The 56,403-nt window shown below is 58.7% G+C and carries 57 protein-coding genes and 1 pseudogene (1 of these 58 only partly in view); 25 read left to right on the top strand and 33 right to left on the bottom strand.

The window, feature by feature from the left end; all coding sequences use genetic code 11:
• From ABF824_RS01805 to ABF824_RS01765, 9 genes are all read right to left on the bottom strand, one after another.
• Positions 1-660: the 5' end (the start) of a TldD/PmbA family protein gene (locus ABF824_RS01805; RefSeq protein ID WP_415486106.1), read on the bottom strand. The gene continues 684 nt to the left of window position 1, outside the view; only the first 660 of its 1,344 coding nucleotides appear in the window; the start codon lies at positions 658-660; its stop codon lies off the left edge, out of view.
• Entirely contained in the window at positions 657-1,922 is a 1,266-nt protein-coding gene (locus ABF824_RS01800; protein ID WP_415486105.1) for a M16 family metallopeptidase, read from the bottom strand. The genes ABF824_RS01805 and ABF824_RS01800 overlap by 4 nt, the downstream gene beginning before the upstream one ends.
• 48 nt (positions 1,923-1,970) lie before the next feature.
• On the bottom strand, positions 1,971-3,371 hold the full coding sequence (gene thrC, locus ABF824_RS01795; RefSeq protein WP_415486104.1) for a threonine synthase: 1,401 nt from the start codon (positions 3,369-3,371) through the stop codon (positions 1,971-1,973).
• 40 nt (positions 3,372-3,411) lie between these two features.
• Positions 3,412-4,542 carry an L-dopachrome tautomerase-related protein gene (locus ABF824_RS01790; protein WP_415486103.1) on the bottom strand — a complete coding sequence of 377 codons (1,131 nt, stop codon included), beginning with the start codon at positions 4,540-4,542 and terminating at the stop codon, positions 3,412-3,414.
• Positions 4,543-4,618: 76 nt separating this feature from the next.
• On the bottom strand, positions 4,619-5,917 hold the full coding sequence (locus ABF824_RS01785; protein ID WP_415486102.1) for an Hsp70 family protein: 1,299 nt from the start codon (positions 5,915-5,917) through the stop codon (positions 4,619-4,621).
• A gap of 71 nt (positions 5,918-5,988) precedes the next feature.
• Positions 5,989-6,768, bottom strand: coding sequence for an EAL domain-containing protein (locus tag ABF824_RS01780; RefSeq protein ID WP_415486101.1), 780 nt, complete (start codon positions 6,766-6,768; stop codon positions 5,989-5,991).
• Positions 6,769-6,959: 191 nt separating this feature from the next.
• Positions 6,960-7,988, bottom strand: coding sequence for an isocitrate/isopropylmalate dehydrogenase family protein (locus ABF824_RS01775; RefSeq protein WP_415486100.1), 1,029 nt, complete (start codon positions 7,986-7,988; stop codon positions 6,960-6,962).
• A gap of 73 nt (positions 7,989-8,061) precedes the next feature.
• Positions 8,062-9,843 carry an aminopeptidase P family protein gene (locus ABF824_RS01770; RefSeq protein WP_415486099.1) on the bottom strand — a complete coding sequence of 594 codons (1,782 nt, stop codon included), beginning with the start codon at positions 9,841-9,843 and terminating at the stop codon, positions 8,062-8,064.
• Positions 9,844-9,856: 13 nt separating this feature from the next.
• A complete protein-coding gene (locus ABF824_RS01765) occupies positions 9,857-10,627 on the bottom strand; it encodes a hypothetical protein (RefSeq protein ID WP_415486098.1) in 771 nt (256 codons plus the stop codon).
• Between the two features lie 200 nt (positions 10,628-10,827).
• On the opposite strand from ABF824_RS01765, the gene purB reads away from it, so the two are divergent.
• The 9 genes from purB (at position 10,828) to ABF824_RS01720 (ending at position 18,005) form a co-directional block, all read left to right on the top strand.
• On the top strand, positions 10,828-12,177 hold the full coding sequence (purB, locus tag ABF824_RS01760; RefSeq protein ID WP_415486097.1) for an adenylosuccinate lyase: 1,350 nt from the start codon (positions 10,828-10,830) through the stop codon (positions 12,175-12,177).
• Between the two features lie 251 nt (positions 12,178-12,428).
• Positions 12,429-13,193, top strand: a complete 765-nt coding sequence (purC, locus tag ABF824_RS01755; RefSeq protein ID WP_415486096.1) for a phosphoribosylaminoimidazolesuccinocarboxamide synthase — start codon at positions 12,429-12,431, stop codon at positions 13,191-13,193.
• Between the two features lie 54 nt (positions 13,194-13,247).
• Positions 13,248-13,490, top strand: a complete 243-nt coding sequence (gene purS, locus ABF824_RS01750) for a phosphoribosylformylglycinamidine synthase subunit PurS (protein WP_415486095.1) — start codon at positions 13,248-13,250, stop codon at positions 13,488-13,490.
• Entirely contained in the window at positions 13,487-13,894 is a 408-nt protein-coding gene (locus tag ABF824_RS01745) for a Rap1a/Tai family immunity protein (protein ID WP_415486094.1), read from the top strand. The genes purS and ABF824_RS01745 overlap by 4 nt, the downstream gene beginning before the upstream one ends.
• On the top strand, positions 13,891-14,592 hold the full coding sequence (purQ, locus tag ABF824_RS01740; RefSeq protein WP_415486092.1) for a phosphoribosylformylglycinamidine synthase subunit PurQ: 702 nt from the start codon (positions 13,891-13,893) through the stop codon (positions 14,590-14,592). The genes ABF824_RS01745 and purQ overlap by 4 nt, the downstream gene beginning before the upstream one ends.
• Entirely contained in the window at positions 14,589-16,799 is a 2,211-nt protein-coding gene (gene purL / locus ABF824_RS01735) for a phosphoribosylformylglycinamidine synthase subunit PurL (RefSeq protein ID WP_415486091.1), read from the top strand. The genes purQ and purL overlap by 4 nt, the downstream gene beginning before the upstream one ends.
• 45 nt (positions 16,800-16,844) lie before the next feature.
• Positions 16,845-17,075, top strand: a complete 231-nt coding sequence (locus tag ABF824_RS01730) for a BolA/IbaG family iron-sulfur metabolism protein (protein ID WP_010666460.1) — start codon at positions 16,845-16,847, stop codon at positions 17,073-17,075.
• Between the two features lie 77 nt (positions 17,076-17,152).
• A complete protein-coding gene (grxD, locus tag ABF824_RS01725) occupies positions 17,153-17,488 on the top strand; it encodes a Grx4 family monothiol glutaredoxin (RefSeq protein ID WP_415486090.1) in 336 nt (111 codons plus the stop codon).
• Positions 17,489-17,693: 205 nt separating this feature from the next.
• Positions 17,694-18,005 carry a hypothetical protein gene (locus ABF824_RS01720; RefSeq protein WP_415486089.1) on the top strand — a complete coding sequence of 104 codons (312 nt, stop codon included), beginning with the start codon at positions 17,694-17,696 and terminating at the stop codon, positions 18,003-18,005.
• A 65-nt stretch (positions 18,006-18,070) separates the two neighbouring features.
• Here ABF824_RS01720 and ABF824_RS01715 read toward each other — a convergent pair whose 3' ends face one another.
• On the bottom strand, positions 18,071-18,397 hold the full coding sequence (locus ABF824_RS01715; protein ID WP_415486088.1) for a YraN family protein: 327 nt from the start codon (positions 18,395-18,397) through the stop codon (positions 18,071-18,073).
• 143 nt (positions 18,398-18,540) lie between these two features.
• On the opposite strand from ABF824_RS01715, the gene cls reads away from it, so the two are divergent.
• The 4 genes from cls (at position 18,541) to trmB (ending at position 22,946) form a co-directional block, all read left to right on the top strand.
• On the top strand, positions 18,541-19,938 hold the full coding sequence (cls, locus tag ABF824_RS01710) for a cardiolipin synthase (RefSeq protein WP_415486120.1): 1,398 nt from the start codon (positions 18,541-18,543) through the stop codon (positions 19,936-19,938).
• Between the two features lie 111 nt (positions 19,939-20,049).
• Entirely contained in the window at positions 20,050-20,841 is a 792-nt protein-coding gene (gene dapB, locus ABF824_RS01705) for a 4-hydroxy-tetrahydrodipicolinate reductase (RefSeq protein ID WP_415486118.1), read from the top strand.
• Positions 20,842-20,992: 151 nt separating this feature from the next.
• Positions 20,993-22,180, top strand: coding sequence for a methionine adenosyltransferase (gene metK, locus ABF824_RS01700; protein ID WP_415486117.1), 1,188 nt, complete (start codon positions 20,993-20,995; stop codon positions 22,178-22,180).
• 10 nt (positions 22,181-22,190) lie between these two features.
• Positions 22,191-22,946 (top strand): tRNA (guanine(46)-N(7))-methyltransferase TrmB, encoded by a 756-nt coding sequence (trmB, locus tag ABF824_RS01695; protein WP_415486116.1) that lies wholly within the window; start codon positions 22,191-22,193, stop codon positions 22,944-22,946.
• 52 nt (positions 22,947-22,998) lie between these two features.
• On the opposite strand, the gene ABF824_RS01690 is transcribed toward trmB, so the two are convergent.
• The 5 genes from ABF824_RS01690 to aroQ form a co-directional block, all read right to left on the bottom strand.
• Positions 22,999-23,721, bottom strand: coding sequence for a hypothetical protein (locus ABF824_RS01690; RefSeq protein ID WP_415486087.1), 723 nt, complete (start codon positions 23,719-23,721; stop codon positions 22,999-23,001).
• A gap of 112 nt (positions 23,722-23,833) precedes the next feature.
• On the bottom strand, positions 23,834-25,414 hold the full coding sequence (gene purH, locus ABF824_RS01685) for a bifunctional phosphoribosylaminoimidazolecarboxamide formyltransferase/IMP cyclohydrolase (RefSeq protein ID WP_415486086.1): 1,581 nt from the start codon (positions 25,412-25,414) through the stop codon (positions 23,834-23,836).
• A gap of 149 nt (positions 25,415-25,563) precedes the next feature.
• On the bottom strand, positions 25,564-26,907 hold the full coding sequence (gene accC / locus ABF824_RS01680; RefSeq protein WP_415486085.1) for an acetyl-CoA carboxylase biotin carboxylase subunit: 1,344 nt from the start codon (positions 26,905-26,907) through the stop codon (positions 25,564-25,566).
• Entirely contained in the window at positions 26,907-27,362 is a 456-nt protein-coding gene (gene accB, locus ABF824_RS01675) for an acetyl-CoA carboxylase biotin carboxyl carrier protein (RefSeq protein ID WP_415486084.1), read from the bottom strand. The genes accC and accB overlap by 1 nt, the downstream gene beginning before the upstream one ends.
• The gene (gene aroQ, locus ABF824_RS01670; protein ID WP_415486083.1) at positions 27,359-27,814 is read right to left on the bottom strand and encodes a type II 3-dehydroquinate dehydratase; all 456 of its coding nucleotides are present in this window, start codon (positions 27,812-27,814) and stop codon (positions 27,359-27,361) included. Before aroQ ends, accB begins: the two co-directional genes overlap by 4 nt.
• Before the next feature lie 299 nt (positions 27,815-28,113).
• Between aroQ and ABF824_RS01665 the strand changes: the two genes are divergently transcribed.
• Positions 28,114-28,653, top strand: a complete 540-nt coding sequence (locus tag ABF824_RS01665) for a septal ring lytic transglycosylase RlpA family protein (RefSeq protein WP_415486082.1) — start codon at positions 28,114-28,116, stop codon at positions 28,651-28,653.
• Between the two features lie 100 nt (positions 28,654-28,753).
• Here ABF824_RS01665 and ABF824_RS01660 read toward each other — a convergent pair whose 3' ends face one another.
• Complete coding sequence (locus ABF824_RS01660; RefSeq protein ID WP_415486081.1) at positions 28,754-29,578, bottom strand: YihY/virulence factor BrkB family protein; 825 nt, start codon at positions 29,576-29,578, stop codon at positions 28,754-28,756.
• 588 nt (positions 29,579-30,166) lie between these two features.
• Here ABF824_RS01660 and ABF824_RS01655 point away from each other — a divergent pair.
• Genes ABF824_RS01655 through ABF824_RS01645 form a run of 3 tightly spaced genes read left to right on the top strand, consistent with a single transcriptional unit; the run spans position 30,167 to position 32,479 of the window.
• Positions 30,167-31,297, top strand: coding sequence for a type III PLP-dependent enzyme (locus ABF824_RS01655; RefSeq protein WP_415486080.1), 1,131 nt, complete (start codon positions 30,167-30,169; stop codon positions 31,295-31,297).
• 57 nt (positions 31,298-31,354) lie between these two features.
• Entirely contained in the window at positions 31,355-31,885 is a 531-nt protein-coding gene (gene moaB, locus ABF824_RS01650) for a molybdenum cofactor biosynthesis protein B (protein WP_415486079.1), read from the top strand.
• Between the two features lie 12 nt (positions 31,886-31,897).
• Positions 31,898-32,479, top strand: coding sequence for a DJ-1/PfpI family protein (locus ABF824_RS01645; RefSeq protein ID WP_415486078.1), 582 nt, complete (start codon positions 31,898-31,900; stop codon positions 32,477-32,479).
• A 245-nt stretch (positions 32,480-32,724) separates the two neighbouring features.
• On the opposite strand, the gene ABF824_RS01640 is transcribed toward ABF824_RS01645, so the two are convergent.
• The 7 genes from ABF824_RS01640 to hemB all read right to left on the bottom strand — a co-directional run bounded on the left by ABF824_RS01640 (position 32,725) and on the right by hemB (position 39,438).
• On the bottom strand, positions 32,725-33,435 hold the full coding sequence (locus tag ABF824_RS01640; RefSeq protein ID WP_415486077.1) for an SIMPL domain-containing protein: 711 nt from the start codon (positions 33,433-33,435) through the stop codon (positions 32,725-32,727).
• The gene (locus ABF824_RS01635) at positions 33,432-33,842 is read right to left on the bottom strand and encodes a hypothetical protein (protein WP_415486076.1); all 411 of its coding nucleotides are present in this window, start codon (positions 33,840-33,842) and stop codon (positions 33,432-33,434) included. The genes ABF824_RS01640 and ABF824_RS01635 overlap by 4 nt, the downstream gene beginning before the upstream one ends.
• 20 nt (positions 33,843-33,862) lie before the next feature.
• On the bottom strand, positions 33,863-35,335 hold the full coding sequence (locus ABF824_RS01630; RefSeq protein WP_415486115.1) for a sensor histidine kinase: 1,473 nt from the start codon (positions 35,333-35,335) through the stop codon (positions 33,863-33,865).
• A gap of 152 nt (positions 35,336-35,487) precedes the next feature.
• Positions 35,488-36,168: a winged helix-turn-helix domain-containing protein gene (locus ABF824_RS01625; RefSeq protein ID WP_415486075.1), complete on the bottom strand. Its 681-nt coding sequence runs from the start codon at positions 36,166-36,168 to the stop codon at positions 35,488-35,490.
• 192 nt (positions 36,169-36,360) lie between these two features.
• Complete coding sequence (locus tag ABF824_RS01620; RefSeq protein ID WP_415486074.1) at positions 36,361-37,092, bottom strand: arginyltransferase; 732 nt, start codon at positions 37,090-37,092, stop codon at positions 36,361-36,363.
• A gap of 114 nt (positions 37,093-37,206) precedes the next feature.
• Positions 37,207-38,262 (bottom strand): hypothetical protein, encoded by a 1,056-nt coding sequence (locus ABF824_RS01615; RefSeq protein WP_415486072.1) that lies wholly within the window; start codon positions 38,260-38,262, stop codon positions 37,207-37,209.
• Positions 38,263-38,445: 183 nt separating this feature from the next.
• Positions 38,446-39,438 carry a porphobilinogen synthase gene (gene hemB, locus ABF824_RS01610; protein ID WP_415486071.1) on the bottom strand — a complete coding sequence of 331 codons (993 nt, stop codon included), beginning with the start codon at positions 39,436-39,438 and terminating at the stop codon, positions 38,446-38,448.
• Positions 39,439-39,706: 268 nt separating this feature from the next.
• Between hemB and ABF824_RS01605 the strand changes: the two genes are divergently transcribed.
• From ABF824_RS01605 to ABF824_RS01570, 8 genes are all read left to right on the top strand, one after another.
• Positions 39,707-40,936: an amine dehydrogenase large subunit gene (locus ABF824_RS01605; RefSeq protein WP_415486070.1), complete on the top strand. Its 1,230-nt coding sequence runs from the start codon at positions 39,707-39,709 to the stop codon at positions 40,934-40,936.
• Positions 40,933-41,481 carry a MauE/DoxX family redox-associated membrane protein gene (locus ABF824_RS01600; protein WP_415486069.1) on the top strand — a complete coding sequence of 183 codons (549 nt, stop codon included), beginning with the start codon at positions 40,933-40,935 and terminating at the stop codon, positions 41,479-41,481. The genes ABF824_RS01605 and ABF824_RS01600 overlap by 4 nt, the downstream gene beginning before the upstream one ends.
• Positions 41,478-42,083, top strand: coding sequence for an alkyl hydroperoxide reductase (locus ABF824_RS01595; protein ID WP_415486068.1), 606 nt, complete (start codon positions 41,478-41,480; stop codon positions 42,081-42,083). Before ABF824_RS01600 ends, ABF824_RS01595 begins: the two co-directional genes overlap by 4 nt.
• On the top strand, positions 42,070-42,633 hold the full coding sequence (gene mauA / locus ABF824_RS01590; RefSeq protein ID WP_415486066.1) for a methylamine dehydrogenase (amicyanin) small subunit: 564 nt from the start codon (positions 42,070-42,072) through the stop codon (positions 42,631-42,633). The genes ABF824_RS01595 and mauA overlap by 14 nt, the downstream gene beginning before the upstream one ends.
• A 44-nt stretch (positions 42,634-42,677) precedes the next feature.
• Positions 42,678-43,151, top strand: a complete 474-nt coding sequence (locus tag ABF824_RS01585; RefSeq protein ID WP_415486065.1) for a c-type cytochrome — start codon at positions 42,678-42,680, stop codon at positions 43,149-43,151.
• Between the two features lie 67 nt (positions 43,152-43,218).
• The gene (locus ABF824_RS01580; protein WP_415486114.1) at positions 43,219-43,677 is read left to right on the top strand and encodes a c-type cytochrome; all 459 of its coding nucleotides are present in this window, start codon (positions 43,219-43,221) and stop codon (positions 43,675-43,677) included.
• Between the two features lie 57 nt (positions 43,678-43,734).
• Positions 43,735-45,102: an outer membrane beta-barrel protein gene (locus tag ABF824_RS01575; RefSeq protein ID WP_415486064.1), complete on the top strand. Its 1,368-nt coding sequence runs from the start codon at positions 43,735-43,737 to the stop codon at positions 45,100-45,102.
• A 14-nt stretch (positions 45,103-45,116) separates the two neighbouring features.
• The gene (locus ABF824_RS01570) at positions 45,117-45,716 is read left to right on the top strand and encodes a methylamine utilization protein MauD (RefSeq protein WP_415486113.1); all 600 of its coding nucleotides are present in this window, start codon (positions 45,117-45,119) and stop codon (positions 45,714-45,716) included.
• Between the two features lie 3 nt (positions 45,717-45,719).
• Here ABF824_RS01570 and ABF824_RS01565 read toward each other — a convergent pair whose 3' ends face one another.
• From ABF824_RS01565 to ABF824_RS01520, 10 genes and pseudogenes are all read right to left on the bottom strand, one after another.
• A complete protein-coding gene (locus ABF824_RS01565) occupies positions 45,720-46,952 on the bottom strand; it encodes a c-type cytochrome (RefSeq protein WP_415486063.1) in 1,233 nt (410 codons plus the stop codon).
• Positions 46,949-49,114, bottom strand: coding sequence for a molybdopterin cofactor-binding domain-containing protein (locus ABF824_RS01560; protein ID WP_415486062.1), 2,166 nt, complete (start codon positions 49,112-49,114; stop codon positions 46,949-46,951). The genes ABF824_RS01565 and ABF824_RS01560 overlap by 4 nt, the downstream gene beginning before the upstream one ends.
• Entirely contained in the window at positions 49,111-49,575 is a 465-nt protein-coding gene (locus ABF824_RS01555) for a (2Fe-2S)-binding protein (protein WP_415486061.1), read from the bottom strand. The genes ABF824_RS01560 and ABF824_RS01555 overlap by 4 nt, the downstream gene beginning before the upstream one ends.
• Before the next feature lie 346 nt (positions 49,576-49,921).
• Positions 49,922-50,548 (bottom strand): ubiquinol-cytochrome c reductase iron-sulfur subunit, encoded by a 627-nt coding sequence (petA, locus tag ABF824_RS01550; protein WP_415486060.1) that lies wholly within the window; start codon positions 50,546-50,548, stop codon positions 49,922-49,924.
• Between the two features lie 14 nt (positions 50,549-50,562).
• Positions 50,563-51,345 carry a cytochrome c1 gene (locus ABF824_RS01545; protein ID WP_415486059.1) on the bottom strand — a complete coding sequence of 261 codons (783 nt, stop codon included), beginning with the start codon at positions 51,343-51,345 and terminating at the stop codon, positions 50,563-50,565.
• Complete coding sequence (locus tag ABF824_RS01540) at positions 51,345-52,562, bottom strand: cytochrome b (protein ID WP_415486058.1); 1,218 nt, start codon at positions 52,560-52,562, stop codon at positions 51,345-51,347. Before ABF824_RS01540 ends, ABF824_RS01545 begins: the two co-directional genes overlap by 1 nt.
• Before the next feature lie 221 nt (positions 52,563-52,783).
• Positions 52,784-53,383 (bottom strand): ribosome hibernation-promoting factor, HPF/YfiA family, encoded by a 600-nt coding sequence (gene hpf / locus ABF824_RS01535; protein ID WP_415486057.1) that lies wholly within the window; start codon positions 53,381-53,383, stop codon positions 52,784-52,786.
• Between the two features lie 64 nt (positions 53,384-53,447).
• Entirely contained in the window at positions 53,448-54,908 is a 1,461-nt protein-coding gene (gene rpoN / locus ABF824_RS01530) for an RNA polymerase factor sigma-54 (RefSeq protein ID WP_415486056.1), read from the bottom strand.
• 9 nt (positions 54,909-54,917) lie between these two features.
• A complete protein-coding gene (gene lptB, locus ABF824_RS01525; protein WP_415486112.1) occupies positions 54,918-55,673 on the bottom strand; it encodes an LPS export ABC transporter ATP-binding protein in 756 nt (251 codons plus the stop codon).
• Between the two features lie 49 nt (positions 55,674-55,722).
• Positions 55,723-56,403, bottom strand: a pseudogene (locus ABF824_RS01520) (hypothetical protein); the annotation flags it as partial.

Genomic DNA, 56,403 nt, shown 5'->3' with positions numbered 1-56,403 from the left:
CACTGCATTCCGCCCGGCCTGCGCACCGATCAACGCGCCATCCCGCAGATCGGACAGGTAAACCGTCGAGTGGAAATCCCAGTCACGCTGCATGCCTGTGCCCTGACCCGCAAGCGCGCTCATGGACACGGAATGGCGTGTGCGGGCGTAGCTCCCGGCGACACCAGCGGAACTCGCCAGTCCTATGACACTGCGCCCCCATGTTGCGCTCGCGCCAGCCGAATTGGTCACGCCAGAGACGGCCCGCGCGGCATCCTCCGTCTTACGGGCACGCTCCAGCAAGGATTCGGCATCCGGCTCAGTCGTATCCACCAGATCAAGATTGTTCGTCGTCACGCGTCCGATCACAGGCACATTCTGGGGTAGACCGGCATGAATATCTTCCGGCAGCACCTGCGCCATAGCTAGCGCCTGTTCAACCAGTGCATCGAACCGCTCTACGTCCAGCGTAGAGGTAGAGATGATAGCCGATTTCTGACCGACGAAAACGCGCAGGCCGAGATCGGTCGTCTCCGACCGTTCCAGCTCCTCCGTCACGCCATTGCGGACACTCACGCCCAGCGAAGTGCTGCCGACATAAATGGCGTCCGCCGCATCCGCGCCTTTCTTTGTCGCGCGCTCAGTGAGTTCGCAGGCGAAATCGAGAGGAGAACGCGTCATGCTGCAAGCCGTCCCTGCAAGGTGTCGAGTCCCATCACGCCATCTACCGGACCGATCGAGGCAAGCGTCGGCTGTCCCGAGAAGATCTTGCCAGCCACCCGACAAATATCGGCGGGTGTCACGGCATCAATCCGGCTGACAGTCTCGGCAATCGGGATCAGTCGACCAAAGATCTGAAGCTGTCGGCCAATCTGCTCACAGCGGCTGCCTGTGCTTTCCAGCGACATCAGCAGCGATGATTTGAGCTGCGCCCGCGCACGGGTCAGTTCGTCCATTTCAATCGACTGCTGCACTTTCTGCAATTCGGCCAGCGTGACCGGCAGCAACTCGCGCGCTTCTTCCTCGCCCGTTCCGGCATAGATGCCGAACAGACCGCTATCGAGGAAAGGCGTAGTGAAGGAATAGACCGAATAGACCAGCCCACGCTTTTCACGGATTTCCTGAAACAGCCGTGAGGACATGCCTCCCCCCAGAAGGGTCGAGAGCAGAAGTGCTGGGTAGTAGTCAGGATCACCGTAACGGACGCTGGGGAAGCCAAGCAGGATGTGCGCCTGATCCAGTTCCTTTGGTAGACGGAATTCGCCACCGACATAATGACCGGCTGTTCGCTCCGGCACGGCGCCTGTCGGCAAATCCGCGAAATGGCGTTCCACCATTTCCACAACCTTGTCGTGGTGCAGATTGCCCGCTGCCGCCACGACGACATTCTGTGTCGTGTAATGCGTGCGCATATAGGACATCAGCGTCTCACGGCTCATCTCACGGATGAGTTTTTCCGTGCCCAGCGTGGGAAGCCCCATCGCCTGACCGCTAAATGCCGTCTCCTGAAAATGATCGAAAATGATGTCGTCCGGCGTATCGTTCGCCTGACCGATCTCCTGCAGGATCACGCCACGCTCACGTTCCACTTCCTCAGGCAGGAAAGTCGAATGCGTCAGGATATCGCCGATGATGTCCACACCAAGCGGCAGATCTTCCTTCAGCAGCTTGACGTAATAGGCCGTCAGCTCCCGCGCCGTGTAGGCGTTGATGTGACCACCCACATTCTCGATTTCTTCCGCAATCCGGACTGCGGACCGGGTGTTCGTGCCCTTGAACGCCATGTGCTCCAGAAAATGCGAAACACCATTTTCTTCGGGACGCTCGTTACGTGTTCCGGTCGCAACATAAGCGCCGAATGACACTGTTTCCACCCGGTCCATACGTTCAGTGACGACCGTCAGGCCGGAGGGAAGGCGTGTCTGCTGGATGGGATCAGTCATGAGAGTCCTGAAAGGAGAGGCGGCTCAAGGCCGCCTCGGAAATTGAAATCAGTGACGATTGGAAAGAGCCGCCGCCCTTACTGCATCTTCAACACCATCGAGTGTGCTGTCCACTACCCGGAAACGCTCTTCACGGTCGAAGAGATCCGCAAGCGCTGGTGGCAGGGCGGGTTTGATGCCGGTTGCCGCTCGCATCGCATCCGGGAATTTCGCCGGATGCGCCGTCGCCATCGCTACCATCGGAATGCCGGGTTCACGGAACTTCCGGCCTGCGGCAATGCCGATGATCGTATGCGGGTCAGCGAGATACTGGCTCTTCTCGTGCATGGAACGGATCTGGGCTTCCGTTTCCTCGTCATCAAGGGCGATACCCGAGAAAAGCGTGTGAATCGATTCCCACACCTTTTCTGGCACATCCATCTTGCCAGTGGTCCGGAAGCCGGTCATCAGCTTCGCGCAGGCCTCGGCATCCCGGCCGAGATATTCGAACAGTAACCGTTCGAAGTTCGAGGATACCTGAATGTCCATCGACGGCGACAAGCTCGGCACAACCTTGCGCGTGCTCATGTCGTTGCTGTTGAGGAAGCGGGACAGGATGTCGTTACGGTTCGAGCCGACGCAGAGATGCCTGATGGGCAGCCCCATCTGCTTCGCCACCCACGCCGCGAGCACATTGCCGAAATTGCCGGTTGGCACCGCGAACGAGACCTCACGATCCGGCGCGCCGAGAGCCAGCGCGGAATAGACATAATAGGGCACCTGAGCCGCGATCCGCGCCCAGTTGATCGAATTGACGGCCGACAGCTTCATGTCCTGACGGAACGGCAGATCGGCGAACATCGCCTTCACCATGTCCTGACAGTCGTCGAACGTGCCCTTGATGGCGAGGTTGGTGATGTTGTTATCCAGCACCGTCGTCATCTGGCGGCGCTGCACGTCGGAGGTGCGGCCTTCGGGATGCAGGATCACCACCGTCAGGCGATCACGCCCACGACAGGCTTCGATGGCAGCGGAACCCGTATCGCCCGAAGTGGCGCCCACGATGGTGACGCGTTCATCGCGCTCGGTGAGAACGTGGTCGAACAGACGGCCGAGCAACTGGAGCGCCATGTCCTTGAAGGCCAGCGTCGGGCCGTGGAACAACTCCTGCACGAACAGCCCGTCCTCGACCTGCGTCAGTGGCACGATGGCCGCATGGTCGAAGCGGGAATAGGCGTCCCGACACAGCTCAAGCAGCGTGTCATGGTCGATCGATCCCGCCGTGAATGGCGCGATGACCTTCGCAGCCAGTTCCGGGTAGGGCAGACCGCGCATCGCCCGCCACTCATCGGCGGAAAACTGGGGCCATGTTTCCGGCATATAGAGGCCGCCATCCTCGGCGAGCCCGGCAAGCAGGATGTCGGAGAAGGAGCGAACCGGGGCCTGGCCACGGGTAGAGACGTATTTCATGCGGTGTGTATAGCCGTTCTGAAGCGAGGCGGGGAGGGGACTATTTGCGGAGAACGTCGGAAGTGGCGTCGTCTGGCACATGGAACGTATAGACCGTCACGGGCCACTGCACCGTCGCTTGTCCATTCTGAAAGCGCGCGGCCTGATCGAGTTGCGATGCAGGGACAAAAAGCGTGTTGCCTGAGAGCGACAGACCGCCCGGCCACTTCAGGCGTGGATCGGTGATCAGATGGTGCGGGATACGTCCCGGGGTATAGCTGTCGATGCTGCCCGTTGTGACGTCGGACCAGTAAAGCGTGCCGTCCGGACCGACGGTAAGGCCGCCCAGCGCATGCGTTCTGTACCAAAGCGTCGCGCTTTCCTGAAGCGCGGTGTTGGTCGAATTGGGATCATTGAACAGCGTCGTCGCAACCCGGAATAGAGGCCCGCAGTAAGGCATCACATACAGCCATTTCCCATCCGGACTGATGGCGATGAGGCTCGCATCAATCGCCAGCGGTCTTCCATCTCGTGCTTTGACAACACCCGCGGCCGCCATGATGGGCCGCTTGGCAGTGAGCCCTTCCACATGATCGAGGAAACGCTGGGCGACTCCGCTTTTCAGGTCGATCACGATTACGCCGGCCACGCCGGAATCCGCGACATAGGCCGTCTGCTCATGCACTGCGATGCCCGAGACGATGCTGCCCTGACGGAGCGCATCCGCAGAGATCGGTATGACCTTCGTCACCTTGTTCGTCGAAGGATCAATGCCAACCAGTTTGGCGGGCGCTTCCGGTTTCTGTTCCCGGTCGGGAACGCCGCTATCGACAATCCAGAGTGTACCATCCCCCGCGCGCGTCATGCCTGTGACAGCCACGAATCGCGTCTGCGGATCGCCTTCCGCAGCATTCCAGTCCGCATTCGGATAAGGGGTGGGTCTGCCTCCGGCCGTGCTGATACTGATCTGCGGCGCGATATTGCCCAGCCAGCGTGGTGCTTCCAACACAAGCCGGTTGTCCGGCAAAGCCACCACTGCATCCCATATCTGGGAAGAGGATTCGACGAAGGGATTCAGATCGGCTGCGGTCGCTTCGGGTTTCTCCGGCATTGGAACGGCATGGGCCGGCACGGAGAGGGAGAGGACGCCAAGAGGCAGGCACAGACAGGAAAGACGGGACAGCCAGTTCATGACGCGGAGTGTCACTCCGTTCCAGCGCGGCTGACAACTCCTTTTCAGCGAAATCCTGCCGCGCATCATCCGTCTGTCAGGCCGCCAGAGGTGTGGGCTCAGCGAGCGCCAGTCCTTCTGCCACGGACACGAACTCGCCGCCTTTTTCCACCTTTTCTTCACCAAAGCGACTGGTGAACAGGGCGCGGACGGCGGGCACGAAAGATGTGCCGCCGGTCAGGAAGACGCGGTCGATTCTGTCAGCGGACAGCCCGGCCTGAGCTACGGCCTGATCGATTCCTTCACCGAGTTGCTCGATATCCGGAGCTATCCAGCTTTCAAAATCAGCGCGGCTGACAGTTTCTTCAATGACCAGACCTTTCTGACGGAACGTCAGAGACGCCTGATCTTCCGTGGAAAGCGTCCGTTTGGTCGTGGACACCGCGTTGTAAAGCAACTGACCGTTCTGCTCGCGAATGAGCTCAATCAGATTCATCAGTCTTTCCGGTTCGGACGCCGTGCGCGCTACGTCAGCAATCTCATTGAGAATCCGGGGCGTGCGCATCAATGAAAGACGATGCCAGCGGGATAATGACGCATACCACTCGACAGGCACGGGCAAAGGCTCACCACCCATGATGCTGAAGGTGCAATCCCGTCCCAGATAAGGCGCGACCACATTGTCGATGATGCGTTTGTCGAACTGATCGCCCGCGAGGCCGACGCCAGCATAGCCGAGAGCTTCCGTCGCGCCATGCGAGGTCGGATCGAACCGCATCACCGAGAAGTCGCTGGTGCCACCGCCGAAATCGCCCACCAGCACCGTCGCCGGACGGTTCAGCCTTTGTGCGAAGGTCCAGCCAGCCGCTTCGGGTTCGAGCATCAGCGCTACATCGGCAAACCCGGCTTCGGCAAAGCTGGCGCGCAGACGTGCTTCGCCCAGATCATTATCAGCGTTGTCTCCAACGAATCGCACCGGGCGTCCGACCGTGACGGCACAGCGTTCCGGCTGGAGATGACCCGCGTCCATCAGGGCCCGAAGAAAGGTCGAGATCAGGGTTTCCAGTGTGACACGCTGACCGAAAAGCTGGGTCTCGCGAAAGCTGGCCTGCGCCAGATAGGACTTCATGGACATGATGAGGCGTGTTTCAGCCGGATCATCAAGATAGGCTTCGATGGCTTCCGCACCGATGGCGCGCTCGACATGCCTTCTGCCTCCAACCATCTCCTGCCAGAGAGCGAGGAGGGTTCGGCATGTCTCGCTTTCCGGTCCACTCGATGAGGGAAAACGGATCGTCCGGGTGCCGCCATCGGCATCCCGCAGGACAAGGACGCTGTTCGTCGTCCCGAAATCAATGCCAAGCCGGACAATCGGTGCGGAGGAGGAATGTGTCATGGCCGGGGGAATTACGAGGCTCCTGCCGCTCTGTCCATGTCAGAGAGGATGAAGGGATCTTTTCTTTGCCCTCAGGAAGGAAAGCGATCCAGAAAAGTTGAGACGGCCTGAGGTTCTCCCAGCACCGAGCCTCTCCCGGACTGGCAGCCGATTTCGGTCAGAAAGGCGAGGGTTTCTTCCGTATCGATTCCATCGGCCCGTGTATTGAGGCCGAAATCCCTTCCCAGACTAACCACGGCGCGGGCAATGCTCCGGTCCGCTTCAATCTGGGAAGAGTCGTCGTGAGCAAACAGGTGTCGATCAAGTTTCACATCGGTGATCAGCCCCGAAAAACTTCGGTCTCTCAACAGGGAAAGACTGGTGACACCCGTACCGAAACCCGCCAGAACAAGACCCGCTCCCGCATCGCGCAGGGCGGCAAGAGAATAGAACAGGCTGTCGCTGTCAGTGGTGAGGCTGGCTTCCGTGAATTCCAGATCGAGCCGGTAAGCCGGGAGTTTGTGGGCTGAAAGCGTATCGGCAATCTGGACGAGAAGATCATCGGGAAACGCATCTCCGGTCTCAACCGGAAGAGACAGACGCAATTCGGCAGGGAGAGCGCTGGCCAGCCGACATCCTTCCGCCAGAATGGAAATCCAGACCGGTTCCTTGTGACGCCGCCTGTTTGCGAATCGCCCCAGCGAAAGGGCGGGAGGAGGAATGAGTTCCGCACCGCAGAACGCGCGGGTTGGAAGCAGGCGACGTGGCGCAAGCGTATAGGCATCAACGCGGTCTTCCGGGCGAAGTCCTGCGAGACGCGATTTCAGACGGGTTGTGACGGCCGGGCGTTCTGACGGCAATGAGGTAGACAACGAGCTCTCCCGGTAGCAGATCCGGGATATCCTGAGGCCAGCAGGTAACTTTCCGGTAAATCGTGACCCAATTGCGGCGTTGATCTGGAAGAAAGCGGGAGGGTGCGAGAAAAGAAAAACCCCTCTTCCGGATGAAAGAGGGGTTTTTCAGGGACGCCATTGCTGACGTCCTCACCGCAATGGTGAAAGGATCAGACGAGAGCCTGCTTCAGCGCCGCCGTCAGTTCCTTCGTGCCAGCCGTGCCACCCATGTCGCGGGTGCGGACCTTGCCGCTGGTGATCAGGTTCTTGATCGCCGTGTCGATCCGGTCAGCCAGATCATCACGACGAACGTGACGCAGCATCATCACCGCAGCCAGCAGGAGAGCCAGCGGGTTGGCGAGGTTCTTGCCTGCGATGTCAGGAGCGGAGCCATGCACCGCCTCGAAGATCGCAGCTTTTTCACCGATGTTCGCACCCGGTGCGAGACCCAGACCACCGACAAGGCCAGCAGCCTGATCGGAGAGGATGTCACCAAACAGGTTGGTCGTGACGATCACGTCAAACTGCCATGGGTTGGTCACCAGCTGCATGGAACAGGCGTCGACGATACGCTCGTCACACTCGACCTTGCCCTTGTATTCCTCGGCAACCTTACGGCCAGCCTCAAGGAACATCCCGCACATCTGCTTGATGATGTTGGCCTTGTGGACCAGCGTCACCTTCTTGCGGCCGTTCTTCACGGCATAGTCGAACGCGAAGCGAACGATGCGCTCACATTCCTTGCGGGAAACATAACCACCCGAGAGAGCAATGCCCTTCGCGTCGCCATTGGCCGGGATCGTGTGTTCCATCGCGGCGTAATAGCCTTCGAGGTTCTCACGAACGATCACGAGATCGATATCCTCGTAACGGCCACCCGGAATGATCGTCTTTGTCGGACGGAGGTTTGCGTAAAGTTCGAATTCCTGACGCATCGTGACGTTGATGGACTTGAAGCCACCACCAACCGGTGTCGTTAGCGGGCCTTTGAGAGCCAGACCTGTCTTGCGGATGCTCTCAAGCGTGTCTTTCGGAAGAGGGTCGTTGACGGCGTCCACACCCGCCATGCCGGCGATGTGACGCTCCCAGATAAACGGAGCGCCAACGGCGTCCAGAATCTCGACCACTGATTCCATGATTTCAGGGCCGATGCCGTCACCGGGAATGAGAGTGGCGGGGATAGTCTTGCTATTCGTCATAATGAACTCCCTTTGCATCCGCCGCCACTTCTGCCTCGCATTGCGTGAAAGCGCGATGCGCAAATGCGTGTTTTCACTTCCTGTTGATGGGAGAGCAGGCATGCGCCAGCCATTTTCTGGCATCTTCCGGCAGCAGGGGACCGACTTTTTTCAGAACCTGCGCGTGATAGGAATCAAGGAATTCCGCCGCTTCCGGGCCGAGCAGCCGCACGTCGACAAGACGGCGGTCAAAAGGAGCGAGAGTCAGCGTTTCAAAGGCGAAAAAGTTTCGTCCGTCCTTGCCGACGTCGGTTGCCGTCACCAGCAGCAGAGTCTCCAGCCGGATGCCGAACGCGCCGGGACGGTAATAGCCGGGTTCGTTGGAGAGGATCATCCCCGGCTCCAGACTGACTCGATTGGGCACCTTGGAAATGCGCTGCGGCCCCTCATGCACCGAAAGATAGCTGCCGACTCCGTGTCCGGTGCCGTGATCGAAATCCAGACCGCCCTGCCAGAGCGCATAACGGGCGAGCGCATCCAGCGCGCTGCCGGAGGTTCCGGAAGGAAAGACCGTTCGGCCCAGCAGCAGATTGCCTTTCAGAACACGAGTGAAGGCGTCCGTCACCTCGGCCGGAGGCTCGCCGGGCCCGGTCCAGATCGTGCGGGTGATGTCCGTCGTGCCATCAGGATACTGCGCCCCACTGTCCACGAGATAGACAGTGTCGGTGCCAACTGAGCGATTTGTCTCGGGCGTCACGCGATAATGGATGATCGCGCCATTCGGGCCTGCGCCTGAAATGGTATCGAACGAATCTTCCCGATATTCCGGCGCTTCGGCCCGAAAGGCGCGGAGTTGTTCGACCAGATCAAGCTCCGTCGAAGTTGCGGCATTCTCATCCAGCCAGTGCAGGAACCGACAGACCGCCACCGCATCGCGGAGATGGGCCGCGCGCGCGCCTTCCTGCTCCACGTGGTTCTTGCGGGCCCGGGGCAACACGCACGGATCAGCGGCCTCCACCAGCGTTGCGCCTGCCGCTTCCAGAACCTGCGCAAACCATACTGGCGTCGCTGCCGGGTCGATGCGCACGGTTTTGCCGCCAAGGGCTTTCAGCGCGGATTCGAGGGCATCCGGAGCCTGCACCGTCACCGCAACGCCGAGCCACGCACGGACGTCCGGTGTGATTTTCTGAGGATTTACGAAAAGATCGACACGCCCATCAGCATGCAGAATGGCGTAGGAGAGAACGACGGGCGTGCAGGGCACATCCGTTCCACGAATATTGAGCAACCATGCGATGGACGTTGTGTCGGCGAGAATGGCCGCATCCTGCCCTGTTTCGGCCAGTTTGGCTGCAAGGGCAGTGCGTTTCGCTTCGCTGCTTTCGCCTGCAAATTCCAAAGGATGCACCTGTGCAGGTGCGGAGGGAGGCGCGGGACGATCCGTCCAGATTGCGTCAATAAGATCGAATCCGGTCGGGACCAGCATGATGCCGGGCGCATCCAATGCATCGAGCGCCGTCTGGCTGATAACCCGTGGATCGTAACCGATGCGGGCACCTTCGGGGGCATGGTCTGACAGCCATGCTTTTGGTGGCGTATCGCTGATATGCAGGCGATCCCACAGCGCTCCATCCACCTGATCGTCCATCTGGGTGATGTAGCGTCCATCGGAGAAGACTGCTGCCCGTTCGGCAAGAATGACGGCAAGACCTGCACTTCCCGTGAAGCCAGTGATCCACGCCAGCCTTTCGGCGCAGGGCGGCACATACTCCCCAAGATATTCATCGCTACGTGGAACGATCAGGCCGTCCAGCTCTTCCTTTTTCAGGAGCGCCCGCAATGCAGTCAGCGGGGCTGCCCTGTCTGTCTTCGGCATTGCTTGCGCTCCTTTATTTGCTGCCGGAATTGCCCGCCGGAGGAACCACGATCTCGTCTGGCGCATTCTCTTCTGTCGAAAGCGGTGGCAACGCATCCTCGGGCGGCGGCGGCGGCGGCACAGGGATGTAATGTTGCGGCGTCTTCGGCACGGCAGGCGTCGGGATCGCCGGAGCGGGGCGTGGGGGTGCTTCAACCGGCGCTTCGGGGATGACTTCTGCTGGAGGGGGCGGCGCCGGTTGAGGGGCGACAGGCGCAACCGCTTTCGGAGTTTCCTCAATGACAGGAGCCTGTTTCACGACAGGTGGTTTGACAGGTGGCGATACAGGCGGCCGTTGTGGCGCGACGACGGGTGCGGACGGCTGAACCACCGGCGATACCGTCGCTGGAGCAGGAATGGCGGCAGGCGGCGCAGTGTTTGGCTGAGGTGTAGCGGTAAGTAGCTTGGCTGGTACTGCGTGTGGTGTGGACTGAACGGGCACTGCGTGCCCCACGGTCTTGCGGTTGGCTGCCGCCCGTTCCTGATCGCCCTCCTGTCTGAGCTTGTCGATGACGGAAGGCAGGGTAGGCGAGGGCTTGGGAGCCGGATGAGAGGGACGCCACTGGTTGCCATCGAACCAGCCCTGCCAGTGACCACGCTGATCGAACCAGCCCGCATGACCCTGATGCATGCCGAACCGCCAGCCTTCCTGATAATCGGCAGGACGATAGTTATATTGCTCGTAACACCCCGTAAGCGCCAATGCGGTCAGCAGTCCCGCCGCTTTCTGTCCCGTTCGCGCCACGCTTTCCTCACTCCCCGGCAGACCTGAACGAAATTCCGCGCGCCGCGCTTTCTTCCGTACATGGCATCAGATTGCGTTGGACCAGAGACAGCCCTCCGGGGCAAGGGTCTTTCCCACCGAGAGGCCTTTTCCACGGTCGTCTAAATGGTCTAGAGCATCCCTCGATCACCTCCCCATCACGCGAAAGAGGAAACGCGCCCATGGTGCCTCGCTACACACGACCCGCAATGCTGGCTATCTGGGCCCCCGAAAACCGCTATCGGATCTGGTTCGAGATCGAAGCTCTGGCATGTGAGGCGATGGCCGAGCTGGGCGAGATCCCCAAGGACTCCGCTCGCACCATCCGCGAGAAGGGCGACGCCGCGATGGCCGCGTTCTCGCAGGCCGATCTCGACCGCATCGACGCGATCGAGGCCGAGACCCGTCACGACGTGATCGCCTTCCTTACATGGCTCGCGGAAAAGATCGGCCCCGACAGCCGCTTCGTGCATCTCGGCATGACGTCGTCCGACGTGCTCGACACCTGCCTCTCGGTCCAGCTTACGCAGGCGACCGACCTTCTGCTGGCTGACCTCGATACGGTTCTGGCTGCGCTGAAGAAGCAGGCTTTCGAGCACAAATACACGCTGACCATCGGCCGCAGCCACGGCATCCATGCCGAGCCGACCTCCTTCGGTCTGAAGATGGCGGGTCATTACGCTGAGTTCGACCGTAACAAGAAGCGTCTGGAAACGGCTCGCGCCGAGATCGCCACCTGCGCCATTTCCGGTGCTGTCGGCACGTTCGCGCATCTCGACCCGCGTGTTGAAGCCTATGTCTCCGACAAGCTGGGGCTGAAGCCGGAGCCGGTCTCCACCCAGGTCATTCCGCGCGATCGTCATGCTGCCTATTTCTGTGCGCTGGCTGTTATCGCTAGTGGCATCGAGCGTCTGGCCACGGAAGTACGTCATCTCCAGCGTTCGGAAGTGCGCGAGGCAGAAGAGTTCTTCCATAAAGGCCAGAAGGGTTCGTCCGCGATGCCGCACAAGCGGAATCCGGTCCTGTCCGAGAACCTGACAGGTCTGGCCCGTCTGGTGCGTGCCGCTGTCATCCCCGCGCTTGAGAACGTGGCGCTGTGGCATGAGCGCGACATCAGCCACTCCTCGGTTGAGCGGAACATCTGCCCGGATGCGACGATCGGTCTCGACTTCGCATTGGCCCGTCTGGCGGGCATGATGGACAAACTGATGGTCTATCCGGACCAGATGGCCGCGAACATCGAAAGCCTCGGCGGTGTTGTGCATTCCGGCGAAGTGCTGCTGGCTCTGGCCCGTGCGGGCGTGCTGCGTGAGGACGCGTACCGTATCGTGCAGCGCTGTGCGATGGAGACATGGACCAAACTCGGCAAGCCGGGCTTCAAGACCTTCCGCGAAAATCTGGACGCTGATCCGGAAATCGCCGGTCGGATCGCGCCGGAAGTGTTGGACGCCGCCATGGATAGCCGTTCTCACCTGAAGGCTGTTGATGATCGCTACAAGCTGATCTTCGGCGAAACTGGTCCGAAGGCCTGATATCCATCCTTTGCCGGGGACGTTCCGAGGGACGTCCTCCGCGCAAAGGGTGGCGTTGCGAAGGCAGGTGAGAGAGGCCAGATAAGGCTGGGCTGCTTGTGTTAAAGCGCCTTCGGAGCAACCCTGCTGTATCATCTGAAGCCGAAGGCTGCTAAGGGGCAGCCGCAGAGGCCCACTGCCCGGGCCGGACAACTGTGCGGGCAAGATGTCTTGCAGGACCGCCCGCAAGCCAAGAGTGAGCAAGAACGACCATGGCCCGCCGCCGCCAGCTGTATGAAGGTAAAGCCAAGATCCTGTTTGAAGGACCGGAACCCGGAACCCTCGTGCAGTATTTCAAGGACGATGCCACGGCCGGAAATGGCGCCAAGCATGGCATCATCACCGGCAAGGGTGTGCTGAACAACCGCATCAGCGAATATATCATGCTGCGCTTGCAGGAAATCGGCATCCCCACGCACTTCATCCGCCGGATCAACATGCGGGAGCAGTTGATTCGTGAGGTGGAGATCATCCCGCTGGAAATCGTGGTGCGCAATATCGCGGCTGGCAGCATCGCCAAGCGGCTTGGTATTCCGGAAGGCACGCGTCTGCCGCGCGCCATCGTCGAATATTATTACAAGAACGATGCGCTGGGCGATCCGATGGTTGCCGAGGAGCATATCACGGCATTCGGCTGGGCCTGTCCGCATGACATGGATGATATGGTCGCCATGTCCCTGCGGGTGAATGATTTCCTGACCGGCCTGTTTGCGGGCGTCGGAATCTCGCTTGTCGATTTCAAGCTGGAATTCGGGCGTGTGTGGGAAGGCGAGGAGATGCGCATCATCCTCGCGGATGAAATCTCTCCGGACAACTGCCGTCTGTGGGACGCCAAGACAAACGAGAAGCTCGACAAGGACCGTTTCCGCCGGGATATGGGGCAGGTCGAGGAAGCCTATCAGGAGGTCGCCCGTCGTCTCGGCATTCTGCCCGAGGCCGGAAACGGCGACCACAAGGGCTCCGACACGATGCAATGAGCCACGCCGTCAGGTCAGGCGTGAGTGGAAAGAGATAAAAAGCCAGGGGGCGATATGAAGGTTCGTGTGACGGTCTCGTTGAAGGAAGGCGTGCTCGACCCGCAGGGTAAAGCCATCGGTCATGCCCTTCATGTTCTGGACTTCCCGGAAGTGAAGGATGTGCGCGTCGGCAAGGTGATCGAACTGGATGTGGACGGCACCGATCCGGCGAAGGTCGAGGCGCGGGCAACCGAAATGGCGAAGCAGTTGCTCGCCAACGAGGTGATCGAGGACTTCTCCGTAGAGGTGATGAAATGAGCCACGCTTCCGTTTTCTCCACACTGCTTCTGCTGGCTGCTGGTCTCGTTTCCGCCGACGCCGCCATGGCGCAGCGTGTGTCCCCGATGACCGTCGGCAGCTTCGGACGCATCTGTTCGCGTCCCGCAGGCGCTTCTGTCTGTGACGCCTATATCTCCGGCATTTCCGATGCTGGCGTGCTGGCGAAGATCAATGACCGCAACGAAGGCGATCCGAACGCACCTGCCGGTTTCTGCGTCCCGCAGACGGAAACGGGCGTGTCCATGCGCGGCAAGGTCGTCTCATGGCTGAAGGCGCACAAGGATACATGGGACAAGCCGGTGGGCGAGGGCGTGTTCATGGCCCTGCATGATGCCTACCCCTGTGCTGCTTCTTCCTCCAAGCCTGCGGAACAGAAGAAATGAAAGCCGGTATCGTCGTTTTTCCGGGGACCAACCGGGAGCGCGACATGGCGATCGCCCTGAAGGCGGTTACCGGTCACGCTCCGAAAATCCTCTGGCACCGGGACACCGAGCTTCCCCAGCTTGATCTCGTCGTGCTGCCAGGTGGCTTCAGCTATGGCGATTATCTTCGCTGTGGCGCAATGGCTGCGCACTCCCCGATCATGCGGGAAATCCGTGCATTCGCTGAAAAGGGTGGTCACATCCTTGGTGTCTGCAACGGCTTCCAGATCCTGACGGAAACTGGCCTACTGCCGGGCGCGCTGTTGCGGAACGCTGGCCTGCGCTTCCTGTCGCAGGACTGCCATCTTCGCGTCGAGAATGCGGAAACACCGTTCACCCGCCGCTGGAAGAAGGGCGATGTGTTCCGCACGCCGCTCGCCCACGGTGACGGTAACTATGTCGCGGACGCCGAGACGCTGAAGACGCTTCAGGGCGAGAACCGCGTGGCGTTCCGTTACGCCGCGCCGAACGGCAAGGTTGACGCGGCTGACCGCGACAGCAACCCGAACGGCAGCCTCGACGCCATCGCTGGCATCCTGAGCGCCAACTCCCGCATCTGTGGCATGATGCCGCATCCGGAAGACCTCGTTGATCCGCTGATGGGCGGTGAAGACGGCAAGCCCCTGTTCGAAAGTCTGGTGGAGGCTCTGGTCCGATGAGCAGCAAGCAGAAAGCGGTCAACGCCGATCTGGCCCGCGAATTCGGCCTGTCTGCCGAGGAATATGATCGCGTCCTCGCCATTATGGGGCGCACGCCAAGCCTGACGGAACTGGGCGTGTTCTCGGTCATGTGGTCCGAGCACTGTTCCTACAAGTCATCCCGTAAGTGGCTGCGCACCCTGCCGACCACGGCACCGTGGGTCATCCACGGTCCCGGCGAGAATGCTGGTGTGGTCGATATCGGGCAGGGACTGGCCGCCATCTTCAAGATGGAGAGCCACAACCACCCGTCTTTCATCGAGCCCTATCAGGGCGCGGCAACGGGCGTCGGTGGCATCCTCCGCGACGTGTTCACGATGGGTGCGCGCCCGGTTGCCAACCTGAACGCCCTGCGTTTCGGTTCGCCGGAAACACCTCGCACACGTCAGATCGTGGACGGTGTGGTCCGTGGCATCGGTGGCTACGGCAACTGTGTCGGCGTGCCGACGGTCGGCGGGGAAGTAAACTTCCACCCGGCCTATGACGGCAATCCGCTGGTCAACGCCATGACGGTCGGCGTTGCCCGTCAGGACAAGATTTTTCTGTCGGCTGCTGCGGGTATCGGTAATCCGGTTGTGTATGTTGGCTCCAAGACGGGCCGCGACGGCATCCACGGCGCGACCATGTCTTCTGCTGAGTTCGACGAGAACGCGCTGGCCAAGCGCCCGACCGTTCAGGTCGGTGACCCGTTCGTCGAGAAGCTGCTGATCGAGGCGTGTCTCGAGCTGATGGCGACCGATGCGATTGTCGCCATTCAGGATATGGGCGCTGCTGGTCTGACCTCCTCGTCCGTCGAAATGGCGGGCAAGGGTGGTGTCGGCATCGACCTTGATCTCGACGCTGTTCCGCAGCGTGAGCCGAACATGACGGCTTATGAGATGATGCTCTCCGAGAGTCAGGAGCGCATGCTCATCGTCATCAAGCCGGAACGCACAGAAGTCGCCCGTGCGATCTTCGAGAAGTGGGAACTGGATTTCGCGGTCATCGGTCATCTGACCGACACCGGCAACATCGTCGTGCGCCACAAGGGGCAGGTCGAAGCCGACATTCCGCTGGACCCGCTGGCGGAGCAGGCCCCGATCTACGATCGTCCGACCGCACCACTGCCCGCGCCGGAGCCTGTTGGTGACATTCATGATCCGTTCGGTCTGGAGCAGACGCTTATCCGTTTAATCGGTTGCCCGGATGTCGCGTCCCGCGCATGGATCTGGAACCAGTATGACAGCACGGTCGGCGGACAGACCGTGCGTCGTCCGGGTGGCGCAGATGCGGCCATCGTCAAGGTCGAGGACACCTCCATCGGTCTGGCGCTGACCACGGACTGCACGCCGCGCTACTGCCGCGCCAACCCGAAGAAGGGTGGGGCGCAGGCGGTTGCCGAGGCATGGCGCAACATCACGGCGACAGGCGCGCGTCCGCTCGCCGTGACGGACAACCTGAACTTCGGCAATCCCGAGAAGCCCGAGATCATGGCGCAGTTCGTCGGCGCTATCGAAGGCATTGGTGAAGCCTGCCGTGCGCTCGACTTCCCGATCGTGAGCGGCAACGTCTCGCTCTATAACGAGACCCGCAATCCGGACGGCACCACGTCAGCCATCCTGCCGACCCCGGCTCTTGGTGGTCTGGGTGTGCTGGACGATGTTACGAAGAACGTTGGGCTCGGCATGCCTGAGAACGGCACGCTGATTCTCGTGGGCGAGACGAAAGGCCACCTAGGCCAGTCGCTTTGGCTGCGTGAAATCCTTGGACGCGAAACGGGTGATGCACCGGATGTGGATCTGGCCGCCGAGCGTCGCAATGGCGACTTCGTGCGCGAGCAGATCACGTCGGATGTGGTGAAAGCCTGCCATGACGTCTCCGATGGCGGTATTCTGATCGCCGCTGCCGAAATGGTTATGGCGACCGGCAATGGCTGCACGCTTGAGCCACCGCAGTCGGGTATGCGTCCGGAGGCGTTCTGGTTCGGTGAGGATCAGGGTCGCTATCTGGTCGCGGTCGAAGGTGACGGCAAGACGTTCCTTGCAGCGGCGGAAAAAGCTCGTGTTCCGGCCCGCGTGGCGGCAGCCATCGGTGGAGACTGTCTGGTTCTTCCAAGTGGGGCGCGAGTGTCTGCGGCGCGTATGAATGTAGCGCACGCTGCGTTCTTCCCCGCCCTGATGGATCGCTGAGCGACGTTTCGGACCGGATTCATCGGTTATCAAAGGAGAATGGTCATGGCCATGAGTGCGGCAGATATCGAGGCCTACATCCTCAAGGCGTTTCCTGACGCAAAAGTGAGCATCGACGATCTGGCAGGCGACGGCGATCATTACGCCTGCACTGTCGTCAGTGAAGCCTTTCGTGGATTGCCTCGGGTGAAACAGCACAAGCTGGTCTATAATGCGCTCGAAGGACACATGGGCGGAACGTTGCACGCGCTTGCGCTCAAGACGTCAGCCCCCTGATGTTCCCGATTTTCTGAATAAAACCGGACAGATTCCGTAGTTGAGGCGGGTCTCTCCGGAAACTGGAGTAAGCAGAGATGTCCACACCTGTTGGTCAGCGCATTCAGGCGCTTGTTGAAGAGAACCCCGTCATGCTGTTCATGAAGGGCACACCGGATTTCCCGCAGTGCGGGTTCTCCGCCCGTGTCGTTCAGGTGCTGAACCACCTCGGTGTGCCGTTCAAGGCCGAGAATGTTCTGGCTGATCCTGAAATGCGTGAAGGCATCAAGATCTTCTCTGACTGGCCCACCATTCCGCAGCTTTACGTCAAGGGCGAGTTCGTCGGTGGCTGCGATATTGTGATGGAAATGGCCCAGTCCGGCGAGCTGCAGACGCTGCTCAAGGAAAAGGGAATCGCCTGCGCCGCTGCGTAAGGTAATTTCCAAAACGGAGGCTGAAAGGTCTCCGTTTTCCATTTATTCCGGTTTTGTTCCGGCCAGCGGCAGTATTGTAAATCTCCTTTTAACGTAAATCCGGAAAAGAGCTGGTAATTTCCCACAATCTGGTGAGAACAGGGGTTGCCGCTGGGAAACGGTGACGTATACTTCTCCTCGAAATGAACAGATGAGGGTTGCAATAATGAGATCGATGGTGCGGAAGCTGACATTTATTACAGCCGGGCTTTCAGCCATTGTTGTCGCCTCATCTCACTCAGCACATGCTGAGCGTGTTCTCTCTGATTTCGAAGCAAGCAAGCTGACACTTGAGTCCCTGACGGCGGCGCCGGTCTACCATGCGCCTGTCCATCATTACCGGGTTGCGACTGCGGCTTCTTCTTCCCGGCATCATGTCGCTGTGGCCAGTCGGTCTTCGCGCCCCATGGTTCATCTGGTGTCATTTCATGTGGTGAAACCGTCTGTCAGCAAAGCGCACGCGCATCACCGCACCTGATCTGGTGCCCGGGATTTTCTCATCTTCAAAGACCGTCTGATATTTTCAGGCGGTTTTTTTTGTTTCTAGGCCTGCCAGAATGCATCCTTGATGCGGCGGACAGCGCCTCCTTCATCGACAATGATCACATCAAAGGCGATGGTCTCGTACTCCCACTCCGCATGGGTTGCGAGCAGCAGTTCAGCCGCGTTCATGATGCGCTGTCTCTGACGCTCGCTGACGGCATGAGCCGCGAGAGAATGCGTCACGCGCTTTTTGACTTCGATGAAGGTGAGGCGGCCTTCCTTGAGAGCCACCAGATCGATCTCGCCAAGAGGCGACCGGGCGCGGCGTAGAAGAATGTGCCAGTCTCTGGCAACAAGCGCCTGCTCCACAAGTAATTCAGCAGTCACGCCGTCTTTCCACGCAACATGACCGCGTTTCGTGCGATGAGTCTTTTCCGTGCGACTGTGCATTCCTTGAACAGTTGCAGGATAGAGTAATCATTTGATTAACAAGCCAAGGGGGATGTGCGCTGTTAACCGCCGGGAACCTTCTGATAAACACCCTTCTGGCCTGCCATATCCTGCTTGCCGCTCTTGCTACAGCGCACATTCTTCTCACAAAGCGGGATACCTCGGCGGCCATAGGGTGGATCGGCGCTGTCCTGCTTGCGCCCTATGTTGGCCTCTGCCTTTACCTGATGTTCGGCATCAATCGCGTGCGTCGTCGTGCACGGAAGCTGATCGAAACCCGCAGCCCTCAGGCAGAGAGCGCTCCTCTCATCCGGTGGAGCGAAACAGTCGATGAAGGACTCAGGCCTCTTGCAGAGATGGTTCGGAAAATCAGTGGTCGGCCCCTTTTGGGCGGCAACAGCATCGAACCATTGCTTGATGGCGAAGGGGCCTATCCCCAGATGCTCGCCGCGATTGGCGCGGCCAGCAAAAGCATCATGCTGTCTTCATACATCTTCCGCTACGACGCGACGGGCTCACTCTTCATTGCAGCGCTCATTGAGGCACACAGGCGGGGTGTTGCAGTCCGGGTTCTTCTTGATGGAGTGGGGGCGGGTTACTTTTTCTGTCCCACCGCACGCGTCCTGCAACGCGCGGGCGTGCCCTGTGCCCGTTTTCTTCACTCCTTTCTCCCGTGGAGCATGCCTTTCATCAATCTTCGCAATCATCGCAAGATTCTGGTGGTGGACGGCACTCTAGGATTTATCGGTGGTCTGAATATCGGTGAGGAAAACCGTAATCGCATGCGAGTGGATCACCGGGTCGCTGATGTGCATTTTCGGTTGCAGGGGCCAGTGGTACGCCAATTGGCTGAGGCTTTCGCGTGGGACTGGTCCTTCACCTGCGAGGAAGAACTGACAGGAGCCCTATGGTTTCCGCCGCTGGATGGAGCAGGAAACGATATTCTGCGGGTGGTCACGTCAGGGCCGGACACCGATCTGGAAAAGATTGAATACACAGCCCTTCAGGCCATCACTCTGGCTCGACACTCCGTCAGAATCATGACGCCCTACTTCCTGCCGGGGACACGGATGCTTTCGGAACTGGCGTTGGCAGCCTTGCGTGGTGTGCAGGTCGATCTCATCATTCCTGCGCGCAGTAATCACCGGATCATGGACTGGGCCTGCCGCGACGATCTTCAGGTTATTCTCGATGCCGGTTGCCGCATCTGGCTCAGTGGGCCGCCATTCAACCACGCAAAACTGATGGTGATGGACAGGCGATGGGCCTTCGTCGGCAGTGCCAATCTGGATGCTCGTAGCCTGCGACTCAATTTCGAGATCAATGTGGAAAGTTATGGTGTCACCTTTGCGGAAAAAATCGATGCGTTCATTGAAAGCCATCGTCGGAGACGTCTGACGCATCACGATCTGGATGAGCGCATTCTCCCCGTGAAATTCCGCGATGCGATCGCCCGGTTATTCTCACCCTACCTGTGAGAACCGCCCTGAACCATTTCATCAGACATTGAGCCTTCACGGTAAAAGGCGTAGGAAAACAGCCGTCTTTTCGTCTGTTCTGGAGTATGCGCCGTGACGACTTCCCATCCCCTGCGTGTCGGGATTGCCGGGCTTTCCGGACGCATGGGCCAGATGCTCGTGCTCAGTTCGCTGGACGCTGGCTGCCGCGTTGTTGGTGGCACCTGCCGTGACGTCGAGCACGATGAACAGCGCCTCGCCGCACTGACACGGAACGGCTCCATCACTCTGTGCGCGGACATGGGGGAACTGGCGGAGATGTCGGATGTGGTCATCGACTTCACGCATGTTTCGACGGTGATCCCTCATGCCGAAGCCCTCAAAAAGGCCGGAACGGCGTGGGTGCTGGGCACCACCGGCCTATCCGGAGCGGACCAGCAGGCCGTCGATGATGCGGCAAGAAATATTGGTGTCGTGCAGGCCGCCAACTTTTCTGCGGGCGTCACGCTTGTACTGCGTCTGGCGCGTGAAATGGGAACGGCACTTCCTGCTGACCGCTTCGATGCGGAAATTGTCGAGATGCATCATCGTCAGAAGGTCGATGCCCCGTCCGGCACGGCGCTGGCCATTGGCGAAGCGGTCGCTAAGGGACGTGGGGTGAAGTTCGCCGATGTGCGCACACCTGCGCGTGAAGGCCAGTGTGGCGCGCGCAAAACCGGCGAAATCGGGTTCGCGGCCCTGCGTGGCGGTCAGATCGTCGGAGAGCACACGCTCCTCTTCACGTCTGGCACGGAGCAGATCGCTCTCAGCCATCGCGCTTTTGATCGGCGTGTTTTTGCCGATGGCGCGGTGCAGGCCGCCGAATGGCTCGTGCGCCAGAAGGCTGGCCTTTATAATATGGAAAATGTGCTCGGTCTGGGCTGAAAAGCCCCCGACATGGGCGTAAATGACAGCTCTTCCGGTGATGCCGCTTGACCCCGAGATCATCCTCCGTCAAACGACATGCCTGATCATTCCGGGATTTTCGCGATTTCGCGTTAGTTCCACCTTACCAGATGAGGCGGTTGGCAAAATCATGCTCAAGCAAGGCGAGTTCCTGTTTACCTCGGAATCGGTGTCCGAAGGCCATCCCGACAAAGTGGCGGACCGGATCAGCGATACGGTTCTGGACGCTTATCTGACGGCGGATCCGGAAGCGCGCGTTGCCTGCGAAACGCTGGTGACGACCAACCGCGTTGTCCTCGCCGGTGAAGTCCGCGGCCCGTCCTCCATCACGTCGGATGGTCTGATCGAAGCCGCTCGTGAAGCGATCCGTGACATCGGTTACGATCAGGCAGGTTTCTCCTGGAAGAACGCTGAGATCAGCAACTACCTTCATGCGCAGTCCGCTGACATTGCTGTCGGCGTCGATAGCGCAGGCGAGAAGGACGAGGGTGCTGGCGATCAGGGCATCATGTTCGGTTTCGCGACCAACGAGACCGAGACGCTGATGCCTGCGCCGCTGTACTACTCCCACAAGATCCTCAAGACGATGCGTGACCTGCGTCGTGCTGGCGATCCGCGTGCGAAGGGCCTGCAGCCGGACGCCAAGAGCCAGGTGACCCTGCGTTACCTTAACGGCAAGCCAGTCGAAGCCACGTCTGTCGTCATCTCGACGCAGCATGACGAAGGCATGGACCAGAACGTCATCCGCAACGAGCTGCACAACATCGTCAAGGACGTGCTGCCGGAAGGCTGGATGCCGGCTGACAAGGAATTCTACGTCAATCCGACCGGCATCTTCGTGATCGGTGGTCCGGACGGCGACGCCGGACTGACAGGCCGCAAGATCATCGTCGACACCTACGGCGGCGCAGCGCCTCACGGCGGTGGCGCGTTCTCCGGCAAGGACCCGACAAAGGTCGACCGTTCCGCAGCCTACGCTGCTCGTTATCTGGCGAAGAACGTCGTGGCTGCGGGTCTTGCTGACCGTTGCACGCTTCAGCTGTCCTACGCCATCGGCGTGTCGCACCCGCTGTCGATCTATGTCGATTTCGACGGCACAGGCAAAGACATCGATGAAGCCAAGCTGGTGAAGGTCATGCGCGAGGTGATGAACCTCTCCCCGCGTGGCATCCGTCAGCACCTGCGCCTGAATCGTCCGATCTACACCGAGACGTCCGCTTACGGTCACTTCGGTCGCACGCCTGACGAAGCCCGTGACACGTTCCCGTGGGAGCGCACGGATCTCGTCGACGCGCTGCGTAACGCTTTCAACCGCTGAAGGCTGGATGATGGGTTCGGTGGGTGAAGAGAGTGGCGCGGTTACTCCGCATGAGAGTGAGGAGAAGACCGCTTCCACTCTGAAGCCACCGGCTCAGCGTCTTTACGGTCGTCAGCGGGGTCATCCGTTGCGCGACCGTCAGCAGCGCCTGATTGATGAGGCGCTGCCCCGGATCCGGTTTCCGGAAGATAAAGCCTCCGATCCGAAAGCGGCTTTCGATACCCGTCCTGAGCAGGTCTGGCTGGAAGTCGGTTTCGGTGGTGGAGAGCATGTTCTCTCCCAGATCGAGATGCATCCTTCCGTTGGCTACATTGCCTCGGAAGTGTTTGAGAACGGGCTCTGCTCGCTTCTCGCGCCGTTGTTCCCATCACGTGAGGAAGCAACGTCTCCCCTCCCGCCGCTTCTGCGTCTGTGGGACGATGATGCGCGTCTGCTGCTCCAGAATCTGCCGGAAGCGTCACTGGACCGGATGTTTCTGATGTTTCCGGACCCGTGGCCGAAAAAGCGTCATGCCAAGCGTCGCTTCGTCCATCCCGGCAATCTGCCATTTGTGGCCCGTGCGCTGAAGCCCGGTGCAATCTGGCGTGTGGCGAGTGACGATCCGACCTATCAGGCGTGGGTCGAAGAAGTCATGGGCAATCAGGATTTCTTCGAGACGGCCCCACCGGCACTTGAGCGTCCGGAAGGCTGGCCTCCTACGCGCTATGAGGCGAAGGCGATCCGGGCCGGGCGTCAGCCGATGTACTGGACGTTTGTTCGGAAGTAATTTTCTGAACAGTCTGATTTGGCGGAGCGTATGGCTCCGCCTTTCCCAAAAATCAGTGCGTTTCTGCTGACCGGATGATGTCATAACCCGGTGAGCCCGGTGGTGGGCCCGCCGGAGGCAGATCGTCCGCCGTAAGGGACACGACCTGCTGGGCGTCAGGTCCGATCTGATGGGCATTCAGGGCCGTTCCATAAACGCCCGAGACACCGGGGCCAGCCGCATACAGGGATGCACCCGGCTTGAGCCAAGCAGCAAGTTTTGACCCATCACGCACGGGCACCCGCACAACGCTTTTGTCCTTCAGAATGGCGCCGATCAGCGAGCCCTGTATGTTGTAGAGGGGGTACGCAATCACCCCATGCACCACGATGTCGGGGCCGGCGACCATTTCCGTCGAGTGCAGCGGCATGGTGATGCCGGTATCTTCAGTCCGATTGCCGCGCGGCCCGCTCAGGGAGAACGCATGCACGATCGGCAGGGTCTTGCCCTTCAGACCGGTGCCGGTGATCTTCTCTCCCGGCTTCACAACTTTCGGCAGGTCCCACGACAGATCCTGAGAGACGAGAACTTCAGTTCCGTCCGTCAGCAGCAGGCCGTTGATGCCGCCGCCAGCAGAGGGGATGTACTGGGCGACCGTGCCGCTGAAGGTCGGCAGGACCGAAAGATCATAAACGGACTGATTCGACGGCTGAGAAGAGGCAGCAAAGGAAGGCGATGCTGCCAGAAGAGAAACCGATCCGAGCGCAAGAACAGCGAGACGGGAGATGTGACGCATGATGGGTCCAGTCGTTCGCCTGTCCATGACGGACAGGCCGGTAGAACGAAATAGTTTAACCCTCTTGATAGGCCACGACTGACGCCGCTGGACAAGAGCCTCTCTGTGCGGATCAGTGCCGGAAATGGCGCATACCAGTCAGAACCATGCTGATACCCGCCTTGTCCGCCGCTGCGATGACTTCATCGTCACGGATGGAACCACCCGGCTGGATTACGGCTGTCGCGCCAGCTCCGATAATTGTTTCCAGACCGTCCGCGAACGGGAAGAACGCATCGGAGGCGGCCACGCTGCCTTTGGTCAGCGGTTCGGACAGGCCGATCGCTTTCGCTGCTTCAAGGCTTTTGCTGACGGCGATCCGGGCGGAATCGAGGCGGCTCATCTGACCAGCTCCCACTCCGACTGTTGCGCCGTCCTTGGCATAAACGATGGCGTTCGATTTGACGTGCTTCGCCACACGGAATGCGAAGATCAGATCGCGCATTTCTTCCGCCGTGGGTTGCCGCTTCGTCACGACCTTCAGGTCACTTTCTTCGATACGCCCATTGTCGCGGGTCTGCGCGAGGAAGCCTCCCGCCAGTGAACGCACGATCACACCACCAGCCAGCGGGTCGGGGAGGGCACCCGTCAGCAACAGGCGCAGATTCTTCTTGCGGGCAAGAACTGCCTGAGCCGCTTCGGTGGCCTCGGGCGCAACGATGACTTCAGTAAAGATCGAGGAAATCTTTGTCGCAGTCTCTTCGTCCAGCGTGCCGTTGAGAGCGACAATACCGCCAAAAGCGGACACAGGATCGCAGCGCAGAGCCATATCCCATGCGGCGCTGAGGGTGTCGGCCGTCGCCACACCGCACGGATTGGCGTGCTTGACGATAACCACGGCTGGCTTCTTGAACTCGGCAACGGCCTCGAATGCCGCATCCGTGTCATTGAGATTGTTGTAGGACAGAGCTTTGCCCTGCACCTGCCGGGCCGTGGCCACGCCCGGGCGTTTTGTGCCGTCCGTGTAGAACGCCGCCTGCTGATGGGGATTTTCACCGTAACGCAGCACTTCACGGCGTTCGCCGGACAGGGTGAAACGCTCGGGGAATGTATCGTGACGTTCTTTGGCGAACCATGCCGCAATGGCGGAATCGTAAGCTGCCGTGCGGGCATAGGCCGCGCCCGCCAGCGCGCGACGCGCTTCCAGTGTTGTTCCACCCGCCTGCAAGGCTTCGATAATGGCGCCATACTGCGCAGGATTGGTCAGAACCACGACATGGCCGTGATTCTTGGCGGCAGCGCGGATCAGGGCAGGGCCACCAATGTCGATGTTTTCAATGCAGTCGTCAGCGCCTGCACCGGAGGCGACCGTCGCCTCGAACGGATAGAGGTTGACGGCGACCAGATCGATCGGAGCAATCTTGTGCTCTTCCATCTGCGCCACATGCGCGGGCAGATCGCGACGACCAAGGATGCCGCCATGAATCTGCGGCACGAGCGTTTTCACACGTCCGTCAAGGATTTCAGGAAAGCCGGTGTGATCGGAAACCTCCACAACAGGAAGCCCCGCTTCGCGCAGGGCCTTGGCGGAACCGCCGGTGGAGAGAATTTCTGCGCCCTGAGCGGCAAGGGCGCGGCCAAGCTCTATCAGTCCCGTCTTGTCGGAAACGGAAAGAAGGGCGCGCTTTACGGGCAGCAGGGTCATCTGGCTCATTGAAGTCGAATCTTTCACGAAAAAAGTTCATGAAACGGCAGAAAAGCGCCGTTGGGGGCGTCCTTAGCCAAGGCAGGACACTGTGGCAACCAAAAGGGGCAAGGAAGCGTTGCCTCCTTGCCCCTTATCGGTATCGCTCACGCGAGCATTCACTTGCCGCGTGCGGTGAAGTTTTCCAGCCAGTGGATCGTATAATCACCCTTCTGGAATTCCGGGTCCGCCAGAATGCGGCGATGCAGCGGAACAACCGTCTTAACGCCTTCGACCACCAGTTCATCCAGAGCGCGGCTCATACGGGCAATTGCGGCCTCGCGGGTCGGCGCATGCACGATCAGCTTGGCGATCATGCTGTCATAGTAAGGCGGCACGCGGTAACCGGCATAAACGGCGCTGTCGATGCGCACCCCGAGGCCGCCGGGAGGATGATAGACCGTAACCGTGCCGGGACTCGGAATGAACGTATCCGGGTCTTCAGCGTTGATGCGGCATTCGATGGCATGGCCGGAGAAGGTAACGTCCTTCTGCGAGTAGCCAAGCGGCTCGCCTGCCGCGATGCGGATCTGCTCACGCACGAGATCCACGTCGCAGACCATTTCCGTCACCGGATGCTCGACCTGAAGACGGGTGTTCATCTCGATGAAGCAGAACTGACCGTCCTGATACAGGAACTCCAGCGTGCCCGCGTTGCGGTAGCCCATCTTGGCCAGAGCCGCTATCGAGGTTGCGCCAATGGCATCACGCTCTTCTGGCGTGAGGGCAGGAGAGCCCGCCTCTTCCAGCAGCTTCTGGTGACGGCGCTGGAGCGAGCAGTCACGCTCACCGAAATGCACGACATTGCCGTGCGTATCGCCGAGGATCTGCAACTCGATATGGCGCGGCTTATCGAGATATTTCTCGAGATAGACCGCGTCATTGCCGAAGGCAGCCAGCGCTTCCGTGCGGGCAACGCTCCATGCTTCCGCGAGGTCTTCCTTTGTCGGGGCAACCTTCATGCCACGACCACCACCACCCGCGGCAGCCTTGATCAGCACCGGATAGCCCACGCGCTCGGCGACTTCGTAAGCTTCCTCGATATTGGCGAGTTCACCGTCGGAGCCGGGAACCAGGGGAACGCCAAGTGCTTCCATCGTTGTCTTGGCGCTGATCTTGTCGCCCATCGTGCGGATATGCTCCGCCGTCGGGCCGATGAAGATCAGTCCATGGGCTTCGACCGTTTCCGCGAAATCCGCGTTCTCCGACAGGAAGCCGTAGCCGGGATGGATCGCTTCCGCGCCCGTGATGGTCGCGGCGGAAAGAATCGCCGCGACGTTCAGATAGGAGTCACGCGCGGCTGGCGGTCCGATGCAGACGGCTTCGTCGGCAAGGCGCACATGCATGGCGTCGGCGTCGGCTGTGGAATGAACCGCGACCGTGCGGATGCCCAGTTCACGGCAGGCGCGCAGAACACGAAGGGCGATTTCGCCACGATTGGCGATGAGGATCTTGGAAAACATCACTCAATGATGACAAGCGGCTGATCGAATTCGACGGGATCGCCGGAAGCGACGAGAATCTGCTTCACCGTTCCGGCCTTGGTCGCCTTGATCTGATTAAAGGTCTTCATCGCTTCGATCAGCAGAAGCGTCTGACCCACTGTCACCGTCTGACCTTCCGTGATGAAAGCCGGAGCTGAGGGATCAGGTGTCAGATACGCGACACCCACCATCGGGCTTTTGACGGCTCCCGGATGCTTGGAAAGGTCAGCGGGCGCTGCGGCCACCGGCATGACGGCGGGAGCCGCGGCGGCAGGGGCGGCGATGGTCTGGACCGGCGCGGCGACCGTGGAGACGGCACGGACAACGCGGATGCGGCTGTCCTTTTCCGCGATCTCGATCTCGGTCAGTCCCGTATCCGTCAGGATATCGGCCAGTGCCCGTATGGCATCTGCGTCTACGAGCAGTCGGCTCATTGCGTTTCCTCGTTCATGATGATGTCGGTCATGGCCTGAAGGGCAAGGGTATATCCCTGCACACCCAGTCCACAGATGACCCCTACCGCCGCTTTCGACACGTATGAAATGTGTCGGAATGCTTCCCGGCGATGGATGTTGGAAATGTGCACCTCGATCACAGGCAGATCGACGGCCAGCAGTGCGTCCAGCAGCGCAATGGATGTATGAGTGAAGGCTGCCGGATTGATGATGATGCCCCGCGCCATCTCACGGCACTCATGTATCCATGAGACCAGTTCGCCTTCAGCATTCGTCTGGCGAAAGTCGATGCCGACATCCAGCCTTTCCGCAGCCTGGGCGCAGAGCTGCTCGACGTCATCCAGCGTCGTCCGGCCGTATACTTCCGGTTGGCGCAGGCCGAGCATGTTGAGGTTGGGGCCATTGAAGATGGCAATGAGTGGACGTTCCATGATTCCGGGCCCGTTAGCACGCCCGCCAATCCGCTCCAAGTGTCTGCGTTGGGGGCTGTGTGTCATTGTAGCGCAACAGACTCTCTGTTCGCAGCGGTGTTACAGCAAAATGACAGAAAAAAGGCGGTGGGATATTTCATGGAGAAAGAAAAAGTGAACTTTTGTGAGGCATCGCATGGTTATACGAATTTTTAATTGAATCTCTGCATTAACCATTCCGATATAAAGTAGTCGGTGATGGTTTGGGGTTGTTTTCTCCGCTCTCATCAGTCTTTATTGAGACATAGTAGAAACAGCAGATGGATGAACTTGTGATTTTGTCGCGCACCAAGAAAAGTTCCGGATTGCTGGCGGTCGCTGCCCTGTTATGGGCTGGTGCTGCGGTTCCGGCCAAAGCTGCGGGACAACAGAAAGTCACGTTCTCCAGTGATGCCTCGTCTTCCACCTCATGGGCCGCTTCCGTGCGCGCTGCTCTAGCGCGTCGCGGATCCGAAGTCGCATCTGCGGCCCGTAACATGCAGCACGGTATGGCGAGCTGGTATGGTGGACGATTCGCGAAGCGCAAAACCTCCACAGGTGAGCGCTTCGATCCGCTGCAGCTGACGGCAGCGCATCCTTCCGCACCGTTAGGCTCCAAGCTTCTTGTGCGTTCCGAAGAAACCGGGCGCAGCGTCGTCGTGACGGTCAATGACCGTGGCCCCTATGCGCGCGGGCGGATCATCGATCTGTCACACGCGGCGGCCGAACGCCTGGGAATGCTGAACAGAGGCGTTGCCCATGTGACAGTCAGCCGTCTGAAGGAAGAAGAGGCCGTCGAAGTCGCGCAGGCACCGGAATAAAGTCTGTCTGCTGGCGGGAGGTAACGAAGGGAATTTTCTTTGCAGGCCTTCTCCATCTTATTTAACGATTATCACGTGAGTCTTTACTTGAGTGGGTCTGTCAGACCCGCATGACCACGCGCTTTTTGTTCTGAGCGTGAGCTTCCAATTCGGCATTGAATTCGGCGCCGAGAAGCACCACCCACGCACTCACGAAAAACCACATCATGATGGCCACGAAAGCCCCAAGGGGTCCGTAGGTGGAACCATAGCTGGCGATGTTGGCCACATAGTAGGAAAAACCTGCCGCAGCCAGCAACCAGATGAAGGTCGCAGCAATGGCGCCCGGCGCGACCCAACGCCATTTGGCGTGGTGACCGCTTGGGCCGACGCGATACAGAATCATGTAGGCCAGAATCATCAAGACGGCCATGAGGCTGATGCCTGCCAGCCGGACACTAAGCTCAATAGAGCCGGGGGGTGGTTCTATCCGCAGAATGAAAGGCAGCAGCCGGAAAAGAATGGGAATGGCGACCATGATGGCCATCCCAAGGCATATCTCCAGAATCGCCGACAGGGTGAGTGTCATTGCCAGCGCCTGGAAGGCGAAAAAGTTACGGCTCTCCGTTGCGCCATAGGCGATATTCAGAGCGGAAAGAATCGATTTGACGCCCGCCGAAGCCGACCAGAGGGCGATCGTTGTCGAGATGACCAGATTGAGGGTCAGCGAGCTATGCGGCACCGAGACGAGTTCGTTGACGCGATCCTGAATGATTTCGAAAGCGGCAGGCGGGATGAGATTGCGAAGAGTCTCGAGCTGGGTCGATACACTCTGCACATCAAAGGCAAGGCCATAGATCGAGATAAGCGTGCTGATTGCGGGGAAGAGGGCCAGCGTGGCGTAAAAGGCGCAGCCTGCTGCAACCAATGTTGTCGGCCCGGCCACAATGGCGCCAACGGTCGATTTGCAAACGCTCTTCCAGTCTTTTCGGGTCAGCTGTCGCGGAGAGTCCAGAACATATTTTCCGTCAAGCGGCGTGGCGGACGCCAGAGTCGGTTGCGTATGGGCTTCAGACAGGGGTCGGACTCCTCGTTATGGCTTGAGTTCGCAGTGCGCGTGTTTCAATCAAAGCCCGGAGCAACACCATCGGTTTCAAGAAAAAATGAAGCCGCTCTCAGATGATCGCGGCATCCTGAAACGCAAGACAAACGCGAGTGCCTGGCTGAATGTCCACGCAGGATATTTCTGTCAGGTAAAGACAAGTTAATCTGTCTTTAAAGGCTCCTGCGTGGTTTTTGCCAGTTTTTTTGATGATAAAAAAATTCTGTTGCATTCACGCATAAAACCCTTCATATGCGCTCCCCTACGCAGCAACGCACGTGCCACTGGCCCACTGAGGTTACGCAACGACGTCAAGCGTTCTGGCAACTGGGATCCCTCGGGATTCAGTCTTGGTCGCTGGTCCGTTCGACCGTTTCGCAACACAGCCTGCCACGGCATTCCATCTGGCAGGCCAGAGTAGGGATATGTGCGATGACTCCCAAGATCTCGCAATTTCTCGCGGAAAACAAACCCGCAACGCCTTGCCTCGTCGTCGATGTCGATGAGGTGGAAAACCGTTATCGCGCACTTCAGACGGCGCTTCCGCTCGCCCATATCTACTACGCTGTAAAAGCGAATCCGGCGCACCAGATTCTGGAGCGGCTGGTGTCGCTTGGCTCGTGTTTCGATGCGGCTTCATGGGAAGAGATTGATCTCTGCCTGACGGCAGGTGCCCGGGCGGACGACATCTCTTTCGGTAACACGGTGAAGAAGGTCAGCGCCATCAAGGCCGCTTATGCAGCAGGCGTTCGTCTGTTCGTCTTCGACTGTGCCGAAGAGCTGGAAAAGCTCGCCGAGCATGCGCCCGGCTCGAAAGTCTATTGCCGCCTTCTGGTGGATAATTACGGCGCTGAATGGCCGCTGTCCCGCAAGTTCGGCACGACTGTGGAGAGTGCAAGCGAGCTGATGCTGCGCGCGCGCGATCTCGGTCTGGACCCGTATGGCCTGTCCTTCCATGTCGGAAGCCAGCAGATCGAGACGGAAAGCTACGAGCTGGCGATCAGCCGTGTGGCGGCGCTCGTCTCGGACCTGTCCGAAGCCGGGCTTGATCTTCGTATGGTCAATCTCGGTGGCGGTTTCCCGATCCGCTATCGTGACGATGTGCCGCACATTGAGGATTTCGGTGAAGCCATCACGACGGCGATGAAAAAGCATTTCGGCAATGCTCTGCCGGAAATGCTGATCGAGCCGGGCCGCTTCATTGCTGGCGCTGCTGGTGTCGTGTCAGCAGAAGTCGTCCTCGTGAGCCAGCGTGGCCGTGAGGGTGGACCGCGTTGGGTTTACCTCGATATCGGTCGCTTTGGCGGTCTGGCCGAGACGGAAGGTGAAGCCATCCGTTATGCCATCCGCACGCCTTATGACGGCAGTCCAACGGGGGCGGTGGCTCTGGCCGGTCCGACCTGCGATGGTGCCGACATCATGTATGAGAAGACGCCGTATGAACTGCCGCTTTCCCTGACATCAGGGGATCGCGTGGAGCTTCTCGGCACGGGTGCTTATGTTTCGACCTACTGCGCGACCCGTTTCAACGGTTTCGCACCGCTGGCCGAACATTATATTTGAGGGATAAAGGCGGGGGCGTGTTGACGCGCCTCCGCTACCCGAGGATATGCTGCGTCCATGACGCGCATAGATCATTCCAGACCATTTCTGCCAGTTCGGATCGCCGTAATGACGGTTTCCGACTCGCGCACTCTTGAAACCGATACCTCCGGTCAGGCGTTAGTCGAACGGATAGAAAAAGCGGGCCATGAACTCGCTGATCGCAGGATTGTATCGGATAATGCAGACCTGATCACCGACGTGCTTCGGGGCTGGGTTGCCGATCCTCAGATCGATGTGGTGATCACCAATGGCGGGACGGGTGTCACAGGACGTGATGTCACGCCGGAGGCCTTTGAGCGCGTGCTTGAAAAACGCATCGAAGGGTTTGGCGAACTGTTTCGGATGCTGTCCTATCAGAAGATCGGCACCTCAACGATTCAATCTCGCGCGCTGGCGGGTGTGGCAGGCGGTACCTATCTGTTTGCGCTTCCGGGTTCCACGGGGGCCGTCAAGGATGGCTGGGATGACATTCTGGTGTTCCAGCTCGACAACCGGCATGTGCCCTGCAATTTCGTGGAGCTCATGCCGCGTCTGTGCGAAAAATAAGGAGATCCCGACATGGCTGACGACGATATCAAGTTGCTGATGCTCGCTGGTGATTACGTTGAAGATTACGAAATCATGGTTCCTTATCAGGCACTGACCATGGTGGGATATACGGTCGACGTCATTTCGCCGGGCAAGAAAAAAGGCGACAAGGTCATCACCGCCATTCATGATTTTGAAGGCGCGCAGACCTATAGTGAAAAGCCCGGCCATCATTTCGAACTGACGGCGGATTTTGATCAGATCGTGCTGGATGACTATATCGGACTTGTTGTGCCGGGTGGTCGTATGCCGGAATATCTCCGTCTCGATCAGAAAGTTATCGATATCGTCAAGGCGTTTTCAGATCGGCCAATCGCCTGCATCTGTCACGGCATTCAGATTCTGACTGCCGCCGGATTGGTGAAAGGCCGAAAAGTGTCGGCCTATCCGGCCTGTCGTCCCGAAGTGGAAATGGCAGGCGGCACTTATGTCGAGATTCCCGTCACTGAAGCCATTACCGATGGCGAACTGGTGACAGCGCCTGCATGGCCGGCGCATCCAGCATGGCTGTCCCAGTTTCTTAAAGTTCTGGGGGCAAGCGTTTCGCCCTGATCTATAGGGTCGCGCTGAAGAGAAAGAATGCAGAACGTATTCTTTCTCTTTACGCACAATATAAACTGTCTGGGATAATCAGAATAAATCTGAAACGTCCCCAAATGCCGCCGAGAAAAAACCTTCCTTCTATTTCCAGTAAATATCAGGAAAGCGCAGAAGCGCGAAAAAACGCTGCCTTTCCCTGACGCTTAGCAAAGCACCTTGCGGTGCCAGTATGCATCAGGAAAAAACACTTTATCGGTTCAGTGAGACAGAATGACAGTAGCGTGCACGTTCGCTGTTACAGTCTGGCTGTCTGGACGCATGGCGGGTGAGGGCGCAATTTCAGCGCGCGCCATGAGCGCCATGGGACGGATCAGCGGCTGTTCATTGACCGACAGGGAAGCGATCGAAGTGACTTTCATGCCGAGTGTGGCGGCAATTGCGTCTGCCCGTTCTTTCATATCCCTGACAGCCTGCTGCTCTGCCTGTTTCTGAAGTTGCTTCTGATGTTCCGGTGAAAGCGACCAGCTGACATTCTGCAGCAGAAGTCCCTTCTCCTGTAGTTTGCCAACAAGTTCCAGCAGACCAGAAGAGTCTTTCGCTGTCAGTGAAAGTGTCTGCTGCGCAGTCCATGAATGTGGCTGCTTATCGGGACGGTTTTCATACACGCTGTAAGATTCGCTGTGCACCACGACACCGGTCGCTTTTTCAGCCAGAGCGATGGCGGACTGCGCAAGGCCATTGGTTTTCCGCTGTGCATCGACAGCGTTGGAACCTTCGTTCTGCGCCAGCAGAGTTGCTGTTGCTTCATCGGGCGCAGCCTGCACCGAAGCGGTGCCGCCAATATTCAGCTTGGTGTCGTTCGGATGGGATGTGTCATCCGCTGCCTGAGCCGGATGAACCAACATACCGCCCAGACAGAGAATGGTTGTCGCTGCGGTAAAAGGTTTCAGCAATTTTCTGGAAATCATTTTTCGGTGGTCCGACCTTTTATGATGGCAAGGGCTTCCCGTAGCCGGGTTACACCCAGCCGGATATAGCCTTCCGCACATAATTGCTGTCCTTCGCTTCGCAATGTCGCGACATTTGAGGACATCATGTTGTCATGGCGGTCGATGGAACGGATCAGGCGGGCACAGTAGGCGCGACTATCGGACGTCACGCTCATGCCTGTCTCTCCCCCGGACGGAGGGCGCTCTGGCTCAGGTGTGGTTTCTTCCAGAAACGGTGCGGTGGAAGCCACGGACTGGGCCAGTTCCCTGGAGGGCTCACGCGAAAAAAGCGCTCGGGGGGAGGTGCTGGCAGTCTGGGCAAGGGCGGCTCCGCACAGACAGACGACAGCCACCGGTGCAGCGATCAGAAGGACGGCACGTTTCATGATTGAGACTATAACAGTTCTCATCTCTCTTGCGGATGGTAAGTCTGTGAAACCTCCGTCATATCTGCACCCCGTTTTTTGCCTTGATCCTGTGGCAGCGGCAGCCGCATCTGCACACACAGACCCGGCGCGCGCGGAAGGAAACGCAACACGCCGCCGTGCAGATGCACGATAGCCTGCACGAGAGAAAGACCAAGCCCCGACCCCGGCGTATTGCGGGCGGAATCGGCCCGGAAAAACCGTTCCGAGGCCCGTTCCATATCAGCGGCCGTCATGCCGATTCCCTGATCGCTGATATCAATGGTGACAACCCGATCAGTGGTTTTGTCCTCGGAAGAAGGCGCGAAGCCGGTGGCCACGGCGAGTGTGATGGTGCCTTCCGGAGGCGAAAATTTGATGGCGTTGTCAATCAGATTGGACACGGCCTGCTGGATCATGGATCGGTCGCCATAGAACTGAACGTGATCCGGAATGCGGAGGACAAGGCGGATATTCTGATCGTCAGCCAGCGGCTCATACAGTTCGGCAATATCCCGCAGAACGGGAATCAGGTCGAAACTGGCAAAAGCGGATCGGCGTGACCCCGCCTCGATCTGGGCAATGCGGAGAAGCGCCTCGAACACGGCGGTAATGTTGTCGAGATCCGCGACGCCTTCTTCAATGGCGCTGCGGAGCGTGTTCTCATCCTTTGCGTGCAGAGCCGCATATTCAAGCTGGGCGCGGGCGCGGGTGATGGGAGTGCGCAGGTCATGGGCGATGGCGTTCGAGACCTGCTTCACCCCGTCCATCAGCCGTTTAATGCGATCCAGCATCTCGTTGATGGCTTCCGCCACTTCGTCCAGTTCATCGCCGCGGCCAGACAGAGGCATACGCTGATCCAGATCGCCATGCGCGATGGCGGAAGTCGTGCGGGCGATGGAGGAGACCATGCGCCGGAACATGCTGCGGACGAGAAAAGCACCAATAAAGGTGAGAACGGTGATGATGCCCCACGCCCAGAAGAGTGTGTCGGTGAGTAGATTGCGTAGAACGGAGCGCCCCCGCACGTCCCGGCCCACCAGCAGCCGATAGCCTTTGGGAAGGTCAAAGGCTTGCACTTCGGCAATCCCGCGTGTGCCAGCCCGTCTTATGGTGAGCTGATACCAGACATTGCTCATGGCCACCGCTTCCGGCCATGCGGGCAGATTGCCGGCTATGCGTTCGCCGTTCTGATTGACCAGCAGATAGAGCGCGTCATCATCGACGTTGTCTTCCAGCCGGTCTTCGATCGTTAGCGCCAGAGCGGAAAGTCCGCCATCGGACCAGCGTTCTGAGAGGGCGCGGGCATCAGCCACAACCGAGGCTTCGACCTGCCGTTGCAGCAGGTTGGCCGTTCCCCACCAGATGACGGAAAGAAACAGCCCCGCGGAGACCCAGAACAGAATGGCGTAGCCAAGAGCGAAGCGGATGCCAGCGGAGCGCAGGCCGCCCAGATGATGCCGCAAGGCTCTCATCAGCACGCGGAGAAAGGGTTCTTTGGATTTCTTCGGTGGTGGTGGCGGAGGGGGGAGGAGTTCCTCCTGTGACGTCCCCTGCTGCTCCAAAATGGTCAGTCCTGTCATGGCATTATGATGTCTGGAGAGCAGAGCGACGCGGGGCAGAATATTCAGTCGGCACGAAGCATATAACCGGCGTTGCGAACCGTGTGGATCATCGGATGCTCGAACGGCTTATCCACCTTCTGGCGCAGGCGTGACACATGCACGTCGATGACGTTCGTCTGTGGGTCGAAGTGATAGTCCCACACGCCCTCAAGCAGCATGGTCCGGGTGACGACCTGTCCTGCGTGCCGCATGAGAAATTCCAGCAGACGGAACTCTCGTGGCTGAAGATCGATTTTCTGCCCTTCGCGCTTCACGGCCCGTGACAGCAGATCCATCTCCAGATTGCCGACTTCCAGCCGTGTTTGCGGCGTGGCCTCGTTGCGGCTGCGGCGACCGAGGGCATCCACGCGTGCCAGCAGCTCGGAGAAGGCAAATGGTTTGGTGAGATAATCATCCCCACCCGCCTTCAGTCCTGCCACACGATCATCGACGTCGGCCAGCGCCGACAGGATGAGAACAGGCGTGGCATTGGACTGGGCGCGGAGCGTTTCCAGAATGCGCAGACCATCGATCCCGCCGGGGAGCATGCGATCAAGGATGATGACGTCGAACTTTTCGCTGACGGCAAGAAAGAGTCCGTCCTTGCCGTTATCCGCCTGTTCGATGAGGTGACCGGTTTCCGCCAGTCCTTTCGTCACGAAACCTCGGACGGTCGGATCATCCTCCACAAGGAGTATGCGCATGAATTGTCTCTCCGAAGTTGCGATAAGTCGCATGCTGCATCAACGAACGAGTCTAAAGACGGATGCATGGTCTGTCATCTGCTCGCGAAAATATGCTCGAGAAACATTACCGGATTTTGGCGGACTTCGGCTGAAAGATGAGCCGTTATTCATGAACAGGTCAGATTCCTGTCACACGAATGTCTGGTGTGTTCAGCCGGAAGTGGCCTGATCAAGATCCCGCCACGCGCCGCGTGAGAGAATTTCAGCCGGACGGAAATTGGATTTGTAGGACATCTTGTGGCTCTGGGCGATCCAGTAGCCGAGATAGACATAAGGCAGATGCCGCTGTTTTGCCTGCTCGATAAGCCACATCACCGCAAAGCTGCCCAGTGATCGCTCGGGAAAGGTCGGGTCGTAAAAACTGTAGACCGCAGAGAGGCCGTCGCTCAGCATGTCCACCAGACTGACGATCATGAGCTGATTGTCCGCCGTCCGGAATTCGATCATGAACGTGTCGATGGGAGTGTCTTCAACCATTGAGCGGTAGTCGGCGAAGCTCATGCCCGCCATGTCGCCGTCGGCGTGTCTTGCAGTCTGATACTGGCGGAACAGAACGAACTGTTCGGCCGTCGCGCGGGCTGGAACTTCCAGACCTTCCAGCGCCGCATTGGCCTTCAGGACACGACGCTGTGTCCTGCTGGGAGTAAAGCGCGCAACCGGGATGCGGATGGGCACACAGGCATTGCAGCCATTGCAGACGGGGGCGTAGGCAATGCTGTGACTGCGTCGAAACCCTGCCCGTGAAAGCCGGTCATGCAGCATTTCCGCATCGGGCCCGGAAAGGTCGGTGACAACCTTCCGTTCCATCCTGTCAGGCAGATAGGGGCAGGTCTGTGGGCTGGTTGTATAGAAGAACTGCGGATGACGGGATGAGAAAGTCATCGCTGTTCTGCCTCCCGCGTTTCCGCGTTGATTTTCCGGACGGCAACATGCCGCTCCTGAACAACAGATAATGACGAAACAGGTTGCATCCCGTCAATCAAACAGAATGTGCTTTCAGAGTTGGTAGGCGATGCCCATCCTGAGTTGGACGGAGTTGCGCCATAATGTGTAATGGCCGTGCATGACGTTCATATTCTGAATGGTCCAGGGGCCCGAGCCTGAGGTGTATTCATTAGCAAAGCTAATGTTGGCTTTGCCATAGCTCAGATAAGTGTAACGCACGCCACCGGTCAGGTGCAGGCGTTTTGTCAGTCGATAATCAAGCCCGATATCGCCACTCCACTCTGGGCGGGAGCGACCGGCATAGCCCTTCATATTATCAAGAAAAGCTGCATGTGTGTTGAGGAACTGTGCCCATCCGCCCCGCCCACGAATGACCAAGCGATCCGTGATGGCATAATCGATGTGTAGTGCTAGCCCGACATAGCCTTTGCCATAACCGGTGAATGTATTGGAGGCTTCTGTCCGATAGCCGCCTTGTATCGTAGGCATGACAAGCAGGCGATCATTCAGGAGCAGGAAAGCCTTGCCGAACTCACCGGTAACATTGATGCCTGACCGGTTTACTCGTCGGTTTTGCTGATTGTGATTGGTTATCCCGTTGGGTGCGCCGGTCGTGGGGGAAAGCCATACGGCTTTGCTAGCGGTAGATGTGGTTTTGCTACCGTAATCGATGTCACCATTATCAAGTGTAAAGGTCGCGGAGGCGTAAAGATGCTTTATGTTGCCCGCATCGAACATATATTGTGCATCCGTTCGAAAACCTGGAGTCCATCCACTCGCGTGACTGCGGGTTGAAGTAAATGACGGAGCATTAAATTCAGGGACGACGTGGTTTAAGGGGAATATGCCTTGGTAACTACGAAAAATTCCTGTGTGATTGGTTGCGTTTTCGAAATTTCCTGTCACGGAAAGGCCGATTTCCCGGTTGACGGCCACAACAGCAGGAACGTTTGCGATAGGTGCGGCATCTGCTTGAGTTGGCAGTATGGCAGTGAGGAAAGTAAGGAGAGGTAATAAAATAAAGCTGCTGAGAAGGAAGCAACGGTTTTTATGAAACATGTCAGGCTGCCATTCTGCCAGAAGGTAAATACGAGGTGTTTGTTTCATAAAACCATACTTCGTTACACTTCCATATCTACGACAAAGTATGACGCTCTAAAAAATCGTTCTTTTTCAATGAGACGATGATTTATTGTTGCTTTTTATAATGCGAATGTTGCGATTTTGTCGCAAACAGTAGGGCGTCTTCGACGCTCATTACCTATGCCGAAGACGCCCTTTCCCAGAATTTCAGCCCTTCAGACGTTCTGCGGCCTCAATCGCGAAATAGGTCAGAATGCCGTTTGCACCAGCGCGCTTGAAGGCAAGCAGGCTTTCCATCACGGCGCGCTCGTGGTCCAGCCAGCCGTTCTGGATGGCGGCCATCAGCATCGCGTATTCGCCTGACACCTGATAGGCGAAGGTCGGCACCGCGAAACGGTCCTTCACGCGACGGATGATGTCGAGATAGGGCATGCCGGGTTTGACCATGACCATGTCCGCGCCTTCGAGCAGATCGCTCTCCACTTCGCGGAGGGCTTCGTCGGAGTTGGCCGGGTCCATCTGATAGGTCTTCTTGTCGCCCTTCAGCAGGCCACCCGAGCCAAGAGCATCACGGAAGGGGCCATAGAAGGCGCTGGCATATTTCGCGGCGTAGGACATGATCCGCGTGTTGATCAGCCCGTTTTCATCAAGATCGCGGCGGATCGCCTCGATGCGACCATCCATCATGTCTGATGGTGCGATGATGTCGATGCCGGCGGCGGCCTGATTGGTTGCCTGCACCTTGAGAACGTCGACGGATTCATCGTTGACGACATAGCCATCGCGGATGATGCCGTCATGACCATGGTCGGTATACGGATCGAGGGCTACGTCCCCGATCAGCGCCATGTCGGGAAATTCCTTCTTGAGCAGGCGGGCTGCCCGGCACATCAGGTTGTCGGGATTGAGGGCTTCCGAGCCTTTCTCGTTCCTTACTTCGGACGGAGTGATCGGGAAAAGCGCGAGAGCGGGAATGCCCAGCTTGGCGGCAGGTTCAACATGGGCGAGCAGTCTGTCGAGCGTGGCGCGCTGGACGCCGGGCATGGAATCCACATTCGTGACGGCATTCGTGCCTTCCATGACGAAGATCGGCCAGATCAGATCGTCGATGGACAGTGTGTTTTCGGCAACCAGTCGGCGAGTGGCGTTGTCTACTCGATTGCGTCTGAGGCGCGTGAACGGAAAACGACCGACGGTCATGACATCTCCTCTGATCCGTTTGTGCGGGGCGCAAGGCTACAGCGTCGTGCCGCAGGAAAGCGCCGGAACTATGCGCCCTGTTCACGTATTTGCAAAACCGTTCCCTAAGTGCCGGCGGGGCCACGAAAATGCCCAGCCGCTGCGAGAAGGGAAGAGGCTCTTCGCACTGTGGACGGGACTATTCCGCGATGTCGTAAACAAAGAAGAATATTCGTCTTGTGGAAAGATTTCTTGTCTGTAATATCAAGTTGTTGCGAAACCGATAGAAATGAGTCTCATGACGCTTCCGTGTAAACCGCAAGGCCATCCGGCTGCTTTTCTGCGTGCGCTTTTGGGCGGTGTAGCCCTGTTTGGCGCAATGACAGCAGGTGCAGCCCATGCGGATGAGCCTATTCCACAAACGGAACAAAGCGATATAGCAACACTTCCCGCCTGGTCCCCGCATATGATTCTCGTGGTCGATGCGGCCTACCAGCACAACAAGGATGGACGTGCCTATGTTGTCGATGCCGACAAGGGACGCCTCCTTGGCATGGTGCAGGCGGCATACAATGCGAATGTCGCACTTACTCCCGATGCAAACCGCTTTTATGTCGGTGAAACGACGTGGTCCCGCGGGAATCGTGGCGATCGGAACGACCTTCTGGTGGAATACGATTCTCACACGCTGAAGATTACATCCGACGAAAAGCTGCCTTCCCGCGCGCTCGTCACGCCGAAGCGGAACAATCTTGCGCTCAACGCCGATGCCTCGCGTGCTTATGTCTACCAGATGAGCCCCGGCAGCGCCGTCGAGGTCGTGGACACGAAAAAGCATGAAGTTTCCAGCACGGTCGATGTGCCGGGCTGCGCCCTGATCTATCCGTGGGGGAATGACGGCTTCTCGTCCCTTTGCGCGGACGGCACCCTTGCCAACGTGAGCCTTGGGGCCGATGGCAAGCCGTCCATGACCCACACGGCTGCGTTCTTCGAGCCCGACCACGATGGCATTTTCGAGCAGAGCCCGAGTGTCACGAAAGACGGGAAGGCGTGGTTCATCAGCTATACCGGTAAGGTCTATCCTACCACGCTGGGTGCCAACGCGACGATCGACAAGCCGTGGTCGTTGCAGGAAGGCGCGGGCGTGAAGGCCGCTTCCGATTCCACCAAACCGTTCGAGATCTCGTGGCGTCCGGGTGGCTGGCAGATGTCCGCTCTGCACAAGAGCGACCATCAGCTTTATGTGCTGATGCACAAAGGTACTTTCTGGACGCATAAGGATGGCGGAACAGAGGTGTGGGTCTATGACACCGAAAGCCACAAGCGCATTCGTCGTATCGCGCTGCCGACTCCAAGTCCGATGGTGGGTGTGACGCAGGACAGCAACCCGCTTCTGTTCACCACGGACGAGGACACAGGGGATTTCTACGTTCTGGATGCGAAGACCGGCAAGCAGCTTCACAAAATGAAGGCGCTTGGTGGCGCACTGATCTTCACGGCCGCACCCGGTGAAGGATGAATCCGTCATCCGTCATGATGATGGGTGGGCTTTCAGCGCTATGCGCCGGTAGTGTCGGTATCATGTTTCTCGTGGCTGGCTTCGCCAAGCTGCGGGAGCATGATCTTTTCCTCGGAACGCTCTCTTCCTATCGCCTGCTGCCTGCGGGTTCTCTCGAAGCCGCTGGCTGGGCACTGGCTTTTGCCGAGGTGATGACAGGAGCGATGCTGCTGTCGGGCTTTGGCCTTGCTGTGGGGAGCGTTCTGGCCGCTTGCATGTTGCTGCTCTTCGCGGGTGCGATGGGGGTGAATGTGGCGCGGGGCAGAACCGATCTGTCCTGTGGCTGCACACCGGGGCAGAAAGGGGAGACCCTTTCCTGGTCACTGGTTCTTCGCACTCTGGCATGTGCGGGCCTGGCATTACTTCCTGCGGTGGTAGGGCGTTCATCGTCCTGGGTCTTGCAGGTTGAAGGCGTGATGTGTGGTGTCGCGTGCTGGATGCTGTGGTTGGCATTCCGCAGTCTGCTACAGGCACAAACTGTCGCGAGCACGGGAGCGGAAGCATGATGCTTGTGCTTCTCCTGTGGCAGGGCGTGCTGACAGTGCTGCTTCTGGGCGTGGCCATCACGCTGCTTGCGCTGGCTCGTCAGATCGGCGTGCTCCATGAGCGTATTGCGCCAATCGGCCATCAGGAAGCCAGGCCCGGTCTCGATGTCGGGCAGATCGTGCCGCGTCTGGTGATGCACGATCTCAACGACAGGCCCGTGGTGATCGGGGAAGAACTGCCGGCGGGGCAGTATCAGATGCTGCTGTTCGTGGCGTCAGAATGTCCGGTCTGCAAAAGGGTCATTCCCATTGCGCGGGACATCGCCGCAGCCCGCGGGTTCGAACTGCTGTTTGTCGGGGATGGTCCTGTTCCCGAACTCAAGAATATGGCGATCAGCCGCCCTGAAATGCAGGGCATCCCGCTTCTGACCGGAGTGGAACTTGGGCTGGTCCTTCAGATCAACCGTCTGCCCGCTCTGGTGCTGCTCGATGAGCGCGGCACCATCCGGGTCAAGGATATTGTAAATACGCGTCGTCAGATCGAGGAACTGCTGGACACCGTGCCTGCTGCATCCCGACCAGAACGCGCGGAGACAGGAGTGATTTCTCATGCTGCCGTCTGACAACAAACAGGGGTCTCTGTTCGACCGCCTGACGGAAGGTGTTCTGCGTCGGATTGCGGGGCGTACATCGCGTCGTGACGTGCTGACGAAAATGGGTGGGGCCGTTGCGGCCGCGCCTGCGTTCATGCTGCTGCCTGTCAGCCGCGCCGATGCCGCCGCCACGGCCAAACCGAAGGCCCAGACGCCGTTTGGCGCGAAGGCGCAGGCAAAGGACGATCAGGCGTGCGATTACTGGCGTTACTGCGCCATCGACGGCAATCTCTGCACCTCCTGCGGCGGTGGCACGCACACCTGTCCGCCGGGAACGGCGCCGTCGCCCACATCGTGGATTGGTAGCTGCTACAATCCGCAGGACGGCAATTCTTATATGATCGCATACCGCGACTGCTGTGGTCAGGATTCCTGTAATGAGGTGACGTGCCTCAATACAGATGGTGATCAGCCGTCCTATCGTCCCATGGCCAATAACGACATCATCTGGTGTTTCGGCACAGGAACTTCGGAGATGTACAATTGCTCCACTGCGGCAGTCGTGGGCAAAGCGTCTTGAAATCTTCAAAAACCGGAATGCGAAAAGTGATTATGAAGGAAACAATGAAAAAGACTCTTCTTTCAGCGGTGACAGGTCTTGCTCTTGCTGGCGGTCTGGCTCTTTCCGCTTCAGCACATGCCGCTGACGGGCAGCAGCTTTATACGGCCAACTGCAGCCTTTGCCATCAGGTCAGCGCCGCAGGTGTGCCCGGACAGTTTCCACCGCTGAAAGGACGTGTTTCCAGCATTGCTTCCACGCCGGAAGGCAAGACCTATCTCATGCATGTGCTGCTCAACGGTCTGACCGGCACGATCAAGGCTGGCGGCGGCTCCTACACCGGCTACATGCCGTCATTCGGCACGCAGACGGATGAGAATATCGCCGCCATTCTGACCTATGTGGCCTCGCTGGGCGACGTCAAACCGGCCCCCGTGTTCACGGCTGACGATGTGAAAGCTGCCCGTGGCGCAGCGCTGCCGCCCACCGCAATCCTCGACGAGCGGAACAAGCTGAACGCCGCTCACCCTGTTCCGTAAGACAGGAAAGCGAAGACTTTTGCAGAATGGTCGTTTACGCATCGCGTCTGGCTTTGTCGCAGGCGCGATGCTGGCTGGTGGCTGCTGGGTGGGAACGCGGGCAGCCACGGCTGCCGAAGCGCTTTCTCACCCCACGACACTGGATCACACACAGTCGGTCTATCTTTCGCATTGTGGCGGATGCCACGGCGTAGAGGGTATTTCCGGCGACAGTTTCGTCCCCACACTCCGCAATGCTGTCGGGCGGTTCGCCTGCACGGATGAGGGGAGGGCTTATCTCATCCGGGTGCCGGGCGTTTCGATGTCACTGATCCGCAGTGATCAGGAACTGGCGGATGTGATGAATTTCATCATGCTCAGGGTGGCGGGGACAAGTTTGCCGCAGGGGTTTCACCCCTATACCGCCGCCGAGATCCATGAATGGCGTCAGAAACCGCTTTCTGTTCCAGATTTCTCCATGCTTCGCGGGAAAGTTCTTGAGCGTGCCCTTGCGGCCTGCGCCAGACGCGACAGTGAAAAACCGTAAAGCCGGATAATGGATTCTGTCGGCATGATTGCCCACCACACAAGGAACGCTCGCAGTATGAGGCTTCGCCGTTATTTTTCCGTCGGCACATATTTTGTGTTGCAGATGGCTTCGCTACCGGCTTTCGCGCAGGAAAGACTGACACCGGAAGAAGGCGGACGGCCGCTGGTGAGTGAAGAAACCGCTGCGGAAAAAGCGGATGCAGCGAAGGTGGACGTCAATCTCAAGCCGCCCGGGGCGTCTCATAGCTGGTTTGATGACCTCGAAGGTCACGTCGTGGTTGAGGCGGGCGTCAACGGCAACCCATGGACGCATACGGGTCGCAACTGGGCGCAGTCCTATGTCGATCGCGCCAATACCGCGACCCTGAACCAGATTACCGGCACGCTTTCGCATCCGGTGACGGATATCGGCTCATCCCATTATGGCTTCGGCTTTGTTTTCGAAGTGCTTTACGGTTCGGATGCCCGCTTCAATCCGACCATTGGTATGGCCGACGGTGCGATCACCGGGATGTATCAGTTTGCGCCCACACAGGCGCATCTCGATTTCCATATGCCTTGGTTCACCAAGGACGGCGTCGATCTCCAAATCGGGCAGATGTATGGCATGCAGGGCGTGGAAGGCACGGATGCGCTGGAACGTCCCTTCTACAGCTATAACTATTCTTCCGATTTCATCGTGCCGTTCGAAGTGGTGGGTGTCACGGCAACCGTTCATCTCGCCCAGCATTTCGACTGGATTCTGGGTGTGAACGCCGGCAACTCGACGACCTTCGGCGGAGCCAAGAACAATAGCCGACCGAAGGGCTATTTCGGCTTTCAGTTCAACGGTCTGCTGGATGGCAAGCTGGATGTCTCCGCTCTGTCCTATCTCGGCCCTCAGCAGAGCGTCTATGCGATTGGTTCAGAGGCCAATCATGCGATGCAATATGTCGGGGACATTGTCGCATCCTATAAAATTGATGATGCGACAACGGTCACTCTCAACGGCACCTATTTTCACGATGACTATCTGCGCGACGATGTCTATGGCGTGACCACCTATTTCGCGCATGATTTCTTCCCTTGGCTGACGTTCAATCTGCGCGGAGAGATCTTTCGTGACAACAATGGTGGGGTAGTGGGAAACAACACCTCCACCATGTCCTACATCAACGAGTTGCGCGGTCGCCCTTATCCTTATGATTATGCGGCAGGCACAACCTACGGCGAACTCACCGCAGGCGTTTCCTATCGTCCCCAGTTCCTCAATCTGCCCAAAGGCAGCTTGACCATCCGACCGGAACTGCGTCTCGACAAGGCATTGAATGGCACGCGTCCGTTCAACCGCGTTTCTCCCACGGGAGACCCGACCATCAATTACGCCAACAATGGCAACAGCAACATGTTCTGGTTCAGTTGTGACGCCATCTGGGCGTTCTGAGCGGGCGGGTGATGATGAGCGTTCTGATCAGCGTCAATCTGCTTCTGACAGGCGTGCTGCTGGCAGCACTTTTTGTGACATGGAAGCTGACTGTGCAGGTCAGGCAGCTTTTTCGTGAGGTTGCGCCCATCGGTGCGCTGACCAACTCAAAAGGGCCGCAGCCGGGCGATGCCTGTCCAGAGCAGCCTTTCCGGCTTCTTGATGGAACGCTCATGTCTCTAGGCCACAGTGACGCCACGCGGTTGCTTCTGTTCGTGTCTGCCACCTGTCCCGTTTCGAGAAAAATCATTCCGCTGGCTCAGGATTTCTGTCGCCGAGAGCATGTCGATCTGATGTTTGCCGGTGACGATGCGGTGGAAACGCAGGAGCGCTTCGTGCGGGAGGCGGGGATGACATCTGCCCGCTTCATCAACGATCCGGCGCTCGGGCGGGCGCTGGAGGTGGACAAGCTTCCAGCCGCCTTCCTGCTTTCACAGGAAGGGGTGATCCTGTCTCGCGGTCTGGTCAACAGCCGCGAGCATCTGGAAAGTTTGCTGAACGCCTGGGAAAGCGGCTTCAGCACTGTGCAGGACTATATCACGCACACGAAACGTCAGCGTTCCGCAGCAGCCTGAGCGTCATGGTCCCTTGGCAGCGGCGTTAAGCGCTTCAGTCGATGGCTTTGCCTCCGTGAAATGCGTCATGACGAAAGCGGCAATGTCGTTCAGATCCTGCTGGCTCAGGTTGCCTCCCGCAAAACCCGGCATGACCTGATCGCCGTCTGCTGTGGCCAGCGTTGAGCCGCTCATGATGATGCGGATCAGGTTACGCCCACCATCCGCGCTCAGTGTGCGTGCACCTGCAATGTTGGCGTAAGGCGACTGACGACCACTGCCGTTCGGAAGATGGCATCCGGCGCAGACGGAAGCGAAAAGGCGCGCCCCTTTCGTGGTCTGTGGAAGCGTGGCGTCTCCGTTTGTAAGCTGGCGTGAAGGAGCGGGAGCATCCTTGGACGTCTGCGGCTTGAGATCGCGCAGATAGACGATCATGGCGTGAATATCGTCTGGCGTCAGGTGGCGCAGACTGTAGGTGACGACTTCCGCCATGTCAGCCGAAGCAGTGCCGTGGCCATCTGCGTGGCCAGTGGAGAGATATTGAGCCAGCGCCTCATCCGTCCAGCTGCCGATGCCGTCTTTTGGATCAGGAGAGATGTTGTAGGCCCGCAGACCATTGATCAGTTCGCCCGCGAAAGCACGGTCCTTGGACAGGCCGAATGTCATGGTGCGGGGAGAGTGACAGTCAGCACAGTGGCCCGGCCCCTCGACCAGATAGCGTCCCCGGTTCCACTCGGCCGATTTGTTTGGATCATCAGGGTAGGACGATGAAGGGCCGTTCAGCAGGTTCCATCCGATCATCAGGGCGCGAACGGAGAAGGGGAATTTCAGTTCGTTGGCAGGTGGTGTGTTCTGTGAAGCAGGCACCTTGGCCAGCCAGGCGCGGAGGTCTTTCACCTCATCAGAACTCATGCGGGAGTAAGCCGGATAGGGCATGGCGGGATAGAGATGTTTCCAGCCCGGAGAAACACCTTCCCGAACGGCGCGAACGAAGTCTTCGTCGCTCCATCTGCCGATGCCGTGCTCCGGATCGGGTGTGATGTTGGTGGAATAGACCACGCCAATGCCCGGCATCTTGAAGGCGCGGCCACCCGCGAAAGGTGTGCCGCCCGGTGCCGTATGGCAGGCTTCGCAGTCAGCGGCCCGGGCGAGATATTCGCCTTTTTCAACCGGAGAGGCTGCGGAGGCGGGTAGGGCGCAAACGGTTGCGAGAAGAGCTACGACAAAAGAAGCGCGGGGGGCAATGCAACGTGTCATCGTGCGGCCTCCTTCTCCAGATTGCGGGGAGAGAGCAGGGGAAGCGTGCGGTAACGGTGCCCCTGTGCTGCCGCCATGGCGTTGGCAAGAGCGGGGGCCGCAGCCGCCGTGCCCACCTCGCCAATGCCGCCCGGCTCTTTCTTGCTGTCCATCAGATGCACGTCGATCCGGCGTGGCGCCTCGTTCATGCGCATGACGCGCCATGTGTTGAAATTGCTTTCCTGCACGCGACCGTTTTCCAACGTGATCTCGTTATAAAGCGCGGCGCTGAAACCGAAGATCAGGCCGCCTTCAATCTGCGATATGACCTGATCCGGGTTGATCACCTGTCCACAATCCACGACCGCCGTCACACGATGAATGATGACCGTGTCCGGTGAGGGCATCTCGATTTCCGCTACGGTCGCCATGAAGGAACCGAAAGCGAACTGGAGTGCGACCCCACGTGCGCGCCCTTGTGGAACAGGTGTGTCCCAGCCTGCTTCTTTCGCGACACGATCCAGAACAACCACTGCGCGGGTGTTCCCTGCCGCCAGTTCGCGTCGGTAGGCCACCTTGTCCGTGCCTGCGCGCTCAGCGAGTTCGTCGATAAAGCCTTCCACCACGAACAGACCGCGTGTGCCACCGACGCCACGCCACCATGCCGTCACCACGCCCGGCGCTTCCCGGCGCGCGAATTCCAGACGATAGGCATCATAACTGTAAGGCGTGATCAGCGTGGCGACAGACAGATCCTCATCGTAGCCTTCCTTTGTCAGTTCCGGCGGGTCCCACCGCGCCACGACGGCGGGACCGACGATGCGATGCTTCATGGCGGTGACACGACCTTTCTCGTCGAGGCCAGCCGTCACCTCATCGACATAGGCAGGGCGATATCGGTCCTTCGTGATGTCTTCTTCGCGGCTCCAGACGATTTTCAGCGGATAACGCACCTGTTTGGCGAACTGCACGCTCTGCGTCACATATTCATGCTCAAGCCGACGACCGAAACCACCGCCGATATACTGGCTGTGTATCGTGATCTTTTCTTTCGGCAGGCCGGTAATGTCGGCGGCGGTTTCCTGCGCGCGATCGGCAACCTGCGTTCCCGTCCAGACGTCGCACCCATCGGGACGTACATGCACGGTGCAGTTGATCGGTTCCATTGTCGCATGCGCCAGAAGAGGCTGCTGATAAACGGCGCTGTAATGGGAATGGGATTTCGCGATCACGGCTTCCGCATCGCCCTTTGGGCTCGGCACGATCGCCGGACCTTTCAGCCCTTCATGCAATTGATCGTAGATGGTCTGGGTACTGACGTCCGCATTTGCACCCGTCGTCCAGACAGGACGGAGCGCCTGAAGCCCCTTGTGGGCTGCCCAGTAATGCTCGCCTACAACACACACGGCATCTTTCGTATCCGTCACCAGAACGGCCAGCACACCACGCACCGCCATGGCGGCATCGTGGTCAAAAGCGCGGAGGGTTCCACCTACAACCGGACAGGCGGCGACCGTGCCGATCTTCTGTCCCGGCACATGCACGTCGATGCCGAACACGGCTTTGCCCGTCACCTTGATCTGGCTGTCGAGCCTGTGCTGCGCCTTGCCGATAAGGCGGTAATCCGCAGCGGATTTGAGGGGTGGTTCCTTGGGGATCGGAAGTTTGGCCGCCGCTGCAGCAACATCGCCAAATGTCAGGGTGCGTCCGGATGGTCCGTGCGTGATGATGGCTGATCCGACGGCACAGTCTTCCGGCTTCACCCCCCAGCGCTGTGCAGCAGCCTGCACCAGCACGGTTCGGGCCGCCGCGCCTGCCTGACGAAGCGGCATCCATTCTGTCATGATGGAGGTGGAGCCACCGGTAATCTGGGCCGTGCCGGGTGGGGCTGCTTCCATTTCTACCTGAGCGAGATCGACGCCCAGTTCTTCGGCAATGAGCATGACCGAGGATGTGTAAATGCCCTGACCCATTTCGATATTGGGGAGGATCAGCGTAATGCGGTTGTCAGGCGTGATACGAATGAAGGCGTTTGGCGCGAACGGGGCCGTTGCATCCTCGACCAACATGCCTTCATCCGCACGTGGTGATGCGGACGGCCAGAGCGTGGCGAGCAGCAGTCCACCACCCCCGAGAAGCACATTGCGCCGTCCCGTGCGGAAGCCGCTTTTTGTCGCGCTCATGCTGCTTCTCCGGCGGCCTGATGAATGGCCTTGCGGATGCGCATATAGGTGCCGCAGCGGCACATATTGCCGGACATGGCGCTGTCGATCTGCTCGTCTGTCGGGTTCGGCACTGTTTTCAGAAGTCCAACCGCAGCCATGATCTGTCCTGGCTGGCAGTAACCGCACTGCACGACATCCAGATCGATCCATGCTTTTTGCACTGCGCGAACAACGGGGTCTATCTCATCGACACCTTCGATCGTGGTGATGACGGCGTTCTGTTTGATCTGTCCGATCTGCAGAACGCATGAACGAACCGGCGTGCCGTCGAGATGGACGGTGCAGACGCCACACTGCGCCATGCCGCAGCCGAACTTTGTGCCGTTCAGCCCGATGATATCACGCAGCACCCACAGCAAAGGCGTGTCCGGATCTACATCCACCGGATATGTCTGCCCATTCACGCGTAACGTCTGCATGGGGGTTCCCCAGTATTCTTGTTGCTTTCCAGAAAGTCATAACACGAGGAAAACGGCTGGGTAGGGAGTTGGATGCAATAAATGAAGAGAAATTGCATTTATTTATCTATATTTGTTGAAATATAGATGTGGCCTAAAGATGAAATGGCTGGTGTTTTATATGGAAATTCTTGTCAGGATGCAGTCCGGGAAGAAAGATGGAGGCGTTCCAGACAGGAAAGGCACTTCAGTCAGAAAGACGGCTCAAAGACCTATCCCTCTGTGACGCACGATCTCGCATCACGACTAAAGGAGTGAGGTTGGTGACACGTCAAAGGGCGACGTTATACCTCACCCTGATTTCGTTTCAGATCTGCACAATACTGGAAAAATCAAAACTCTCGCCTTTGGGGCTTTCCCCCAGACGCAAGGTTGTGGCGTTCACCAAGACATGCGGCGGAACCGGCAGATTATAGGGAGCTGGAACACTCTTTCGCACACGTCCCGCGAGATCGAATTTCGAGCCATGGCACGGGCAGTTGTAACGACCGTTCTTTGCTCCACCAGTCGCACTTTCATAGACGGGAACGCAGCCAAGATGGGTGCACACGCCGACATACACGCCATATTCCGGCACCAGTGAGCGGTGCCAGTTCTTTGCGTAAGACGGCTGCTGAAGCACGGCGGATTCAGGGTCGCGCAGATCGGCGATCAGGGCCGCTTCCTGAAGCTGTTTCAGGTCTTCCGGGGTGCGGCGAAGGATGAAAACCGGCTTTCCCTGCCACACTGCCGTCATCTGCTGGCCGGGTGCGAGCTTGGAAATGTCAACATCGACAGGCAGATGCGCGGAGGCGCTGTCCTGTGGCGCAAGACTCTGCACGAAAGGCACGGCACAGGCACAGGCGCCCGCCGCGACGCCAGCCGTCGTGACCATGCCAAGAAAGTCGCGGCGTCCAGGTTCTGTGCTTTCACTCATGTCAGATGGTTCGGTCATTGTTCAGCACACCCTTATTGCGTTTTCACGCGCTTCCAGATCTTTGTTTTCCACGCAACGGCCAATAACAGAAGCCCCACAAGATAGAGCGCCGTCCATATGCCGATCGAATGGCGAGAGTTCCGATGCGGATCGGAGGCCCAGACCAGAAAGGTCGTAACGTCGCGGGCCTGCTGCTCAACTGTCGCCGGGGTGCCGTCCGGATACTGGATGACACCATTCATCAGTGGTGGTGGCATGCCGATCAGGTGGCCACTTACCCAGTCATTATAGAATTTTCCCGGCACCACGGGGGCGTCGGGAGGAGGCGGCATCCTGTAGCCTGTGAGAAAGGCGTAAAGCCAGTCTGCACCATGCGGCTGAATGACTGCCAGCCTCGACTGATCTGGTGGCGCAACGCCGCCCATCATCGCGGCTGCGGCTTCGTCACTGGGGAAGGGCGAGCGGAAGTGGTCGTCCGGCAGGCCTGGGCGCATCGTCGGTTGGCCGGAGGCGTCCGGCGGCCCGGCAATCATCTTGCCATGAGCCAGATCGATAATGGCCTGCTCGCTCAGACCTATGCCGCTCAGATCGTTGTAGGTCAGGCTTTTCATGCCATGACAGGTGGAGCAGACGCGGTCGTAAACGATAAAGCCGCGCTGGAGGCTTTTCTGGTCGAATTGACCGAAGGGCCCTTCAAACGCCCATGTCTGATGCGGTGGGACCACGGGTTCCGGGATGCCTGCAGACGCCACGTATGGGAAAGCGGCCACGCCGACGATCAGCGCAAGCGCCGGGAAACGATGATGCCATTTCATCAGGCGTCTCCCTGTGCCGCTGAAATGGAGGCAGGCAACGGCCGTGTCTTTTCAATGCGCGATGCCAGAGGCAGAAGCACAAGGAAATAGGCGAAATAATAAAGCCCGGCGAGCCGTGCGATCAGCATCCACACGCCTTCCGCGTGATGCTTACCCGCGATGGCCAGCAATACGAATGCAATGACCAGCCCGAACAGGCCTGCGCGGCACATCGGTCGGAAGCGGGCCGAGCGGATCGGTGAGCGATCCAGCCACGGTAGGAAGAACAGCACGGCAATGGACCCGGCTGACGCGACCAGTCCACCAAACTTGGAAGGCACGGACTGGAGCAGGCCGTAGAACGGAAGGAAATACCATTCAGGCTCGATGTCCGCCGGTGTGTGCATCGGATCGGCTGGCGCATAATTGGCGGGTTCGGCCAACAGTCCGGGCCAGAAGAACATCAGCGCCGTGAAAATCAGTGCAAACACGATCAGCCCGACGAGATCCTTGCTTGTGTAGTAAGGATGGAACGTAACCGTGTCTTTCTTCGTCTTTGGCTCGACACCAACCGGATTGTTCGATCCCGTGATGTGCAGCGCTGCCACATGCAGCCCCACAACGGCCAGCACCAGAAACGCCATCAGAAAATGCAGCACGAAGAAACGGTGCAGAAACACATCGCCCAGATGGTCGCTGCCTGTCATGACATGCTCCAGCGTCCCGCCGATAAGAGGGACAGCGCCGACCGCCTTGGTGATGACGTCTGCGCCCCAGTAGGACATCTGTCCCCATGGCAGCATGTAGCCGGCAAAGGCCGTGCCCATCACCATGACAAGGAGCACGAGGCCCGTCAGCCACAGGATTTCGCGGGGCGCCTTGTAAGAGCCGTAATAAAGACCACGAAAAAGATGGATATAGAGCGCGGCGAGGAACAGGTTGGCCCCGGTCATGTGCATGGCCCGGAGCAGCCACCCACCCGACAACTGCCGGTCGATCGCTTCGACGGACAGGAACGCCCCCGCGCTGGTGGGTGTATAGTTCAGGGCGAGGAACGTGCCGGACGCAAGCATCAGCAACAGCACGACAGTCAGGATCGCGCCGAAGTTCCACAACCAGTTCAGATTTCGAGGAAGACGAAAATCCACATATTCGGCACGAAAGGCTGAGACAACAGGCAGCCGACGATTGAGCCATCCTGCAACTCCCGTGAGTTCGGGGGTGTTTTCTGGCGTCATGATGGTAATCCAGCGAGCACGTATGGCTCCGTCTCAGTTTCGCTTCAGGGTTCCTTTATCATGTTATTACAAAAAAGAAATATCATGTCGCTCGAAACGAAATATGTGTCGCCCACGGCAATTTACGCCAAGCGTAACGCCATCACAGACGCGAATAGTCTTTGAGATGAAGAAAAGACTGTCCGCGTCTTTCAGTGTTTGCTTCTGAAAGTCTGCTGGCGTCAGTTCATCATGCCGTTGGGTTCGACCCAGCCGATATTCCCATCGTCGCGGCGATAGATGATGTTGATCTCCCGCGTAACGCTATTGCGGAAGACAAGGAGGTTTCTGTCCGCAAGATCCAGTCGCATCACAGCCTCGCTCACGCTCAGGAAAGCGATTTCGGTAGGCTGTTCCGCGATGATCGTGGCGAAGGTCTCATTGTCAGCCGTCTGTATTTCTCTGCCATTATGCGTTTCATGCATGTCGGTGGGCTGGAGAATATAGCTGCGACCGATTTCAGGAACAGGCGCGCGGGCGGTCTGACGGGAATGGGTCTGCATGCGGCGGCGATAACGGCGCAGGCGGCGGGCAATATGCTCGGCGGCATCATCGAAGGCGGCGTGCGCGTCGCCCGCTTCGCCTTCTCCGCGCAGCGTCAAGCCGCGCCCTGCATGCACATTGATATCACATGTGAAAAATGATCGCGCCTTGCTGAAAGTCACATTGGCTTCCATGGCCGTTTCAAAATATCGATCGGCAATCGTGCCGAGATGGGAAGTAACGCGTGCTTTCAGTGCGTCAGACAGGTCAATCTGTTTACCGGAAACGTGAATATCCATCTTTGACAGGTTCCTTTTATTTGAGGACACCGGTCGCCAGCTTATCTGACAGTGCCACGCACCATCAGAAGGAGGCGGCTTTCTCTCGTTTCCTCTGCATCGAATTTGCGATGTGCAGAGCATCACGATATTTGGCCACGGTTCTGCGGGCGATGTCTATTCCTTCTTTGCGAAGAGTTTGCACGATATCGTCATCCGACAGAACGGCGTCCGGTCGTTCAGAGGTGATGAGTTTTCGTATTTTGTATCGTACGGCCTCTGAACTCGTGTTTTCTCGTCCGTATGTAGAGTTGATGCTGGCGGTAAAAAAATATTTCAATTCATGAAGACCCCATGGCGTCATCACATATTTGCCTGATGTGATTCGGCTGATGGTACTTTCGTGCATGCCGGTGGCATCTGCGATGATGCGCATCGTGAGAGGTTTCAGCATTGCTGCACCGGAATCCAGAAAACCTTTCTGCTGTTTCATTATTTCCGATGTGACGCGGAGAAGCGTCTGACTGCGCTGTTCCATCGCACGAATCAGCCATGACGCATGCGATATCTGGTTTCTGATAAAGACCCGGTCATCTGAATCGCTCAGTCGTCTGGTTTTCTGGCGCAGTCCCTGATCAATCTGCAGGCGAGGGAGCGTTTCTTCATTCAGTCGCACCACCCATTCTCCGTCAGGTGCGCGTTGCACGCTCACGTCAGGCACACGGGTTATGGCGGCGAGGGCGGTGTCATCGAAACCGGGTTTCGGATCGAGCCGCCGCAGTTCAGCCAACAGTGTCGCAAAAGTCATTTCATCGACGCCGCACAGGCTGCGAAGCGCGGCATGGTTTCGTCGACCCACCATATCGAGATTATCGAGCACAATGCCCATTTCCCGGGTCAGGCGACCTTGGGCCGAGAGTTGGGCAGAGAGGCACTCGCGCAAAGAGCATGCAAACAGCCCGGTTGGCTCAAATGTCATCATTACGTGGCGAACGGTTTCCACTTCTTCGATGGAGAGGCCAATCTGCCGGGAAACATCAGCAGGTGCGCAACCCAGCCAGCCGGTGAGATCTAGATTTTCGATCAATGTATGGCCGATAAGCCGTTGTGTGGGGGTGAACTGCCTTGTCAGGCGAAGCTGCTCCTCCAGCCGTTCATACAAGGAAGGCTCGGCTGACGGCGTCATCTCTTCCGCAGAGGCCATTCTTGCATGGCGGTGCGTGCGCCAGTCCTGAGGGGAGCCTTCTTCCGTATAGGTATCATCGAAACCTGCGCCGGAAGCTTCCTCTAGAGGCTGGATATCCAGCCGGGACTCGGTTGACGACGAGAAAGCTTTTTCAGGCTCGTGCGGCGTGTTCTCTTCGCCGATAACCGGAAAAGAGGTGTCTTCCACGCGCGTGAGATACGGATTGCTCTGCAGTTCCTCCTCGACCATGACGCCCAGCTCGTTCGCCGTCATCTGCAGAAGGCGGATCGCCAGTTGCAGCTGCGGCGTTACGAGAAGGTTCTGGGTCTGTCGAAGGTGGAGTCCCGGTGCTGTGGCCATACGGCGAGTTTAGAGGGAGAAACTTTCTCCAAGGTACACGCGGCGTACATCTTCGTTGGCGACGATTTCTTCCGGAATGCCCTGCATGAGCACCTGACCGCTGTGCATGATGTAAGCCCGGTCAATGACTTCCAGTGTTTCACGCACGTTGTGATCGGTGATGAGAACCCCGATTCCACGATCCTTCAGATGTGAAACCAGATCACGGATTTCACCGACCGCGATCGGGTCGATGCCCGCCAGCGGTTCGTCCAGCAGAATGTAATGCGGCTGGCTGGCAAGGGCGCGGGCAATCTCCAGACGCCGCCGCTCACCACCCGAAAGGGCCAGCGAAGGGGAGCGTCGCAGATGTGAGATGCCGAATTCGCCCAGCAGACCGTCCAGCATGGCGTCGCGCTTGTCGGGGTCGGGTTCAACCACTTCCAGCGCCGCCATGATGTTCTGTTCGACATTCAGGCCGCGAAAAATACTGGCTTCCTGCGGAAGGTAACCAATGCCGAGGCGGGCGCGACGATACATCGGCAGCCGCGTGATATCCGCGCCATCAAGGGTGATGTTGCCTGTATCCGGCTGGACCAACCCGACAATCATGTAAAAGCTGGTGGTCTTGCCCGCGCCATTGGGCCCGAGCAGTCCTACGGCTTCGCCACGATGGACTTCGATGGAGACATCCCGGACGACTTCGCGCTTTTTGTAGGATTTGCCGATTCCATCCGCGAAAAGCCCGTGCTGCCTGTCCCGCAGCACCGTGCCGTTCGGTCCCATGCCCGGCTGCGTGGCGACGAACTCCACGGCAAAATCTTCTGTCTCCATGTCAGTGGCCACCATTGCTGTTGCCGTCACTGTTGGGCACGACCAGCCCACTGACCCGTTCGCCGGGCCGCTCTGTCATTGTCGCCACGCCGGTATGCATGTTGATGATGGCCGCTGATCCCTGAAGCTGATTCTGCCCGCGCGTGATGTGAACATTGCCGACAATCCGGGCGATGCCCGTGTCAGGCACGTAAACACCGCGGTCTCCGGTAATGGTCTCGGTCTGTGTCCTCACCCATACATGCCCGAAAGCATTTACTTTTTCCAGCTTTCCGGAACCGTTGGCAATGGGGTCGCCGCCCTGCTTCTTGGCGTCGGCAGCCTGATTGGGGGGAGCGTTGTTGTCCGGTGGCGCACTATAGCCCACGAGGACATCGGCCTTGATCTGCTTGCCTTCGTTCGTGGTGACAGTCGCGTCGCCGCGTCCGATGGAGATGCGCGGCTGCGAGTAATATTCCATCGTGTCCCGGGACGTCAGGACATCCTGTGGCGTGGTCAGTTTCATGGCGTGGCCGGTCATGACCAGCGTGGCCTGATCGATGTCATAAACGGCCTTGTCACCCCAGCCCTGATCGGTCTGCGTAAAGATGTGAACATGCCCGATCGCCTCAAGGCGATAGATTTCGTTCGCTCCCGAATCGTCCGTCCCACCCGGAGAGGCGGCATCAGCAGGCTTCTGATC

It is taken from the genome of Acetobacter sp. (assembly GCF_047721705.1).
Lineage (GTDB): Bacteria > Pseudomonadota > Alphaproteobacteria > Acetobacterales > Acetobacteraceae > Acetobacter.
This window is presented reverse-complemented; position numbering and strand designations above follow the sequence as displayed.

Coding starts and splice junctions, on each gene's coding strand:
- ABF824_RS01800 (WP_415486105.1), bottom strand. CDS start 1,922: ATGACTGATCCCATCCAGCAGACACGCCTTCCCTCCGGCCTGACGGTC.
- thrC (WP_415486104.1), bottom strand. CDS start 3,371: ATGAAATACGTCTCTACCCGTGGCCAGGCCCCGGTTCGCTCCTTCTCC.
- ABF824_RS01790 (WP_415486103.1), bottom strand. CDS start 4,542: ATGAACTGGCTGTCCCGTCTTTCCTGTCTGTGCCTGCCTCTTGGCGTC.
- ABF824_RS01785 (WP_415486102.1), bottom strand. CDS start 5,917: ATGACACATTCCTCCTCCGCACCGATTGTCCGGCTTGGCATTGATTTC.
- ABF824_RS01775 (WP_415486100.1), bottom strand. CDS start 7,988: ATGACGAATAGCAAGACTATCCCCGCCACTCTCATTCCCGGTGACGGC.
- ABF824_RS01770 (WP_415486099.1), bottom strand. CDS start 9,843: ATGCCGAAGACAGACAGGGCAGCCCCGCTGACTGCATTGCGGGCGCTC.
- purB (WP_415486097.1), top strand. CDS start 10,828: ATGGTGCCTCGCTACACACGACCCGCAATGCTGGCTATCTGGGCCCCC.
- purC (WP_415486096.1), top strand. CDS start 12,429: ATGGCCCGCCGCCGCCAGCTGTATGAAGGTAAAGCCAAGATCCTGTTT.
- purS (WP_415486095.1), top strand. CDS start 13,248: ATGAAGGTTCGTGTGACGGTCTCGTTGAAGGAAGGCGTGCTCGACCCG.
- ABF824_RS01745 (WP_415486094.1), top strand. CDS start 13,487: ATGAGCCACGCTTCCGTTTTCTCCACACTGCTTCTGCTGGCTGCTGGT.
- purQ (WP_415486092.1), top strand. CDS start 13,891: ATGAAAGCCGGTATCGTCGTTTTTCCGGGGACCAACCGGGAGCGCGAC.
- purL (WP_415486091.1), top strand. CDS start 14,589: ATGAGCAGCAAGCAGAAAGCGGTCAACGCCGATCTGGCCCGCGAATTC.
- ABF824_RS01730 (WP_010666460.1), top strand. CDS start 16,845: ATGGCCATGAGTGCGGCAGATATCGAGGCCTACATCCTCAAGGCGTTT.
- grxD (WP_415486090.1), top strand. CDS start 17,153: ATGTCCACACCTGTTGGTCAGCGCATTCAGGCGCTTGTTGAAGAGAAC.
- ABF824_RS01720 (WP_415486089.1), top strand. CDS start 17,694: ATGAGATCGATGGTGCGGAAGCTGACATTTATTACAGCCGGGCTTTCA.
- metK (WP_415486117.1), top strand. CDS start 20,993: ATGCTCAAGCAAGGCGAGTTCCTGTTTACCTCGGAATCGGTGTCCGAA.
- trmB (WP_415486116.1), top strand. CDS start 22,191: ATGGGTTCGGTGGGTGAAGAGAGTGGCGCGGTTACTCCGCATGAGAGT.
- ABF824_RS01690 (WP_415486087.1), bottom strand. CDS start 23,721: ATGCGTCACATCTCCCGTCTCGCTGTTCTTGCGCTCGGATCGGTTTCT.
- purH (WP_415486086.1), bottom strand. CDS start 25,414: ATGAGCCAGATGACCCTGCTGCCCGTAAAGCGCGCCCTTCTTTCCGTT.
- accC (WP_415486085.1), bottom strand. CDS start 26,907: ATGTTTTCCAAGATCCTCATCGCCAATCGTGGCGAAATCGCCCTTCGT.
- accB (WP_415486084.1), bottom strand. CDS start 27,362: ATGAGCCGACTGCTCGTAGACGCAGATGCCATACGGGCACTGGCCGAT.
- aroQ (WP_415486083.1), bottom strand. CDS start 27,814: ATGGAACGTCCACTCATTGCCATCTTCAATGGCCCCAACCTCAACATG.
- ABF824_RS01665 (WP_415486082.1), top strand. CDS start 28,114: ATGGATGAACTTGTGATTTTGTCGCGCACCAAGAAAAGTTCCGGATTG.
- ABF824_RS01655 (WP_415486080.1), top strand. CDS start 30,167: ATGACTCCCAAGATCTCGCAATTTCTCGCGGAAAACAAACCCGCAACG.
- moaB (WP_415486079.1), top strand. CDS start 31,355: ATGACGCGCATAGATCATTCCAGACCATTTCTGCCAGTTCGGATCGCC.
- ABF824_RS01645 (WP_415486078.1), top strand. CDS start 31,898: ATGGCTGACGACGATATCAAGTTGCTGATGCTCGCTGGTGATTACGTT.
- ABF824_RS01640 (WP_415486077.1), bottom strand. CDS start 33,435: ATGATTTCCAGAAAATTGCTGAAACCTTTTACCGCAGCGACAACCATT.
- ABF824_RS01635 (WP_415486076.1), bottom strand. CDS start 33,842: ATGAAACGTGCCGTCCTTCTGATCGCTGCACCGGTGGCTGTCGTCTGT.
- ABF824_RS01630 (WP_415486115.1), bottom strand. CDS start 35,335: ATGAGAGCCTTGCGGCATCATCTGGGCGGCCTGCGCTCCGCTGGCATC.
- ABF824_RS01625 (WP_415486075.1), bottom strand. CDS start 36,168: ATGCGCATACTCCTTGTGGAGGATGATCCGACCGTCCGAGGTTTCGTG.
- ABF824_RS01620 (WP_415486074.1), bottom strand. CDS start 37,092: ATGACTTTCTCATCCCGTCATCCGCAGTTCTTCTATACAACCAGCCCA.
- ABF824_RS01615 (WP_415486072.1), bottom strand. CDS start 38,262: ATGAAACAAACACCTCGTATTTACCTTCTGGCAGAATGGCAGCCTGAC.
- hemB (WP_415486071.1), bottom strand. CDS start 39,438: ATGACCGTCGGTCGTTTTCCGTTCACGCGCCTCAGACGCAATCGAGTA.
- ABF824_RS01605 (WP_415486070.1), top strand. CDS start 39,707: ATGAGTCTCATGACGCTTCCGTGTAAACCGCAAGGCCATCCGGCTGCT.
- ABF824_RS01600 (WP_415486069.1), top strand. CDS start 40,933: ATGAATCCGTCATCCGTCATGATGATGGGTGGGCTTTCAGCGCTATGC.
- ABF824_RS01595 (WP_415486068.1), top strand. CDS start 41,478: ATGATGCTTGTGCTTCTCCTGTGGCAGGGCGTGCTGACAGTGCTGCTT.
- mauA (WP_415486066.1), top strand. CDS start 42,070: ATGCTGCCGTCTGACAACAAACAGGGGTCTCTGTTCGACCGCCTGACG.
- ABF824_RS01585 (WP_415486065.1), top strand. CDS start 42,678: ATGAAAAAGACTCTTCTTTCAGCGGTGACAGGTCTTGCTCTTGCTGGC.
- ABF824_RS01580 (WP_415486114.1), top strand. CDS start 43,219: ATGCTGGCTGGTGGCTGCTGGGTGGGAACGCGGGCAGCCACGGCTGCC.
- ABF824_RS01575 (WP_415486064.1), top strand. CDS start 43,735: ATGAGGCTTCGCCGTTATTTTTCCGTCGGCACATATTTTGTGTTGCAG.
- ABF824_RS01570 (WP_415486113.1), top strand. CDS start 45,117: ATGAGCGTTCTGATCAGCGTCAATCTGCTTCTGACAGGCGTGCTGCTG.
- ABF824_RS01565 (WP_415486063.1), bottom strand. CDS start 46,952: ATGACACGTTGCATTGCCCCCCGCGCTTCTTTTGTCGTAGCTCTTCTC.
- ABF824_RS01560 (WP_415486062.1), bottom strand. CDS start 49,114: ATGAGCGCGACAAAAAGCGGCTTCCGCACGGGACGGCGCAATGTGCTT.
- ABF824_RS01555 (WP_415486061.1), bottom strand. CDS start 49,575: ATGCAGACGTTACGCGTGAATGGGCAGACATATCCGGTGGATGTAGAT.
- petA (WP_415486060.1), bottom strand. CDS start 50,548: ATGACCGAACCATCTGACATGAGTGAAAGCACAGAACCTGGACGCCGC.
- ABF824_RS01545 (WP_415486059.1), bottom strand. CDS start 51,345: ATGAAATGGCATCATCGTTTCCCGGCGCTTGCGCTGATCGTCGGCGTG.
- ABF824_RS01540 (WP_415486058.1), bottom strand. CDS start 52,562: ATGACGCCAGAAAACACCCCCGAACTCACGGGAGTTGCAGGATGGCTC.
- hpf (WP_415486057.1), bottom strand. CDS start 53,383: ATGGATATTCACGTTTCCGGTAAACAGATTGACCTGTCTGACGCACTG.
- rpoN (WP_415486056.1), bottom strand. CDS start 54,908: ATGGCCACAGCACCGGGACTCCACCTTCGACAGACCCAGAACCTTCTC.
- lptB (WP_415486112.1), bottom strand. CDS start 55,673: ATGGGACCGAACGGCACGGTGCTGCGGGACAGGCAGCACGGGCTTTTC.